Below are 57,671 nucleotides of genomic sequence, written 5' to 3'. Positions count from 1 at the left end.
CGCAAACGCCAGCACGGTATCTGACACCATAAAACAGATAGCACCGGCCAGTGCGAGTGCCGCCGCGGGGGAGTGAGTATTGAGCCAGTATTCACCGGCCGCCCATACCATCTGGGTGATCACGGCAATATACACGGCCACAGGCAGCGCGAGCTGCCCTAAGTTTGGGAGCAGTAAAAGAAAGACGATAATGCCCAGGCCAGACAACATGGCGGGCAGCCACCATACCATATGGCCGTCAAATTGCGCCCAAAACGCGAAGATATAGACCAGGTGTGCGAGTAAAAAACTGGTTAACCCCTGCACAAACCTGTCTTTGGGGAGCATTAAAAAGACATCGCCCACCACAGAGAGCAATAGCGCGACGAAGACCCATTGCGCATAATGAGAGACGCTAATGTGAGTGCCCACTATCGCTATGAGCATCACAATAGTCAGCGGTTTAAAAAGATAAAACTGCCAACGTGGGCCCCGGTAGGCTGCGGAGATATGCAGCAGTCCAGAACAACAGACAGCGAACCAGCTCCACATGAGTATCATTCCTTTCAAGACAAGGACGCCAAGTCTAGGCTGGCTGGCGGAGATGTCCAGCGTCCCTTGATGAGAACAAGATCCAGTTTAAAAAAATCGTAACGTTAACCGTGGGGTGACAACCGATTATTGTGGTTAGCTAGCCACTCCATTGCGGCCACACTTGCGCGTAAAAACCAATTGCCCCCGCGGTAAACAGCAGGATAAGCCCCGCGGCAAGCCGCCAAATCAATCGGTTGCTTCGCGGTACTAATTCTGACTCACAATACTTACTCACCGATATAAATTCACGTATATCGTCCACTTCGTAACCCTCTTCATGAACGACTTTGTTACGAATAGTGGCGACAAAGCGCAGTTTTTTGATCACATCATGCGGCAGGCGTTTTTGGCTACTGTCGATGAGCTGATGGAGCCCCTTCCCTTCGGCGTGATAGTGCTCACGCAGCAAGCCTTCTAGGCGCTTACTGTGCTTAATCACGACTGCGACGTCATCCATGGTCTCTCTCCTTACCAGCTCCCATTTTATGAGTATGGTGGTTTTTATACCATTTAGGGGCATCAGGCTTCATGATTGCGATCTGATCCTGTCATCCTATATTCAATCAGTTATGACCGCCGTTGTCGTCAAAAGTGTCATCATTTATGGCACCAACCACGCGGTGGCGCGATATCGTTGCAATATAGCAGTGGTCAGCGCCGCCCCCGCAAAGGCATATAGCGTCAGCAAGGGGATCCAAACCATAGCGGGCGATAAAGTGGGCCAGTAAGCCCTGACGGGCCAAAGGAACACTGGGTGAATCAAGTAGATCCCCAGGCTATAACGACTCAGGGTTGCAACCCACGATGGTGTTGCTTTATTCGCTCGCCAATGTTTAACGGCAAGGAAAAGTGCCGCACTAATCAGCACCGTGTTGATCGTGGTATACGATAACCAACCCTCAGTGATATAACGCTGATGCGCAACACTGGTGGTTAACACGTGATACTCGGTCATACCCAAAGCCAGTAAGCCCAGCGCCCACCACAGTACCAACGCACGTGGCGCTTGGTGTAGCCAATAGCCTAACCATAAGTAGCCGCCATAGAGGATAAAATCATTCCGCCACCAGCCATGCGCGCCGGTTAAATACCAAGCCGTTAAGCTTATCCATGCTAATCCGATAAAAGCCACTGACCATGACGGTAAGCGTGGCATTAACGGGCGTAGCAATGGCACCCACAGCAGCAACGGGATGTAATAGTAGAAAAAGCCAAGGTGATAATAAGTTTCATGCTGAGGGGCCGCGCCCAATGTTTGGGTGACGGTCTGCCACGAAAAACCATCCGGCGTCAGTCCAGACAGACACGCAAACGCGAACGACCACACCAGAAAGGGCACCACCACCTTAACCACGCGGCGACGGATAAAATGGCGCAAGCGGAAAGGCCGCGTCGACGAGAGCAGCAGTAAGCCCGAAATCATAATAAAAATCGGCACCGCCCAGCGGCTTGCACTGTTTAGCCCTACCGCGACCACCCAATCACTCAGCGCAATATCACCAATTTGAAACCGATACGGACCCAGTACATGAATCGCCACCACGAAAAAGGCAGCGAGGACACGCAATATGTCGAGGTAATCAATATGTGTCTGTGTTTCAGTCTGTTGCATTTGTTAACACTTTTAACCAGTGACCGGATCGAGCACGCATCCATCATACGCCAACTTCGCGTCAAATGATGTCCGTTAAAGTCATTATCCAGTCAAATATGTTTCTTTTTTGCCTCATTAGCAGCACGTAGATCGAGTTTTACGCTCACTAACTAGCTTTTAATCTTGCTATTTAAGTTAAAAAACAATTAACATTCGGCCTCCTTTTCCCATAGACGGGAAATGCAGTACAACGAAGGAGACCAACCCCATGCACTCAAGTACCACAGAGCAACAAGGTGGGCCGCACAAGCGCACACTGTTTACGCGCTTTCTCGATACCGTCGAGTGGCTCGGCAACCTGCTCCCTCATCCAGTGACCTTATTCGCGATTTTCTGTGTCGCTATCCTGATCGCCTCGGGTGTCGCTGGCTACTTTGATGTGTCTGTCGCCGATCCTCGCCCAGAGGGCGCAAAAGGACGTGCGGCAGATGGCATGATTTATGTGCAAAGCCTGCTCAACGCCGAAGGCTTGCAAATGATCGTCACCAACTTGGTGAAAAACTTTACCGGCTTTGCCCCACTCGGCACCGTGCTGGTGGCCATGCTCGGTGTGTCGGTCGCAGAACATTCAGGGCTGCTGTCAGCCTCCATGCGCGGCCTGGTAATGGGCGCGTCGCGCCGTACCGTCACCTTTACCATTGTCTTTGCCGGTATTATCTCGAATACGGCTTCAGAGCTCGGTTACGTGGTTTTAATCCCGCTTGCCGCGATGATCTTCCATTCATTAGGCCGTCATCCATTAGCCGGGCTTGCCGCGGCGTTTGCCGGGGTATCAGGCGGTTACTCTGCTAACTTGTTGTTGGGAACTGTCGACCCTTTGCTGTCGGGGATCACCGAGTCAGCCGCGCAAATGATTGACCCAGACTACATCGTTGGGCCCGAAATGAACTGGTACTTTATGTTCGTTTCTACCTTCTTCATCGCGATTGTTGGTGCGTGGATCACCGATAAGATTGTCGAGCCTAAGCTGGGCCAGTATGACCACGACCAAGCGTCTGAAGATGTCGCCGCCGCCTCCGCGAGCAAGCTTAATGATGACGAGAAACGCGGTCTTCGTAATGCCGGGATTGCGGTGCTGATTGTCAGCGGCATTTTAGCGCTCACCATCGTCCCTGAGTGGGGACCACTGCGTCACCCCGAGACCAATGAAGTGGCAGGCTCGCCGTTTTTGAAAGGCATTGTTGCCTTTATTATGGTGTTCTTTGCCGTTCCCGGTATTGTGTTTGGCCGTACCGTCGGCACCATCAATAACGATCGCGACGTGATTGATTCGATGTCTAAGTCGATGAGCGCCATGGGCATGTATATCGTGCTGGTGTTTTTCGCGGCGCAATTTGTGGCGTTCTTTAAATGGACCAATTTTGGTCAAGTGATTGCGGTCGGCGGTGCTGACTTTTTGCAAACCATCGGTTTAACAGGGCCTGCATTATTCTTTGCCTTCATCTTGATGTGTGGCCTGATTAACCTCTCGGTCGGCTCGGCATCGGCGCAGTGGGCCATCACCGCCCCCATCTTTGTACCTATGTTGATGCTGGTCGGTTATGCCCCAGAGACGATTCAATCAGCCTACCGGATTGGCGATTCAGTGACCAACATCATTACCCCGATGATGAGTTACTTTGGGCTGATTCTGGCGGTGGCGTGTCGCTATGTGAAAAACCTTGGCATAGGCACCTTGATTGCCACCATGTTGCCTTATTCGATGATCTTTATGGTGGGATGGAGCATTCTATTCTACGTATGGGTTTTCGTGCTCGGTCTGCCCGTTGGCCCTGGTGCAGAAACCTACTACAACTTCAACCAGTAACGTATCGTTATTCGGTGTTAAGGCAAGCGCTCGCGCTTGCCTTTTCTTTTTGGCGCGGCGCTTTTCCCATAAGTGTCATTTTCATCCATCCTTTAAGACGGTTATAGTAAACCTATCTCAGTGATGGTAAACCAAGATGACAGATCTCGCCGACAGTAAGGATCAGCCGGCTTTTGACGCGCACTCTCTCGCCCGTGAAGCAGTGCTGAGCGACGCATTTAAGCACCACATAACACCTTTTTGGCAACAGCGTGAACAAGGCTACTTCCACGGGGAAGGAGGGCTACGTTTACACTGGTGCAGCTTTACCCGTCCGCAGAATAGGCAAGCGGTCGTGGTGGTCAATGGCCGCATTGAAAGCGTGATGAAGTATCAAGAGATCTTTTATGACCTCGTTCAGATGGGCTATGACGTTTACAGCTTTGATCACCGCGGCCAAGGTTTGTCCGAGCGGCTCGTGATCAAACCGCGCGATCTGGGTCATGTCGAACGCTTTGACGACTATGTCACTGATCTGGCGACCTTCATGCAGTTTATCGGGGCGCACCGACAGTACGACCATACCTTTATGCTCGCCCACTCTATGGGCGGGGCCATCGCCGCACTCTATGCGCATCGATTTCCCCATGCGATAGACGGGCTTGCAATGACCGCGCCGATGTTTGGCGTGCACGTCAGCCCGTGGCTTGGACGTATCGCGCCTTGGTTGTGTCGTTCGCTGGCGCGCTATCAGCATCCACCACGGTTTGGGCCCGGACAAGTTGGTTATCGTCATGTGCCGTTTGAACAAAACCGCCTGACCCATTCTCGCGCACGGTATGCCTGGTTTCGTCAGCTCTACATCAACCAGCCTCAACTGCAGATCGGCGGACCTAGCGCTCGCTGGATTGCCGAGGGAATGGCCGCAGCCCAGCACTGCTTAGCCATCGCCCCCCAATTGGCCACTCCGACACTCATTTGCCAAGCTGGCGGCGAGCAGATTGTGTCTAATCCCGCGATGGCCGAGTTCCATTTTTTACGCCGGCAAGCCAATCAGCCGAGTCAATGGCAGTTTTTTCAAGGCTCACGACATGAAATCTTGTTTGAAACCGATACACATCGGCTGGCAGCGTTCACGGCCATCGATGATTTTTTTCAACGTCAGAGCCAACACTAAAAGCGGAAATCGCTCAGTGAGAGGGTTCCCTTTTTCACCGTCGTCAGTTGCAGTAGACTCAAACATACTGTGATTGTGATCGCCTAACTAATGAGGACATGATGTACAAACTCGTCGCTTCCGATCTCGATGGTACCCTGCTCACCCCAGAGCACAGTATCGCGCCCTATACCAAACAGGTGTTGGAACAACTGCACCAGCAAGGCATCCATTTTGTGTTTGCCACGGGTCGTCATCATGTTGACGTAGCGAGCATTCGTGAAACCGTTGGCATTCCTGCATACATGATCACCTCCAATGGCGCACGCGTGCATGACAGTGATGACAACTTGGTATTCCAACACAATGTTGACCCTGAGATTGTTGCCAACCTGATTAACGAGGTGAAGCAGGATCCGACCGTCACCATTCACCTCTACCGCGATAATGACTGGCTGCTGAGCAAAATGGATGAAGAGCTCGCCCGCTATCATAAAGACTCTGGCTTTAACGCCCAGGAGTTTGATGTGGACAACCCACCGGTCGATAACATCGCGAAGATTTTCTTTATTCGCCACGATCACGACCACCTACTCAAATACGAGCATCAGTTTTTGTCGCAGTATGGCGAGAACATCAGCGTGGCATTTTCGACGCCATTCTGCCTGGAAGTGATGGGCAATGGGGTGTCCAAAGGGGCCGCGTTAGAGGAAGTGGCGCGTCGTCATCAGCTCAACTTGGCGGACTGTATTGCCTTTGGCGATGGCATGAACGATGTCGAAATGCTACGTGCCGCCGGACAAGGCTTGGTAATGGCCACCGCACAAGCGCGCGTCAAGGCCACCCTCTCAGATAAAGCCATTATTGGTAGTCATGCTGATGAAGCGGTGGCGCGCTATTTGAAAGCGCACCTATTAGACTCACTTTTATAAGCGACCTGGCTCACACCGTGAGCCAACAGGCGCCTGATGGCGATGCACTATTCCCCCGCCATCGCCAGGATCGCCTGCCATTGCGCTGCGGTAACCGGCATCACACTCAGTCGGTTACCTTTTTTCACTAACGGCATCTCGGCCAGCGCCGGATTTTGCTTCATCTCTGCCAGTGCAATTAACGGCACATGACGCTGATATTCCACATCCACCATAAACCAACGTGGGGTTTCAGGTGTGGCTTTCGGATCAAAGTAGCCGCTATCTGGCTCAAATTGGGTATGATCGGGATAACAAGCGCGGACCACGGTCGCCACACCGGCGACACCCACTTGTTTGCACGAGGAATGATAAATCAGCACCTCATCGCCCACTTTGACCTCATCACGCAGCATATTACGCGCTTGATAATTGCGCACCCCTTCCCAGCATGAAACCTTTTTCTGCTTTAGTGTGTCTATCGAAAAGGTATCTGGCTCTGTTTTAAATAACCAATAACTCATGCTAGCTTGCTCTTAATCGGATGGTGGCGGCAATCTTGCCCTGCCTGCATTCAGGGCGCAAGCCTGCCTACTCTCGCTCAGTACAAGGAGTTTTTCGTGCCATCTCTTCGTCCCCTTATCGTCGCCTCGATGAGTTTGCTTGCCCTCGCCGGGTGCGGTAGCACCTCTGGTCCGGTAGAACTGGGCCATCGCAGCGACAAGGTTTCAACCGGCTTGGTTCACACGCCGCAACCTTTTATGCAAACCGGCCGCATTTCTGTCAGCCCAGAAACGGCCAGCTTCACGCCGTGCGGCAGTCAAAAACAGTACTGGCTTGATTTAACCGCTGACCAACGCGCGACCTTATCGCAGCAGTCCGGTCCGGTATACAGTGAGTTTGAGGGCTATTTCACACCTGTGTCACGCCGCGGGTACAGTGCCGACTACCCTGCCGCGGTGACCATGACCCGCTTAAATATGCTCACCAGCGAATTAGAGGGATGCGCACAACCGCGTAATACCTTGTTGGCGGAAGGCCAAACCCCTACCACCTGGTCAGCCGCTGTCGGCCAAGGGCATCTGGCATGGGAAAGCGAGCAAGACTCACAAGAGCGCCCGCTCAGCGGACAAAGCATGAGCCAAGAGCAGGCACAATTCCGTGCTCAACAAGCCGCTTTAACGCTTAGCGCCCAAGGCTGCCAACAAAGCGCCAACACCCTCTATGGCTGGCAAGCACGCTTAAAAACGGCGAAAGGCACTTACCAAGGGTGTGCGATCTTACCTTCCGTGGATACCAGTCAGCATTGGGCGGGAGAATACCAAGGTACCAGCCAGTCGCCCGGCCAACCGACACTGACCACCCAACTGACGTTGCTGCCCGATCATAGCGCCATCACCAGCTACCACCCACAAGGGGAAGCGGTGACCAAAGAAACCGGGATTTGGCAGCCAGTTGGGGAGAACCAAGTCCAAGTGCTCACTACCCGTAGTGGTGAGCAAATGGTGGTGTCTGAGCGCATATATACACGTAACGGGTTTTCCCTCTCCGCCTCCGAGGAAACCTTTAATGGCAACAGCTACTCATTAGGTCATGACGGCTTAACGCTGAGGCTCAAAGTCGGGGATGCCGTGAACGTATCGAATCAAGCCGGCATTAAAGGCAGCGCCGAGAAAAACCCGCGCGTTGAGCAAGCACTCAAAGACTATCTTAGCGATAATGGCCAAACCGGCCCCCTCACCTATCGCTGGCTTACCCACGACCTCAATCAAGACGGGCAAGCTGATCTGTTGGTTTTGACCGACAGCTGTGGCAGTGGCGGCTGCACCTTATTGGTGTTTAAAGGCGACGCGCAAGGCTGGCAGTTTAATAGCCGCATGACACTGGTGCATGTGCCCCTTTTATTAGCACGCAGCCAAAACAAAGGTTGGCATGATTTGATCGTGCCGGTCGGTGGCGGTGGTGCACCGGCCGGCCACCATGTGATGCAATTTGATGGGCAGCGTTATCCACTCAACCCCAGCACTGCACCTCGCGCACCTAAACCGGATAGCTCAGACACAGCATTATTTGCCGATGGCATCTATGCCACCCAACAAGGGGCGGTATTAGGCGAAGAATAACGTAGACGCGAACGACCATGGCACGTGGGCTCGCATTCCTTGTCGGACTTGCGCACAATAGCAACCTGACACCTTGAGGAGAGTCTGATGGCCCGTTCGCCCTGCCGCCAATGCGGTTTTACCTATCACTGTATCTGTCACTGCTATTGGCCGCTGGAAAGCCAATTGCAATGCGTGCTGGTGATGCACGAAAACGAAGCGGCGCGCCAATCCAACACCGGCAAACTGGTTAAAGCGGCGCTGCCCCACACTCAGATAGAGATTTGGCAACGCAAACAACCACCGCAAGCCTTGCTCGACAGCTGGGCGCGCGGTGATGTATCACCTTGGTTGTTGTTTCCCAGTGACGATGCCGTCCCCGCCGATAGACTGTTCGCTGACGCGGATAGGTCATTTTCTTGCACGGAGACGTTAGCCGACACCAATGCACCTCGCGCGCCGTTACAGTTTGTGGTGCTGGATGCCACTTGGCAGCAGGCGCGAAAAATGCTCAATAAAAGCCCGTGGCTCAATGGTCTGCCACGGGTCAGTTTGCCGTCGACTGCCGCCTCGCAATATACGCTTAGGCGCAACCAGCCTCCGGGACACCTGTGTACCAGTGAAGCGGTGAGTGCATTACTACGAAGCCAAGGCGACGTGAACGCCGCCACGCAGCTGGACCATTTTCTTGTCCACTTTATGGAGAGCTACGAAGCCGATCGCCACCATCACACTACACCACTCCCCGCCCCCAAGGTGCTGACGTCAAACGCGTGAACAAAAAAACGCCGAGCACAGCGCGCTGCCATGCCCGGCGTTTACGTCGTTTATGGGCTACAGCTTAAAGCGGCTGATCTCTTGCTCGAGGCTATGAGAAAGCTCGGATAACGTCGCGGCTTGACGCGCGGCTTCATCCGCTTCGGTCGATAGCTCATTGGACACATCGCGAATGCCCTCTGAGTTACGGGTGATCTCCGCGGTGACGCTCGATTGCTCTTCCGCTGCCGAAGCAATTTGCGTCGCCATATCGCTAATTTGGCTCACCGCCGCGACAATCTGGCTCAAGCTTTCGTTCGCTGCGCTGGCATCTTCCACACTGGCATGCGCACGTTGCTGGCTATCTTGCATCATGGTCACCGCGCGACCGGTTGCCTGCTGCAAGGTATCAATCATTTGCTGAATTTCGGTGGTTGAGGCATGGGTACGCTGGCTCAATATCCGTACTTCATCGGCTACCACCGCAAAGCCACGGCCATGCTCACCGGCGCGTGCGGCTTCAATCGCGGCATTCAATGCCAGCAGATTAGTTTGCTCGGCCACTTCTTGAATGGTCGACAAGATGCTGGTGATGCTGTGCGCATGCTGATCCAGCTCACCAATCACACCGGTCGCCGCTTCTACTTCACGGGCAAGCTCGGTGATCGAGTGCTTACTTTGCTCCACTTGCTGGCCGCCATCGTTGGCAACGCTTTCAGTCTCTTGGGCGGTGCGCGCAGTATTATCGGCATTGCCGGCAATATCTTGGGTCGCCGAGGCCATTTCATGGATAGCGGTCGCCACCATATTGATTTCATCTTGCTGATGACCAATCCGGGTGGAGCGCTCTTCCGCTTGCGCCGCAGTTAGCTCGGCTTGTTGCTTGAGCGAGCCAGACAGCTGACGTAAGTGCGACACCATAGTGTGCATGTTGCCGACAAAGCGGTTGAAGTTGTTGGCAAGTTTGCCAATTTCGTCATTACTGTGTGGCTCTAGGCGCTGGGTTAAGTCCCCTTCACCGGAGGCAATTTCTTCTAGCGCGGCGGATACATTGAGCAAGTCACGGAACAACACGTGCATCAACCACGTCACGGCACCGGCCACCAGCAAAGTGATCACTACCGCGGTCAGCATTAGGTCGAACAAGGTATCACGCTGGCTGGCGTATTCAGTGCGCTTATCCAGCTCAATCGCCAGTACCCAATCGGTGTTAGGAACCGAGGCAAAATAAAACAGTTTATCAACGCCATCGACAGGCAATTCCACCAGCGATTGCTGTGCCAACGCCTGACGCACGCGGTTTTCATTCAGCTCAGGAGACAGGCTGCGATACGGTTTTAGCAGGCGCGCTTTGTCTTTGTGAGCGAGAAAAGTGCCATCAGCACCTAGCAGCATCGCGTTCGCATTTTTGCCCACTTTTAATTGGGTCACGTCACGGATCAACTGGTCAATCAACACATCTGCGCCCACCACACCGATTAATTCGCCATTACGACGCACCGGCTCGGCCAAGGTCACCAGCATCGCACCGGTAATCGCATCACTGTAAGCAGTGGTAATAATCGGGCTACCTTCGCTCACCGCTTGCTTGTACCACGGGCGGACGCGAGGGTCATAATCATCGCGGTTGCGCTCAGGACGCGAGCGATACATGGCACCTTTGGGGGTGCCAAAGTAGATATCGTCAAACCCACCGGCCTCACGCGCTTGCTGCAAATAGCTCACACGACGGCTACTGCTGGTGTAATCGGTAAAGGCACCGGTGATATCGGCACGGATTTGCACCCAACCGCTGATCGATTCGGTCGCCGCATCGGCGATACCACTGACGCGGCTATAGATGCTCGACTGGGTTTGGGCTTGAATTTGGCTTACAGCAAGCCAGGTGAGAAAGGCGGCCATCAGCAATACAGCAGATAAGCATGCCCCAATTAATTTTTGTTTTAGTGATAACTGCATGGGAACGGCTCTCAAAGCAACGACAGGTTAATTCCAAACTCCCCGATAACCGAGGTAGCAATAGTGAACAGCCGTCACCCCGTCCCTAGGGTACCGCGAGCCCATCCAGCGCATCGCGGGTTCACAGCGCCGAATAATTTTTATCCGACATGGCAAGCGCGCGCTAATGTAACAGCGCGCAAGAAAGATTGCCATTTTTTAGACAAAAAACAGTCAACTAGAGAACATTTAGAATCAAGATCACATAAACCAATCATCGCTTATGATATGCCGTTTATTGCAAACAACACAAAAGCAAGTAAACACCTCTGTAGGTTTCCGTAGTGAAACCTACTCCTAACCTTCTATTTTTTCATAATCATACTGGTCTTTAATGAAGTCATTAAAATAAGTGCCATGACTCGATGCATTAATAAAAGCGTTCCCAATATACTCAGGGACATCATAGTATCGGTAGCCACCACCATATTTAAAACGCACATCCAACATGTGCGAGATCTCTGAGTAGCCAATATTAGAAATGGCCGAAGACGATACTCGATGTTGCTCAAACATAGGATATGGCGTCAAGCCATTAACGGTATCGATAATTAGTTGAGCGATAACGGGTGCACCGCGGTTATTAAGATACGCTGCTTCTAGGCCATGCCCAGTAGGATCAGATAGTAGATTCGCATATACCGAATCTGAAGGAACTGCGTCGTATGCTAAACGTACTGCCAACATAATCAAGTCATTCGCATTAGTGAACGTTTTGGCAATTTCTGGCACCTGCTGCCCATAATAGCCCCCAACACTATAAGTTGGATTAGCTATACCCATATAACCGAGCATAGGGTAATCCGACAGTGCAGCTTGATTGGGATAAACATAGGAGTAGGACACACTCGTATAAACCGCATTCCCATAGAAGTTACCTTGTGAATGAGTAACTAATACTGTTCTAGCACACTTTCCAACTTGGCTCTCCACGACCCTTTCAGCCGCAGTGTAGTCATACTCTTGCATTAATGAATCAACTTTTTCAATGACGGTACTGTAGAACCAAGCTAGCATCTCGCCAGCATCTTCCAAAACCGAAACATCTTTACCACTAACAAGTCGATTCAAGAATCTCCCGTAGCCGGCTTCATATTGCTCATCGGTCATTTTATGAAAAGCGACCTCAGCTATTTGCAACAAAAGTGTCTCCGAGTAGTTATAGGAATATTCGACGCCCGATGCCTTTTCAAAAGTATAAAGATATTTGTCTTTGAATCGATTCAAAGCATTCACGTTTTGCTTAGCCGCTTCTGAAGAAGTAAACATTCCGTTGATGTAGGCAAGTTGGAGTTTATCAACGTTAACTTCACACTGAGCCGCACTCGTACTAGCATAAAATAGTGACATCAAACCAAGAATAGTCGCGAGCTTTTTCATTTAACCGCCTCCTCTGCCATTGTCCCTACACACGGTTGATCAATCGTCAAAATCGCATCAAGATCGTGCTCCATTTGCTCGAAAATACGTTCTTTTCCATTTCGGTAGGTTAACGCTCTGTACAAGGTATCGGTATGCAGCTCTAGTGGCGTCATTTCAATAACACCTGTTTTCAGCAACTCCTCAGCACACTCTTCCAAAACCAAAATTTCGTTGTACTTTTTAGTCGCATCCTCAACTGACAGCTGGATGGATTTATCAAACGCAATTTCATTGATATCGGTATACTCAAGACCGAGGTTAATGGCCAGCTGAACAATTTGGGGGTTTTGATACGCCTCTGTTACAGCCACTTCGTAACTATCACGAATATCATTGTTATTTTTATCCACTCCCACAATGGCCTCAGGGGATTTAGGGCCTAAATCTGGGCCTGGATTTGGATTTGGTTCTGAGTCTAAATAATCGAGTAAACGCCAAGCACTAGAATTAGAAGGATACTCTCCTTGAACCCACCATTTAGCTAGGTAAATATCTCCTTCAAAGTTCACGACTGAACCACCAGCATAAGGTGTTTCATGCTCATAGTTGTCAATCGTATCTGTATTGATGTGAATCCAACCATCCCAAGAGATATCATTTACTACTGGCTCAGTTCCTTGTGTCCAATGAGAAGATACAAATGACTCTCCATGGTGAGTGACTAGGTCACCCGAATTGTAAACAGTATCTTTATTCCATGACTCCATCGCATGTGCTACCAGTGGGATACTTAAACTAACCGCTATTAAAATAACGTTTTTATTCATGCTTCATCCTTAAATACTATGTCAGCGCATACTTTATAGGGTGAGTAGAGGTTTTATGTGAAAATCTTTCTTGTTCATTAAATGTAAAAATAAAACACCTGAAGTTATTTAGTATTACGCCAGATTCAACCTTTAAAATAAAGAAAGCCTCTCTTCAGGCTTAGTGTGTAGTGATGATTTAGACGGGTCGCGCCATATGAATAAAATTCAACTACATAAAAAACATATTTTCTATCAACATAAACGAAGATATATTATGAATTTCATTGGCATACTAAAGGGTTGCATGCAGATTTCACTGCACATACAGTAGACTTGGAATATGTTTGCGATTTTTCCATCGACATTATTATTAATTACATAACAAGCATTATCTAACTCGCAGCTTTTGGTGTTAATCTAATTTTTAAACGGACACGTTTTGCGTTTATTTCGCTGTTTTTCAAAAAATATCAGCGACACATAGCTAATGGCTGCGATATATGCAGTGTCGCTTATAGAAGTACTGAATGTATTTTTTAAGCTTTTCTCGAAAAATAGAACACACGACTTTTTCAGGAAAACTTTATTATCACAGCGCATTTACACATGCTGTCCGGCCACCCAGCCGGAGCTCCAGGCCCATTGGAAGTTATAGCCGCCGAGCCAGCCGGTGACATCTAGCACTTCACCGATAAAATACAGGCCGGGAATATCTCGCGCTTCAAGGGTTTTCGAGGAAATTGCGTGGGTATCTACCCCACCAAGCGTCACTTCTGCGGTGCGGTAACCTTCGGTGCCGTTTGGGGCTATGGACCACTGGTGAAAGTAGTGATGAAGTTGATCGAGCTGTTTGTCATCGAGCTGCTTGAGCGGTTTATCTGGCAAGCTATCGCGCGCAATCAAGACTTCGACCAGGCGTTTGGGGAATAGGCGAGACAGTGAGGTTTTTAAGGTTTGGTTGGGGTGCTTATCACGCATCGCCACCAGCACGTCTTTTAGTGACTCACTGGGGAGTAAATCGATGGTGACCGCTTCGCCCGGCTGCCAAAACGAGGAGGTTTGCAACACCGCCGGTCCCGATAAGCCGCGGTGGGTAAAGAGCAGGTTCTCGGTAAAACACACACCCGATTCGGTGGTAATCGAACACGGCACCGACACCCCAGAAATATCGGCAAAACGGGTTTTGTCTTCTTGGTGCAAGGTATACGGCACCAAGGCGGCGCGGGTGGACAGCACTTTTAAACCAAATTGTTCGGCAAGCTGATAACCAAAGGGGGTGGCGCCGAGCTTGGGCATGGAAAGGCCGCCCGTGGCGACCACCAACGACTGGCAGCGCACCGGCTCGCCATTGAGTTTGAGGCGAAAGCCGGCTTCTTCTTGTTCGATATCGTGCACTTCACAGCGATAGCGTTGACTGATGGTGGCTTGGTCACACTCGGCCAAGAGTAGGTTGACGATATCTTTGGCGCTGTCATCACAAAACAGCTGGCCGTGGTCACGCTCGTGATAGGCCACACCATGGGTGGCCACCAGACCAATAAAGTCCCATTGGCTGTATTGTGCCAATGCGGATTTGACGAAGTGCGGGTTGTCACACAGGAAGTTACTCGCGGTGACATCATAGTTGGTGAAATTGCAGCGTCCGCCGCCTGAGATCAGGATCTTGCGGCCCGGTTTTTTGGCATGATCCACCACCAAAACACGGCGGCCACGTTGGCCTGCTTGTGCCGCACACATCAATCCTGCCGCACCGGCGCCAATCACAATTACATCATACTCAGTCACACGCTTACCTGTTTATTCTCTGCTCACCCTGTGGGAGCGGCATTGTAGCAGCCCGCACGTAAGCGGCAAGCGCGATTTAACGCGCCTGCGCTTCGGGCGGTGGCACCATGACACCTGCGTTTTGCTCAATCATACGAGGGTCCATATGCAACGTACGGGTTGGGAAGGCAATATCCGCACCGTGCTGATGAATAATACCAATCACTTGCAGCAGTACATCCTGCTTCACGCGGTGATAACGTTGCCAGTTCACCGTTTTGGTGAAGGTGTAAATAAAGAAATCGAGCGAGTGTGGGCCAAAGCTGTTGAAGTTCACAATCAAGGTTTGTCGCGTTTCAATGTCTGGGTGGGCTTCAAGCATGGCATACACATCGTCAATCACCGCGCTGATTTTATCGGCGTCTTGGTAACGTAGCCCGATGGTTTCATAGATGCGGCGGTTGAGCATCCGCGAGGGGTTCTCGACCACCACGTTACTGAATACCGAATTGGGAACGTATAAAGGGCGCAAATCGAAGGTGCGCACCACCGTCATACGAATACCAATTTTCTCCACTGTGCCCTCAATGTTGCGATCCGGCGAGCGCACCCAATCACCGACTTTAAACGGGCGATCAAAGTAAATCATCACCCCACCGAAGAAGTTCGACAGCAAGTCCTTAGCGGCAAAACCAACAATTAAACCCCCGACACCCCCGACGGTCAGTAGACCTGAGACGCTAACGCCCAGGCTTTTCAGCAAGGACAAGGCCCCGAAGCACACAAAGAGGGCGCGTAAGACATTCCCCAAGGTATTGATAGTGGTGTGGTCGCGTTTGCTCGTCTCAATCATCACCTGCTCGCTGCTGTTAACTAAGCGTAACAGCACCCAAATGATGACCCAGATCACCACCAAATCTTGCACCAAGGTAAGCCAACTGAGTGAGACATTGCCTAAGGTGTTATCGACAATGATTTCCAGCGAATGAGAAGCTGGCCATAGCCAAATCAACACACTTAAAGGCGTATCTATCGCCGGCCAAATGATGTCGTCCCAGCGGGTGATAGTCTTTTCCGCCAAGGCTTTCAGCCGCCCAACCAGCACGTGCCAAATCGTCCAGGCAATGGCACTGATGCCCGTTAACGTGACAACATCCGAGATCCATTCCCACGCCGCTGCCTCATGAAGCGACTGCCACCATTGGAGTAGGCTTTGCATGATTCCCTCAATTACGCTGTGATCCGAGTAGTGGCGTCAGGTTAACAAAAAAAATGCTGACCGAGGTCAGCATTTTGTCGAAATTGTTGGCGTCCGCTTACCAGCCCGCAAAAGCGACAAGAAAAAAGGTCGCGAGCAAGGCACCAGACAACGCAGCATTGAGGATGAACAAATGGCGCACTTTGTTGCATTTGCCCACGAATATTTCATCGTGATGATGGAGATACTCCTGACTACGAATGTACTGATACAAGCGCTTTTGGCGCGAGATATCGCCTTGGGGTGAGAGTGAGAAAAAGTTGTTATCTCCGCGACAAATTTGCTGATAAAGCAGCGGATTCGCATCGCGCAACATCACAACGAGCGCGCGCAGTGAAGACAGGTAGCGCGCGAAATTAACCAGTGTGACGGTAAAAACTGCCACGATTAGGATATCACCGTTCATAGACCTCTCCCTACGCTACGCCGGATAGCGCTCAGAGGGAGAGGTAACCAGATTACTGCCCTGCTGAGCCGTCCATCACTGACGTAGACTCTTCAACCGCCATCGATGCCAAGTCTTTGTCAATAAAGAACAGTGCCTTGCCATCTTCGCCGACTAACTCGATCTTATCGAGTATGCCTTTAAACAGCTTCTCTTCTTCATGCTGCTCCGCTACATACCACTGCAAGAAATTGAAAGTAGAATAATCTTGTGTGGTAAACGCAACGTGCGCCAAGCTGTTAATTTTTTCCGTAATCAAGCGCTCGTGTTGATAGGTTTCGCGAAACACTTCGCCCAGTGATGCGAACTCATGACGCGGTGCGTCAATCGAACCCAAAATAGGCATCGCCCCTGTCTCACTGACGTACGTAAAAAGGCGCTGCATATGCTGCATCTCTTCTTGTGCGTGCTTATGCAGGAATCGCGCGGCTCCTTCGAAGCCTTGATCCTCACACCAAGCGCTCATTTGTAAGTATAGATTTGATGAGAAAAACTCCAAATTGATCTGCTCATTGAGCCTGTCAACCATGGCAGGTGCTAGCATATAAAACATCCTCTTTATTTGGGGTTAGCTGCCATTCTGACCAGCAGCACGTTGGTTTTCAAGCGGATCACGCCGACTAACCGCATCGAGACCGAGTCTTGTATCGAATTTATGACTCGTGTCATCGTCGAGTTGTTGATCGGAATGCGATCACAGTGACTGTTTTTTATACGCAAGCTCGCTAAACTGCGATGACAGCCAGATAGAAAAAGGATAACCCCATGTCATACAAGCATATTTTGGTTGCTGTCGATTTGTCAGATGACAGTGAACGCCTGCTCAAGAAAGCCGATGCCTTAGCCAGTGCCCTCGACGCCCAACTTTCCTTAGTCCATATCGACGTTAATTACGCCGAGCTCTACACCGGGCTCATCGACATTAACTTGGTCGAGTCGCGTAACCGTGTGATTGAAGAAGCGCAGCAAAAGCTGAATCAACTGGCCAGTGACGCGCAAAGTCCAGTGACACATACCTTGGTCAGCAGTGGCGATCTTGCCGAGGAAATCACTGAATCGATTCAAAATATGGGGATCGATCTGGTCGTGGTCGGCCATCACCAAGACTTTTGGAGCTCGTTGCTCTCCTCCACCAAGCAGTTACTCAATAAAACACCGGTGGATCTGTTGATGGTGCCTATCCGCGACTAACAGAACCACTTTCTTCCCCCGCGAAGGCGGTGATTCCGCCTTCTTGCTGCCATCATCGCTTTATCTGCTACCCACACCAAGATGAACCGATTGCGTCCCCGTGATGAAACGGTACACTGCCCTTTTTACCATTTTATCGAAGGAACCGAAGTCATGGGGTATCTTAGCGGCGTCACACTGCTGTGGGCCTTTTCATTTAGCCTGATTGGCGTGTATCTCGCCGGCCAAGTAGACAGTTATTTTTCTGTGCTGATGCGCATTGTATTGGCTGGACTGGTGTTTTTGCCCTTTTTGCGCCCTCGCCAAGTACGCCCTGCCTTTGCCGCAAAATTGATGCTGGTCGGCGCCTTTCAACTCGGCATTATGTACTGCTTTTTCTATCAGTCCTTTTTATTTTTGTCGGTGCCAGAGGTGCTGCTGTTTACCGTCTTTACCCCGCTTTACGTCACCTTGATTTACGATGCCTTAAAACGCCAGTTTAGCGCGTGGTATCTCGTCACTGCCGCGGTTGCAGTGCTTGGCGCCGTGGTGATCCGCTATGCCACCGTCAACCCAGACTTTCTGGTCGGCTTTTTGGTGGTACAAGGGGCCAACCTTTGCTTTGCGATTGGCCAAGTCGGTTACAAATACCTGCTTGAGAAAGAGCAAACTCAGCTGCCTCAACATGCGGTATTCGGTTGGTTCTATCTTGGCGCTTTAGTCGTGGGCGTGCTGGCTTTCGCCTTGCTCGGCAACAGTGACAAGCTACCCACGACACCCACCCAGTGGGGCGTATTAATTTATCTAGGCACCATCGCCTCAGGGCTGGGCTATTTCTTTTGGAATAAAGGTGCGACGCTAGTTAATGCGGGGGCACTCGCGGTGATGAACAACGCCCTGATCCCAGCCGGCATTGTGGTCAATGTACTGATTTGGAATCGCGAGGCAGATCTCATGCCATTACTCAGTGGCGGGGTGTTGATTTTAGCTGCGCTGTGGTTTAACCAAACCTGGGTCAAACGCCACGTTGCCGCGCAACGGAGTGCCGCCCCACGGTAGGCCGCCCCACGGCCTCTGCCACCCAAACACAAAACAGGCAGGGAAATCCCTGCCTGTTCACTTATCCGAGAGAGAAGACGCGATCAGATAAAGGCAAACGCGTCTGAGTAAAGGTGATCGCGGCTCACGCCACGCTCTTTGCAGAACATGTCACGCGCCACACCCGCCATTTCAAAACGGCCAGCGATATAGATGTCGTAAGCGCCCAGGCTGACAAAATCTTCCATCACCGCTTCCAATACATTACCCACTTTCCCGCGCCACTCGCCTTCGGCTTGCTCCACCACTGGCATAAAGGTGATATTGCTGTGTGACTCAGCCAGTGCTTGCAGCTCATCATGCGCATAGAGCTGACAAGGGGTGCGGGCGCCCCAATAAATAAAGATCGGAGACTGTATACCTTGGCTAATACAGTGATCGACCATGCTGCGCACGTAAGAAAAACCAGTACCACCGGCAATCAGCAGCAAAGGACGCTCGCTCTCACGTAGCCAAGCATCACCGGCAGGCTCAGTAATTTCAAAGTCCGCTTGACCACTTTCTAACGCGGCTTTGGCCTTTTCAACCACTTCTAAGGCAAACGGGTTTTCATCCGCCGCGCCAACGTGCAGCTCAAGCTCTGCACCCGCTTCGCGACATGGGCTGCTTGCCAGCGAAAACGGGCGCTTATCTTTTTCACCCATCACCGCCATCACGTATTGCCCCGGCTGATAGCTCACCGCCTGCTGCGGCTTTAGGATAATGCGGTAGGTGTGACACGCCAACGGCTCAACGGCGGTCACTTCACATAGTATCGACATTCTGTTCCTCTGTTTGTTATTGCTACAGCCGATGAGGTTATTAGAGGCGGCATCACTACCGCCTTTGGCTGTGTTTGTGTCATTAACGGTGAATGCTAGCGCATTCCAATAGGATTAGTCTAAGATCCCTAATTCATCCCAAATCGCGTCGACACGTGCGACGACCTCTGGATCTTTAGCAATAGGCGTCCCCCACTCACGGTCGGTTTCCCCTTGCCATTTATTGGTAGCATCGAGGCCCATTTTCGAGCCGAGCCCAACCACGGGAGAGGCAAAGTCAAGCGAATCAATAGGGGTATTATCCACCATCACGGTATCGCGCGACGGATCCATACGCGTGGTTATTGCCCAGATCACGTCATTCCAATCACGCGCGTTGACGTCGTCGTCACACACTATCACAAACTTGGTATACATAAACTGGCGCAAGAACGACCACACGCCCATCATCACCCGCTTGGCATGACCAGGGTATTGTTTTTTCATGGTTACCACCGCCATGCGATACGAGCATCCTTCAGGCGGTAGGTAGAAATCGACAATCTCTGGGAACTGCTTTTGCAAAATCGGCACAAACACCTCGTTAAGTGCCACGCCTAAAACGGCAGGTTCATCCGGTGGACGCCCCGTGTAGGTGCTGTGATAAATCGGTTTTTTGCGCATGGTCAGATGCGTCACAGTGAACACATGGTGACGCTCAACCTCATTGTAGTAGCCGGTATGATCGCCATACGGCCCTTCATCCGCGTACTCATTAGGGTCGATATAGCCTTCCATCACAATTTCCGCACTGGCCGGTACATCCAAGTCGTTGCTGATACATTTGGCCACTTCGGTTTTACTGCCCCGTAATAAGCCGGCAAACGCATACTCGGACAAGGTATCCGGCACGGGCGTCACCGCGCCTAGAATGGTGGCAGGGTCAGCACCATAGGCCACGGTCACTGGGAAAGGTTCATTGGGATGGGTTTGCATCCAATCATGCAAATCTAACGCGCCACCGCGATGGGCCAACCAACGCATGATCACTTTGTTTTTGCCAATCTTTTGCTGGCGATAAATACCCAAGTTTTGCCGCTTTTTGTTAGGGCCACGCGTGATTGTCAGTCCCCAGGTAAGCAAGGGTGCCACATCACCCGGCCAACAGCGCATCACCGGAATGGTATCCAGATCGACCTCATCGCCGCTCAGCACCACCTCTTGGCAACGAGGACGGCGTACGGTTTTCGCCGGCATGTTGAGCACTTGGCGAAAAACGGGCAGTTTATCGAGTGCATCACGAAAGCCCTTGGGCGGCTCTGGCTCTTTGAGATAAGCAAGCAATTTGCCGACTTCACGTAGCTCGAGGACGTCGTGACGCCCCATTCCCAAAGCAACACGCTTGGGGGTACCAAACAGGTTCGCCAGCACCGGCATGTCATAGCCCACGGGATTTTCAAACAACAGTGCGGGACCACCAGCTCGTAACGTGCGGTCGCAAATCTCGGTCATTTCAAGATCGGGATCAACCGGCTGGCTAATGCGTTTTAGCTCGCCTTGGGTTTCAAGATAGTCAATAAAATCGCGCAAATCGGAAAGTTTCATATCAGGCTCAAGGGGTTAATGGTCGCCTCTATGATACCAAGTTAAGCGGTATCCGGATCGGTAAAGGCTCGACATTAGCGCGACGGTAACGCAGATGCAATGTGCTGTTGGCCAAGCGGCCCGAGCTGGTCTTGTAATCCGCTCAACCAATCCCCCTTGCCCGCTTCCACCAGCAGTTGTGCCACTTCTTTACCTTGACGCAACGACAGCTGTGTTAGCAAAAAGTCGGCAACGGGTGCAGGTAACGGCGACAAATTGGCCAGTTGTCGAATCGCAGGTCCTCGCAGCGAGGGGTTGTCAGCCGCCGCCATCATTTGCCGCAGTGCAAAGGGGTCAGTTCCCCGCTCACGCAGCGCGTGCAAGGCCGCAAGGCTATACTGATCGGTGCCTCGGCGCCACAATCGCTCATACAGCGCAGAACGCTCAGTGGCTTGTGCCAACGCCGCCAAAATAGCATTGTCGGGCATCCACATTAGGGTCGGATCATTGAGGTACTGATCGGCCAAATACGCTAAGCCATCGGCGTCATAATCGGCAATCATGGTCACCAAGGCGTCACGACGTTGACGATAGTCGGACTGATCGGGGTCAATCCACTCTGCCATCACTAATTGGCGATAGCTCAATAGCATGCCGAGCTCTTGGGTTAATTGCTGCTGACGATAGCGATTTAGCTGCTTGCGGGCCGCGGCGGCATAATGAAATGCTGGCGTGGTCACCCAGTAACCATCTTGTTGATGACGCAATAAGAAGTGCGGCTGCTGCTGACTTAAAGTAGCAAGGTACTCACGCCACTTGTCGTTATCAAGCCGCAGAGGCGAAGAAAGCAGCCGATATAAGGTCGCTTCTCGGGTGAGCGGCGGCAGTTGTCGGATGTGCGACTCAAGCGCGCTGATCTCGCCATTGGCTTGGAGGGTAAAGGCAGTCCGCATGGCATCTATCGTGCTCGCTTTATCTAACACTTGCTCGATAAAAGGCTGAGTCACAATTTGGCCCTCTGTCGCTGGCGCGTTGGCCGACACAGAGAGCGAGAAAAGGCCCACTAGGCCTAGGCCAATCCCTAATAACTTGATGCGAAAACGTCTTGCCATCCGTTGCAATCCTATCTTCGGTGCCACGCGTCCTGCGTCACCTTTCCTTGGTGACAATGATTGTGCGAGCTCAGTATCAACGGGGCAATAAAAAAGCACTGCGAATGCGCAGTGCTTAACATTATTGCGTTATCAGTTACGAGTTTTGCCGACGCATGGCGTCAAAGAACTCATTGTTGGTTTTGGACATCGCCAGTTTACCAATCAAGAACTCCATGCCTTCCAGCTCGCCCATCGGGTGGACGATTTTGCGCAGGATCCACATTTTTTGTAGTTCATCAGGCTTGGTCAGCAACTCTTCACGACGGGTACCAGAGCGGGTGAAATCGATGGCAGGGAAAACACGTTTTTCAGCAATCTTACGCGACAGGTGTAATTCCATATTACCTGTGCCTTTAAACTCTTCGTAAATCACTTCGTCCATCTTCGAGCCTGTGTCCACCAGCGCAGTGGCAATAATGGTCAAGCTGCCACCTTCTTCCACATTACGCGCCGCACCAAAGAAACGCTTAGGACGGTGCAAGGCGTTGGCGTCAACACCACCGGTCAATACTTTGCCTGACGACGGTACAACCGTGTTATAAGCACGCGCCAAACGGGTAATCGAGTCCAGCAAGATCACCACGTCTTTTTTGTGCTCCACCAAGCGCTTGGCTTTTTCGATAACCATTTCAGCCACTTGCACGTGACGGTTCGCTGGCTCGTCAAAGGTTGACGCGACCACTTCACCCTGCACCAAGCGCTGCATCTCGGTCACTTCTTCTGGGCGCTCATCAATCAAGAGCACCATCAGTTCACAATCCGGATGGTTGAACGCGATGCTTTGCGCAATGTTTTGCAGCAGCATGGTTTTACCCGCTTTTGGCGGTGCCACAATCAAGCCACGTTGCCCTTTACCAATCGGCGAGGCTAAGTCGAGTACACGGGCGGTGATGTCTTCGGTGGAGCCATTCCCACGTTCCATCACCATGCGCTCGCTGGCGTGCAATGGGGTCAAGTTTTCAAACAGGATTTTGCTGCGAGCATTGTCTGGCTTGTCACTGTTAACTTGGTTAACTTTTAATAGCGCAAAGTAGCGCTCGCCGTCTTTTGGCGGCCGAATTTTACCCGCGATGGTATCGCCTGTGCGCAGGTTAAAGCGACGAATTTGGCTTGGCGATACATAAATGTCGTCCGGGCCGGCCAAATACGAGCTGTCTGCGCTGCGCAAGAAGCCAAACCCGTCTTGAAGAATTTCCAGTACGCCATTGCCGAAAATATCTTCACCGCTTTTTGCGTGCTGTTTGAGGATCGAGAAAATGATGTCCTGTTTACGCAAGCGAGCCAGGTTTTCAAGTCCCATGCTTTCGCCAAGCGCAACCAGCGTCGAGACGGGTTGAGTCTTCAGTTCGGTAAGATTCATAGTGGTGAGTGTCTTGTTTGTCAAAGTTGAGGTCTGAAATTAGTTAGCGTGTCGAGACCAGTGGTATGTTCGAGAGATGAACAGAAGTACAAATTCCGTGCAATAAGGTAGCACCTAAATGGGGTATCGTCTAGTTAGCAGAAAAACAACCGCCGCTGAGAGGCAGCGACGGTTACTTTAGCATTAGAGGTTGGCGTCAAGAAACTCTTTCAACTGAGTTTTTGACACTGCACCAACCTTGGTTGCTGCTACGTTGCCATCTTTAAAGAGCAGCAACGTTGGGATACCACGGATGCCGAACTTAGGCGGTGTACCTGCGTTCTGGTCAATGTTCAGTTTTCCGATGGTGACTTTACCTGCGTATTCTTCAGCGATTTCGTCCAGGATTGGCGCGATCATTTTGCAAGGTCCACACCATTCTGCCCAAAAATCTACCAATACAGGCCCTGCAGCTTTTAGAACGTCTGCTTCAAAGCTGTCGTCGGTTAGCTGCATAATTTTGTCGCTCATCTTCTACTCCAATACATGTTTTTGTTACTGGCTAAATTGCGACCAGTAAATTATGGGACTATTTGACTGGATTCGCTTCCGTATTGCAAGCCTAAGCTGATATTCTATCCGGATGAAAATGACGCATATCACAGAGCAGAAATTTGCCGAGCTCGGCTTGCACGCCGATGTTCTTAAGAGCTTGGAGGCCAAAGGGTTTACTCAATGTACCCCAATCCAAGCCTTGGCATTGCCGGTCCTGCTCACCGGCCAAGACATTGCAGGACAGGCGCAAACGGGGACAGGCAAAACCCTGGCGTTCCTGGCTGCGACGTTTCATCACCTCCTTACAACCGATGCCCCAGCATCGCGTAAAAAGAATCAACCGCGTGCCATCATATTAGCTCCTACGCGTGAATTAGCGATTCAGATCTATAATGATGCGGAGCCGCTATTAGCCAATACGTCGATCAGCGCAGGACTTGCCTATGGTGGCGAAGGCTACGACAAACAGCAACAAACACTTGAACAGGGTGTCGACATTTTAATCGGAACCTGTGGTCGAATCATCGATTTTTACAAAAAGAAAGTGATTGATTTGCATGGTATTCAAGCCGTCGTGCTTGATGAAGCCGACCGTATGTTTGATCTCGGTTTTATCAAAGATATCCGCTTTTTGTTTAACCGCATGCCCGCCCCCGATCAGCGCTTGAACATGCTGTTTTCGGCGACCTTGTCGTATCGCGTTCAAGAACTGGCCTTCGAGCACATGACGAACCCAGAGCATGTGGTGGTCGAGCCCGAACAAATTACCGGCCATCGCATCAAAGAAGAGTTGTTCCAGCCATCGAACAAGGAAAAAATGCCGCTGCTGCAAACCTTGATCGAAGAAGACTGGCCTGAACGCGCGATCATTTTTGCCAACACTAAGCATCGCTGCGAATCGATTTGGGCGCATCTAGCCGCCGATAACCACCGTGTAGGCTTGCTTACGGGTGACGTGCCGCAAAAAAAACGGGTTAAAATCCTCGAGCAATTCACCAATGGTGAGCTGGATTTGTTGGTGGCGACTGATGTCGCGGCGCGCGGCCTGCATATTCCGCAGGTGACCCATGTGTTTAATTATGATCTCCCAGACGACGCACAAGACTACGTGCATCGCATTGGCCGAACGGGGCGTGCAGGCGCCAGTGGTAGCTCCATCAGCTTTGCATGTGAAGAATACGCCGTCAATCTCCCCGCGATTGAAGAATACATCGAACACAGTATTCCAGTCAGCGAATTTGACCGCAGTGCACTGCTAAAAGATTTGCCGCCGCCGAAGAAAATGGCCAAGCGCCCCAATACGCAGCGTCGCAGCAACAACAAAGGTGGCGGAAATAACCGTAACCGCCAACGTCGCCGTCCGCAAAAGTCGGCATAAGGTTTAACGGCACATAGGTCAGAGCGCATCATGAGTGGTCACGGACATCCCACATCGACCCCGTCGCTGTACGCCGCGATTGATTTAGGCTCCAACAGCTTTCATATGCTGGTGGTGCGCCAAGTGGCAGGCAGCGTGCAAACTCTCGCGAAAATTAAGCGAAAAGTTCGTCTCGCCGCAGGCATGGACGACCAACAACAGCTAAGCGACGAAGCCATGCAGCGTGGCTGGGATTGCTTGGCCTTGTTCGCCGAGCGCCTGCAAGATTTCAACACCGACAATATCCGTGTCGTCGCCACGGCGGCTCTACGTCGCGCAAGCAACGCGGATGCGTTTTTAGCCCGAGCTAACAAACTGCTTGGCCACCCGATTGAAATCATTTCGGGGGAAGAAGAGGCGCGTACCATCTACCAAGGGGTCGCGCATACCTCTGGCGGAGCGGGCAAACGCTTGGTGGTCGACATCGGTGGTGCCAGCACCGAGCTCATCATCGGTGAGCAATTTGAGCCTACCTTACTGCAAAGCCTCAATATGGGCTGTGTCACCTTTTTAGAAGACTATTTTGCCGATCGCGTGCTCAATCAATCGGCGTTTGATACCGCGATTGCCGGCGCCAAAGCCGAGTTAGCCCCGCTGATTGCGCAATATCGTGCGCTCGGTTGGGACTGCTGCGTAGGCGCCAGCGGTACCGTGCAGGCACTGCAAGAGATCATGGTCACCCAAGGCATGGATGAAGTGATTACTCTCGATAAACTGCATCGTTTGCGCGATCAAGCCATCGCCTGTGGGCAAATGGACGCATTGGATATCGAGGGGTTGACGTTAGAACGTGCGCTGGTGTTTCCAAGCGGCTTATCGATACTGATCGCTATTTTCGAGTGCTTAGAGGTGACACGCATGACCCTAGCGGGTGGGGCCCTGCGAGAAGGCTTGGTGTATGAAATGATGACCGCGATGCGCCATAGCGATATTCGTGCCCGCACCATTGCCAGCATCCAGTCGCGCTATCAGCTGGATGAAGCACACGGTATCAATGTCGCCGACACCGCCTTGGAGCTGCTCAATCAATGTCCGGCATCCTGGGTACCTGAGCCGGAAGCACAAAGCTTGCTCCATGCCGCCGCCTGCGTGCATGAAATTGGTTTAAGCATTGGCTTTAAGCAAGATGGTGATCATGCCGCGTATTTGATCACCCATCTCGATCTGCCCGGCTTTACGCGAGCACAGAAACAATTGGTCGCCACCTTGCTCCGCTACTATCGAGAGCAACTGGTGCTCATTGATGGTCAGCACGCGCTGTCTACCACCAGCGCCAATCGTCTGTTGCGCCTGCTGCGAATTGCGGTGATCTTATGCCATCGACGCGACAGTCGCGTCCGACCGATGCTAGCCCTCACTGCCGAGGAGGATGCCCTTACCCTCCACTTGGACACCACATTACTCGAGGCCAGCCCCTTGTTGCGTGCCGAGTTAGAGCAAGAGGCCTTGCGCCAATCAAGCCTTGGGTTGCCCCTAGTGGTGCTCACTGACGAGACTCGCATCTAAAACACCGGCGATGAATAAAAAAGCCCGCACCAGTGATGATGCGGGCTTTTTTTATTGAAGATCTGCGACGCTACGCGGTGGTGATCCCGCTATGACGCAATAAGGCGTCAGGGCTTGGTTCGCGACCTCTAAAGCGCACAAACAAATCTTTCGGTGCCTCACTGCCGCCACGGCTGAGAATATGATTCAGGAAGTCCTCGCCGGTGTCGCGGTTAAAGATCCCTTCTTCTTCAAAGCGCGAGTAAGCATCGCTCGATAGCACTTCTGCCCATTTATAGCTGTAGTAGCCTGCACTGTAGCCACCGGCAAAAATATGGCCAAACGCGTGCGGGAAACGGTTCCACTCAGGCGCGGGGACCACAGATACCTGCTCACGCACCGCACTGAGTGTTTCCATGATCCGCGGGCCGACCTCTGGGTCAAACTCACTGAACAAACGGAAGTCGAATAAACTGAACTCAAGCTGGCGCAACATCGCCATCGCCGAATTAAAGTTCTTCGCGGCGAGCATTTTTTCTAGCATGTCTTCCGGTAAGGCTTCTCCCGTTTGGTAATGCCCCGAGATAAAGCTCAGTGCCTCTTGCTCCCAGCACCAGTTCTCTAAAAACTGGCTTGGCAGCTCAACCGCATCCCAAGGCACACCATTGATCCCTGACACATCCGCTACTTCGACTTGCGTCAACATATGGTGAATGCCATGACCAAATTCGTGGAATAAGGTCACTACTTCGTCATGGGTAAACAGCGCAGGGTCATCGCCCACTGGTGGGTTAAAGTTACAGGTTAAATACGCCACTGGCGTTTGTAGCTCACCGTCTGCTTGACGACGACGAACGCGACACTCATCCATCCATGCGCCGCCACGTTTGTTTTCTCGCGCATACAAGTCAAGGTAGAAGCTACCGCGCAGGGTGCCTTGGCTATCATGAATATCATAAAAGCGCACACTGTCATGCCAGGTGTCAATGCCTTTACGCTCGGTAATCGTCATGCCAAACACACGATGCATCACTTCAAACAAGCCGGAGAGTACACGTGCTTCAGGGAAGTATGGGCGAAGCGCTTCATCAGAGATGGTGTAGCGTGCTTGCTTGAGTTTTTCACTGTAATAAGGGATATCCCAAGGCTCGAGGGCATCAACCCCAAACTCTTCTTTGGCGTAGGCTTTCACTTCCGCGAATTCACGCTCGCCTTGTGGGCGCGCTTTATCGACCAGATCATTCAAAAAGCCCATTACTTGGTCTGGGGTTTCCGCCATTTTCGTGGCGAGGGACAGTTCACTATAGTGATTAAAGCCAAGTAGACGTGCTAACTCATGCTTGAGGCGCAGCGACTCGTTCATCAGCTCAGTATTGTCCCACTGCCCCGCCTGCGGCCCGCGATCAGAGGCGCGCGTGGTAAAGGCTTCGTACATTTCCTGACGCAGCGCTCGGTTATCACAGTACATCATGACGGGCAGATACGAAGGGATATCCAGGGTAAATAAGTAACCTTGTTGCGACTTGCTCTCGGCTTGCGCTTTTGCCGCGTTGCGCGCCGATTCGGGTAACCCCGCTAAGTCACTTTCATCGCTAATCAGCTTGCTCCACCCCATGGTGGCATCGAGCACATTGTTGCTAAACGATGATGACAGCTCCGACAACCGCTTTTGAATCTCACCAAAGCGGTGTTGCTGGTCGGCTGGCAAGGCAATTCCGGACAGTTCAAAGTCTTGCAGCGCATCGTTAATCGCTTTTTGCTGTGCCACATCGAGGGCGGAAAACTCAGCACTGTCTTTCATCGCTTTGTATGCTTGGTATAACCCCTTGTGCTGACCACGCCAGGTGGAGTATTCCGACAGTAACGCCAGGCAGCTTTCATACGCCTCACGCAATGGCTGACTATTGACCACCGCATTCATATGGCTCACCGGTGACCAGATGCGGCCAAGTCGATCTTCCGCCTCTGTGACAGGCACACTGACCGTATCCCAGCTAGGTTGCTCAGCCGCCGCTGCGGCATCTACCGCTTGGCGACAGTCAGCAATCGCGGCTTCCACTGCTGGTTTGACATGCTCTGGCTTAATGGCGGAAAACGGAGGTAAATCCTCAAATTGAAGAAGCGGGTTGGACATAGTGCCTTCCTTTTTGCTGATAAGGCGCTCGCATCGCGAGCCCCGGGCAGATAAGTAACCTTATTTATATGCCGTCTCTCTCTACGCTTTTCAATCCCTCCCCGTTTAGCGGGGTGTATTGCGAGCGTTACAAAATGATTCTGAGACTGCTGCCGCACTGTCGGTTTGGTATGCTATGTCTTTAGGGGTCAGAGATAGTGGCTTTACAAGCGACACCAAACACGACAAGCTGACCTCGATATCAATGCCAGTGGCACCCAGTGCCTATAAGATGGAGAAAGACATGGCGAAGCATTTCGACTACATCTGTATCGGTGGCGGCAGCGGCGGTATTGCCTCAGCCAACCGTGCCGCGATGCACGGTGCTAACGTCGCCCTTATTGAAGCAAAGCACCTTGGTGGCACCTGCGTAAACGTAGGCTGTGTCCCTAAAAAAGTCATGTGGCACGGTGCTCAAGTTGCCGAAGCCCTTAACCTTTACGCATCAGACTATGGCTTTGATGTGGACGTGAAAGGCTTTAATTGGTCGACCTTAGTGGATAACCGTGAAGCCTACATTAGCCGCATTCATAAGGCTTACGACAACGTTCTGGGTAAAAACAATATCGATGTCATTCGTGGTTTTGCCCGCTTTGTCGATAACAACACGGTAGAAGTGGATGGCGAGCACTACACCGCCGATCACTTTCTGATTGCCGTGGGGGGCACACCCACTATTCCGAACATTCCAGGCGCAGAGTTGGGGATTGATTCCGATGGCTTCTTTGCCCTCCCCGAGCAACCTAAACGCGTGGCCGTGGTCGGTGCGGGTTACATTGCGGTCGAAATCGCCGGCGTACTGCATGCCTTGGGCTCTGATACCCACTTATTTGTGCGTAAAGACCGCCCATTACGCACCTTCGACCCCATGGTCACCGACACCTTGGTCGAGGTAATGGAAAAAGAAGGCCCCACTCTTCACACCCAACATGTCCCCGTGTCGGTCACTGAAGAAAGTGATGGTAGCCTGACTCTGGCCTTTGAAAACGGCACCACCCACAACACGGACACCCTGATCTGGGCGATTGGCCGTCACCCGACGACCGATAAAATCAATCTCGGCGCCACCGACGTGCAGACCACGGCCGATGGCTACATCAAGGTTGACCCCTATCAGACCACCAGCGTCCCACACATTCACTGTGTCGGGGATATCATGGATGGCGGGATTGAGCTGACGCCTGTCGCCGTCAAAGCTGGACGTCTACTCTCAGAACGTCTGTTTAACGGCCAAACGCATGCCAAAATGGACTATGATTTGGTTCCCACCGTGGTATTCAGTCACCCACCCATTGGCACCATTGGTTTGAGCGAACCAGAGGCGCGTGCCAAATACGGCGATGACAATATTAAAGTCTATACCTCCAGCTTTGCGGCCATGTACACCGCCGTCACTCAGCACCGTCAACCCTGTAAGATGAAACTGGTTTGCGCGGGCGATGAAGAAAAAGTGGTCGGTCTGCACGGTATTGGCTTTACCGTTGATGAAATGATTCAAGGTTTTGCGGTGGCGATGAAGATGGGCGCCACCAAAGCGGACTTTGATAGTGTGGTCGCGATTCACCCCACCGGGTCAGAAGAGTTTGTTACCATGCGCTAAACCGCGCGAAATGGGCTCACATCAAAACGCCGTGTTCAACACGGCGTTTTTTATTGGTCACTCGCGAGCATGATGAGACAGGCGACTAGTGAGTGAGCTGCGCACAAAATCGTGCTAAGCCTTCTTTAATGTCCGCTAACGCAGCAGCGGCTTGGTCGGCGGCCTCTTGCTTTGCCGCTTGCTCGAGTGTCAATGCTTGCTGATGCAGCTCGAGCGCCGCTAAATTGCCAGCGCTGCCTTTCATTTTGTGCGCTTCGCGCGCCAAGGCGGTGTAGTCGGCGTTAGCAAGCTGCTTTTCCATGCTTGGCAGTTGTTGCTCACTTTCTTCAACAAATATACTGCAAGCCTCATCAAGAAGCGCCGGGCTATCCATTAGCCGGCTTAAGGCTTCTTCTTTATCCCAAACCGATACATCGGCTTTTCCTTGATTGACACTCATGATGGACCCTTTGTACTGATAGACCTATGTGCCACGGGGGCGGATTGATGGCTTTGTCGCCACCTTGTTTCTAATCGTTACTAAGCTTAACTGTCTACGTCTAGCACATTGAGAATGTCGCTAAACTCAGGCTCAATCATGCTCGCTTTTCCCCCAATTCATAACAAAGAAGTGAGTGCAGAACATGATGGATATGTTGCCTTGGCTAATCGTTTCTGGCCTGATTGTCTCAGTGATCACCGGACTACTGACCGTACTGATGGTAAAAGGCCTCGACTAAGCCCTTCAAGGCTCCTTAGTTCGCTATGGAGCCTTTATTTTTCCTTCCTTTTTTTGCCTTTCTTTTTTTCTTTGTTCGCTTTTTTGCCCTTTTTGTCTTTCTTGTCCGCTTTATTCTTGGCTTTTTGCGCTTTTTTATCCCCGTCACTGGCAAGAGGCACAGGACGACAGAGATAACCTTTTTCACTGGCGACTCGCGCACACTTACTGCAAGCCGCTCGCGGTGGCGTGGTAATCGATGCGAGCGCACTTAAGTTGGCCTCAACCTCACCCCGTCGCCATTTGCACAAAGACTTAGCCATTTACGCCTCCGCACTTAACGCTGCGTTGATATACATGTCAAAGCGGTTCTTCTTGGTGGTAATACTAGAGTGTGGTGGCGTTGCCGCCAAGGGCTCAGCATAATCTGGACGCTTAACCACTACGCGGCTACGCGCGAGCTGGCACGCAGGCGCTAACAAGGCATCGGCGTCCGTGTCAGCGCCCACCAAAGCTTGGAACACACGCATTTCTTTTTTCACTAAGGCTGCTTTTTTCTTGTGGGGGTACATAGGATCTAAATAGACCACATCAGGTCGTTGTAGCCCAGGGGTCTGCGCCATATCGGTAAGTGCTTGCTCACTACTGGCATGCAGCAGTGTCATGCGCGATTGCATCCATGTACCAATCTCACTGTCTTGATAGGCGCGCTGTAGCCCATCGTCGAGCAATGCGGCGACCACTGGATGCCGCTCAATCATTTGCACCTGACAACCTAAGGATGCTAATACGAACGCATCACGACCCAAGCCAGCCGTGGCATCCAACACCCGTGGCGTGACGCCTTTGTTGAGCCCCACCGCCTTCGCGATTGCCTGCCCTTTGCCGCCACCGAACTTACGCCGATGGCCGACCGCACCGCCAACAAAGTCGACATACACAGCGCCTAACTTAGGCTCATCCTGTTTGCGCAGCTCAAGGCGTGTCGTGGTCATGATCAACGCAAATGACGAATCAGGTGTGTGTGTAAGTGACCACTTGCTTTTTAGTCCCTCAAATTGCTCGGATTTGTCAGGGGCGTCGCAAATCAAACTGAGTTGCACATTGGCTCTCCGCGGCTGGTTATGCGCCGAGTATATCAGAGATGGATTTTTTCCTTTATCGTCTCTCGACGCGTCGACCAATTTTTTACCTGCTCGCCTAAGGGCGCGGGTACGCTAAAATGATAGCCTTGGGCATAATCCACATCCAGCGCGCGTAGTTTGTTGAGAATATGGGCGTTCTCGACAAACTCCGCCACGGTTTGTTTCCCCATTTGTTTAGCCAACTCATTGATTGCTTTCACCATCGCATAATCGGTGTCATCGGTGGCGATATCGCGGATAAATTGCCCATCGATTTTAATGATGTCGACGGGCAAGCGCTTCAAATAACCAAACGACGAAATGCCCGCGCCAAAGTCGTCCAAGGCAATCACACACCCCAAGGCTTTTAGCTGCGAGAAAAGCTCGATAGCACTGCTCATGTTGGTAATCGCCGCGGTTTCAGTGATCTCCAGACAGATGCACTCGCTAGGCACTTGGGTTTGCTTAATCGCGGCGATCAAGAAGGTGACAAAATCTTTTTGGGTGATTGACCGTCCCGACAGGTTAATCGAGATTTTACCCAGCTTGGCAATCTGATCCGGGTGAGCATCAAACCACGCCAGCGTTTTGGTCACCACCACAGTGTCGAGTTGGTGTGCCATATTGTAGCGCTCGGCTGCTGGGATAAACATGCTGGGCGGCAACCAACCGCCTTGGGTATCGCGCATCCGCACCAACGCCTCGATGTAGAGCGTATCTTGTCTACCCGGTCGGATATCGACGATCTGCTGTGCATAGATATCAAAGCGGTCGTGAGCAATGGCATCATGGATGTGGCTGACATACGCCATTTCTTGCTCACGGCGTTGCAGCTCCTCATCATCCGGGTGATAAAGGTGTAAACGGTTACGCCCTTCGTCTTTGGCGGCATAGCAGGCGGTATCCGCTTGCGCGTGTACCTGCTGCGGCGAGCCGGCGGTACGATCCAGAAGACGAATCCCCAACGAACACGCCAAGCGCATGCGACTGCCGTGCCAGAAAAACTCACTGTCCGCCAAGGTTGCCAGGAGTTGGTGCCCCCAACTCAACGCGCTCTCGGCCGAGTGATGATAGGCAATCACACCAAATTCATCCCCCCCGAGTCGCGACAAGACCGCACCTGCCGGCAGATGTTGCTGGATGATCTGGGCAACTTGTTTAAGTGCCTCGTCCCCCGCTTCATGTCCGGCGGTGTCATTAATCAGCTTAAACTGGTCCATATCGATGTAGTACATCGCGTGACACTGATCTTCTTCTCGCGCTTGTAACAGCGCGGCGGCGAGCTTTTGTTCAAAATAACTACGATTATACAGCCCCGTTAAATAGTCGTGATGGGCTTGATAAGTCAGCTGGTTTTCCATTTCTCGATGCGCGGTGATGTCTTCGCCCACCACCAGCAGCTGCGTCTGATTATGCATCGCGCGCACGGTTTCCCGAACCCACAAGGTATGACCATTGCCGGCACGATACGGGATCTCACGCCGCCACACCTGCTCTTGATTGTTGTGATCCCGTTTAATCATTCGATGGGGAGGCACTTGATGATCCGCATATAAGGAGGTGATCTTGTGCCCTAATAACGCGGCTTTATCATAACCAAACAAATCAGCGGCATACTGATTGAGCGATTGAATACGTGCTTGGTAATCAATAGTTAATAGAATGACAGGCTGCTGTTCATACAACATGCGGTATTCAATTTCGCTGCGCTGTAGCTTCTCTTCGGTTTGTTTGCGCTGGGTAATATCACGGGCCTCTAACAGCACGCGCCGTTGACCGTTTTCGCTGGGAAACCCTTTGACCGCCACGTCCAAAATCACCTCACGATGCGCTTCACTGAGGCAAAGCTCAAACCGGCGAGGCTGGGAGAAATCTGTAAGCTTGAGGTGCTCCTCGAGGCGGGCGGGATTGCGCCAAATCGGCCAAAACCACAAAGGTCGTCCACGATACGGGTGACTCACGCTGATTAATTGATTAAAGCTGGCATTGCCTGACACCAAGATCCCGTTCTCATCCAACAGCGCAATAAACTGGTTACTTTGATCAAAAATACCTTTAAGCATTGCTCGGTGACGCTTTAACGCTGACTCACTGCGACGTAACTGGCGAATATTGGCACCGAGCATGGCTATCACGCTTCCCAATACCAACACCGCCAATGCCACGGCTTGAAACGCAACTTGGTGCTTTTGCCAAAGCGGCTGAGGCTTGTTAATCACCTCAGCGTCTTCGATGGCGCTCACATCCACACCCCAATCTTTCAGTGCGGGGTAATCGAATAACGTCAGGTTAGTACTGTCTCTTTCAGGGGGGAGGTTGCCCGCCAGTACATCCAACAGCAGCTGACCTTGGTGCTGACCTTGAGTTTTACCATCGATCACAATGCCACCGATCACGCCCTGACCCAGCATAAAGCTCATCGCACCATAAATCGGTACAGGCGAATCTTGGGTAAGAGTATGAATACCACTGAGTCTATCGAGAAAGGTGCCGTTCGCATCGCGAAAATAGGACAAGTAATACACCGCCTCGCCCGGCTGCATCGCTTGAATACGGTCACGTAAACCTTGGAATGGCAGGTTGGACAGCCTCACAATCTCGAGGCCTGACTGACCCGCCTTTCTCAGTTGCGCCTTCACCACATTCCAATACTGACGACTGGAGAACGTCTCATCGAGCAGTACATACATCCGCTTTAAATCTGGATGCAAGCGCTTCATTAGCGCCAAGTTGCGCGGTAGGTCTATTTCTTCTTTCACCCCCGTGACCTTGGGCAGTAAGGGGTAATGTTGACGACCAAAGTTATTGAGCCCCGCATAGACGACCGGTGTATCGCCCACGTACTCATGCAATTCATGGATCAGCCATAATGCGGCATTATCCGTGGTCAGAATGGCATCAAAATCATGGTTGCTCAGTTTATGGATATAAACATCTTTGAGCTGTTCGCGATAGGCATCCGATTGGTAGCGTTTACTTTCTAGGTAGGAATGCTGGAAAGCGATCTCTTCGCCTTGCGTGGCCGTTTCCAACCCTTCAACCAACGCCTGGTTCCAAAAAAAACCAGGATGATAGGAGTGCACCACCAGCACATCTTTTTGTGCGGCATTGACGCTACTGGCGATGAGCAGTAGTAAGCCACCGAAAACGTATTTGATCCCCACATCCCCTTCCTGTTGGTTTGTTGGTATCTTGCTAAACAACGCGATACCCTACATTAGGCGTTAACGAAGTGGCTAAGCAACCGCGTTAACGAAAAATCTGGCCATGCTATAACTAAAAGACTAAAACAATGAACGAGTTGCCAAAATTGGATGACCTAGATCGTCGTATTCTCTCTACGCTGTTGGATGACGCGCGCGTCCCCTACGCAGAAATGGCAAAGCGCTTTCATGTCAGCCCCGCCACCGTTCACGTGCGGGTTGAGAAAATGAAAGCCGCGGGCATCATCGAAGGCACGGAAATATTGGTCAACACCAAAAAACTCGGCTACGACGTGTGCTGCTTTATCGGCATCAATCTTAAAGCGGCGCGAGATTACCACTCGGCACTAGAAAAACTCAATCAGCTCGACGAGGTGGTAGAAGCCTACTACACCACGGGGGCCTATAATATTTTCGTTAAGCTCATGTGCCGCTCTATCGAAGAGCTACAGTTTGTGTTGATTGACAAGCTTCAAGCCATCGACGAAGTACAATCCACAGAAACACTGATCTCACTACAGAACCCCATTAACCGCAATGTGATCCCTTGAGTTTTGTGGGGTCATCCAGGGCAGGCTAAAAAAAACGCCCTTGCTCGTGGCAAGGGCGCTTTCATAAAAGGCGAGTTAGCCGACCGTCTCTTCCGGTCTGGGAGGCAAGGTGGCACCCGCGTCTTCCGCTAACCACTCGGCCACTTGCTTAGCAAAGTAGGTGAGGATCCCATCGGCCCCCGCACGCTTAAAGCACAATAATGACTCCATCACTGTCTCGCGCTCTTTTAGCCAGCCATTATCAATGGCCGCCTTGTGCATCGCATACTCGCCCGATACCTGGTAGGCAAACGTCGGCACTTTAAGCTCATTTTTTACCCGGCGTACCACATCCAAATACGGCATCCCGGGTTTAACCATCACGGTATCAGCCCCTTCAGCAATATCCATCGCCACTTCGTGCAAGGCTTCATCGCTGTTGGCCGGATCCATTTGATAGTTGGCTTTGTTACCCCCTTTCAGGTTCGCCGCCGAGCCTAATGCATCGCGAAACGGGCCGTAGTAATTGGACGCATACTTGGCAGAGTACGCCATGATCTGGGTATTGATATGACCATTGGCTTCCAATGCCTCACGGATACGACCGATTCGTCCATCCATCATGTCAGAAGGCGCGACAATATCGACGCCCGCTTCGGCATGAGATAGGGCTTGTTTGATCAGTACCTCGGTGGTGGGCTCGTTCATCACATAGCCGTCTTCATCAATGATCCCGTCTTGGCCGTGCACGGTGTAAGGGTCTAGCGCCACATCGGTGATCACGCCCATTTGCGGCACATGCTCTTTGAGTAAGCGCACCGCGCGTGGCACTAACCCTTCGGGGTTAAATGCCTCCGAGGCACAGCTGGTTTTAAACTCTTTCGGGATCACAGGAAAGAGCGCAATGGCAGGGACACCCAGCTTGGCAAGGTAATCGGCTTCATGGAGCAATAAATCAATCGAGAGTCGCTCGATGCCGGGCATGGATGCCACTGGCTCACGACGATTCTTACCCATGAGCACGAAGATTGGGTAAATCAAATCGCTTGCGGACAATGAATGTTCCGCCACCATACGGCGGCTAAAATCAGTTTTGCGTGTACGACGCAGGCGTCGAGCAGGAAAGGCGCCTTGAATGGATACGGTCACTGTATCCTCCTTTAAGTTGCAGACCTGGGCTTTGGGGCAGCGAACTGCCTCGTGTAGTGTTCACCCAGTCACTGAATAGAAAAGCAGCGCTGAGTGTTTTTTATTGTGCAATCAATAATATGTTCGACAGGCTGTTGACGTAATCGTGCCACTGTTTGGGCGATATGGGGCAAGTATTTCGGCTCATTACGACTGCGTTTAGGTCGCGGCCGTATATCGCGAGGCTGTAAATACGGCGCATCGGTTTCTATCATCAACCTGTCATCGGGCAACCAGCTTACCTGTTGCTGAAGCTGCTGTCCGCGGCGCTCGTCGCATAGCCATCCCGTTACCCCTATATATAAACCGGCATCGAGGCAATCGCGCAGCGCGCGGTCATCGCCAGTAAAACAATGCAGCACCGCCGCGGGCAGTTTGTCGAGCCATGGACGCAAAATGGCGAACCAGCGATCGTGAGCGTCACGACAGTGCATAAACACCGGCATTGAAAGCTCAGCCGCTAGCGCAAGCTGCGCCTCAAAGACCGCTTCTTGTTGCGGCCGCGGCGAAAAGTCCCGATTAAAATCAAGCCCACACTCACCGATTGCGACCACCTCGGGACGCTGTGCTAATTGCTGAATCGCGCTTAAATCTGTCGCCTCGACCGATTTGGCATCATGCGGGTGAACACCCGCCGTGGCATAGGCAAAACCAGGATAAGAGCTCGCAAGCGCGGCGGCTGCTTGGCTCTCATCGATACTGGTGCCGGTCAGAATCATGCCCGTGACGCCCGCCTGTTTGGCATCATCCACCACGGTCTCTCTGTCTTGATCAAACCGTGTGCTTGTCAAGTTAACACCAATATCGATCATTCACTGGCCTCCTCGGATTCTGATTTCTCACGTGGGACATAAAAGCGCGATAGCACCACGCCCAGCTCGAACAGCAAGCACATGGGAATGGCCAGCAAGGTTTGTGAAATCATATCCGGTGGCGTCAGCATCATCCCCACCACAAACGCAGCCACTACCACATAGGGCCGCTTGCGGGTTAAGCTTTGTGCCGTGGTCGCCCCTGTCCAAACCAGCAGTATAATCGCGATAGGGATCTCAAAGGCAATGCCAAAGGCGAGAAAGAGCGCCAAGATAAAGTCGAGATAACTGGCTATATCCGTTGCCACTTGCACCCCTTCTGGCGCAATAGACGTGAAAAAGCCAAACACCAATGGCAGCACCACCCAGTACGCAAATGCCACGCCCGCGTAGAACAGCAACGAACTCGACACCAAAAGCGGCATCACTAGCCGCTGTTCATGCTTATACAGGCCGGGAGCAACGAACGCCCAGATTTGATATAGCACCACAGGGATGGCGACGAAGACGGATATGACCAAAGTCAGCTTAATTGGCGTAAAGAAGGGAGACGCGACATCCGTAGCGATCATGCTCGCCCCTTCGGGCAGTTTGTCGATCAGCGGTTGGGCAATCAGGCTGTAAATATCATTGGCAAAATACACCAAGCAGGCAAAGACCACTAAGATGGCGATAATTGCGCGAAGCAGGCGGTTACGAAGCTCCATCAAGTGGCTGATAAGGGGCTGAGTATCGTTCACAGAAGACATAGTGGTTTGTTCACCGAAAACATAAAGCGTCTGACTCGTTATCGCTTATCCGTTGATGGCGCATCGTCGCCTTCATCGGGGTGATGAGAAGAAGGCGATGCTGCATAAGGGCGTTGTACATCCGCCGCGCGTTGACGCAGGGTGTCGACCGACTCTTGTAGCTCAGGTGACAAATCTTTCATCCCCGCTTGTTCGGCCTTGTGTAAATTGTCTTGGAGCTCTTTTAGCTTGAGCTCTTGTTCAAGCTCATCACGGACAGATCCTGCCATCCGTTTCGCCGCCCCCACCCAGCGCGACACATTGCGTATCGCAACCGGTAATCGCTCCGGGCCAAGCACCACGAGGCCAATAATGGCAATCAGCACTAACTCCCAGAAACCTATATCAAACACGGCTTACACCTGCTCTTTATCTTTGCGTGCTTGCTCTTTTTTCGACGCGTCGGCGTCACTGTTGTCCAATGACTGCTGCTGAAAATCCGCATCTTTGTCAGTGGTTTTGGTTTCATCATCGTTCATTGCTTTTTTAAAGCCTTTGACCGCTGAGCCAAGATCGCCCCCCATGTTACGTAGCTTCTTGGTACCAAATAACAACACCACAATCACCGCAATGATCAGCAACTGCCAAATACTAATTCCACCCATACCGGTTCCCTTTCTTCCGTTTGGTTAACTTGATGTGCGTAGCAGTGTAACTGCTATTTATTACAGGTTTTATTACAAAGTCGCCAGCCCCACAACCAAAAGATAACCGCACCTGCAGCGGCGACACTCGGTAAGGTCTCGACTCGGTTGGCAAACAAAATGGTCGCCGTCAGCAGTAACGTCGCACCAATCCCGAGCATATAAGTGGCGCGCGAGTGACGCTGTTTGGTCTGCAAGTAACCGTGATAATAGGCTTCTAAACGCTGATTGACCTGACGACCTTGCCGTAAGCCGTCGTACACCAGTTCTGGGATCTCGGGGAGTTTTTCCGCCCAAAACGGTGCCTTTTCACGCACCGCCGCCCAGACAGCTTGCGGCCCCACTTGCTGTTTCATCCACGACTCTAAAAATGGCTTCGCCGTGGTCCACAAATCTAGTTGCGGATAGAGCTGACGCCCAAGCCCTTCAATGTAGAGCAAGGTTTTTTGCAACAACACCAGCTGTGGCTGCACTTCCATATTAAACCGGCGCGCGGTGTTAAATAGGTTTAATAAAACATTACCGAACGAGATTTCGCACAATGGCTTTTCGAAAATGGGCTCACACACGGTGCGAATGGCAAACTCAAAATCATCCACGTTGGTGTCGTGCGGCACCCAGCCAGAGTCAACATGCAGCTCCGCCACTTTACGGTAATCGCGGTTAAAAAAGGCGATAAAGTTTTCTGCCAAATAGCGTTTATCGTCGCGATTAAGGGTACCGACAATCCCGCAATCAAGCCCAATCCACTGCGGATCATGCGGGTGCTCGTAGGAGACAAAGACATTGCCTGGATGCATATCCGCATGGAAAAAGCTGTCTCGGAATACCTGGGTAAAAAAGACCTCAACCCCACGCTCGGCCAGCAGTTTCATGTCAGTACCATTGGCTTCTAGCGCCTCGATATCCGACACTTGAATGCCATAGATTCGCTCAGACACCATCACGTCTTTACGGCAGTAGTCACTGAACACTTCGGGCACATACAGCGCCGGGTCGTTTTCAAAATTACGGCGCAGCTGAATGGTATTGGCCGCTTCACGCATCAAATCCAGCTCATCAAGCAAGGTTTTTTCGTACTCGCGGATCACTTCGACCGGTTTTAAGCGACGCGCATCAGGCAGAAAACGCGCCACCAGCCGTGCCACACGATACATCAAGCGCAAGTCAGCTTGGATCACTGGCAAAATATCGGGGCGGATCACCTTCAGCACCACTTCACGCCCATTCGATTTGAGCGTAGCGGTGTGCACTTGCGCGATCGACGCAGAGGCGAGTGGATGGGGGTCAAAGTCGCTAAACCAGGTTTCTAACGGGCCGCCTAACGAGGCTTCGATTTGCGCTTTGGCTTTGTGGCCATCAAAGGGTGCGACTTTATCTTGCAACTGTGCCAGCTCGTTGGCGATATCGGCGGGGAATAGATCACGACGCGTCGACATCATTTGCCCAAGCTTCACCCATACCGGGCCCAAGCTTTGCAGCGCCAAACGCAGTCGCTCCCCCACCGGCTTATCTGGATGCTGATTCTTCAGCCAAAACAATGATTGGCGGCCAAGGTGCGCCAGCCGTGTTAAGGGTTGTTTGGGGAGTAAAGCATCCACACCATAAAGCAGTAAGGTACGGATGATAAAATACAAGCGACGAATTTCATTGAGTGTCATGCAGACTCCACCCGTTCTACCAACTGCTTAAACCTGGCTTCCAACCGCGCGACATCGCTGCGCAGCTCGTCCACTTGGTCACTGTATGCCGCCACTTCTAAGGGCCCAGGCGCTAAGCGCCATTCTTCCGTAATCACCTCTCCTGCATAGCGCTGTTGCCGTTGAGCCAATTGCTGCAATTGCTGCCAGCGCTGCTGCGCCTGACTCACCACCGTATGCGCAATCACATCGCCGGTGTAAGGTGCCAGCCACTCTGCCACGTCTAGTTCGATACCACTGAGCAACTGAGAAAACTGCTGGGCGACATCGATATCCCCCTCCAACGTGAGTTTATCCGCTTTGATTAAGGCGGTTAAGTTTGCTTTTTGCTGTAGCTGTGGCAGTGCTGACAGTGACAACGATAGCGCCGCGTCGCATTCACCTTCGTAATGGCTAAGTACATCAATACGTTGGCCGAAGACAAAAATCAGTTGGCGATCAAGCTCTTGTAGAGTGACTCCGATACAACGCCCTTTTAGCCGAGCAAGGCGACGCTGGCTGTCGGCGTCTTTAGCAATCACAGCATTGAGCGCTGTTTCCAGGGCCGCGCACAACAGTGAATCAAGTGCCATGTTGGCTCCTTAGAATTTATATCCACGGTGCAGCGCCACGATCCCACCTGTCAGGTTGTAGTAGCTGGTTTGTTCAAAACCGGCTTGCTCCATCATTCCTTTTAAGGTTTCTTGATCAGGGTGCATGCGAATCGATTCGGCCAAATAGCGGTAGCTGTCTGGATCGTTAACAATCAGTTGCCCCATTTTGGGCAATACATGGAAAGAGTAGGCGTCGTAGACTTTTGACAACGGCTCGGCAACGGGTTTGGAGAATTCCAACACCAATAAACGCCCACCAGGTTTAAGCACACGGAACATCGAACGCAAGGCCGCATCTTTATCCGTCACGTTACGCAGCCCAAATGCGATGGTAATGCAATCAAAGTGGTCATCAGGGAATGGCAGCGCTTCTGCATTGGCTTGTACGTAGCTCACATTGCCAACAATGCCTTTATCACGCAGTTTATCGCGGCCCACTTTGAGCATTGAGTTATTAATGTCGGCGAGTACGACTTCACCACGCTCGCCGACAAGACGCGAGAATTTTGCGGTGAGATCGCCCGTACCACCGGCTAAGTCGAGCACTTTTTGCCCAGGGCGGACACCACTGCAGTCAATGGTAAAGCGTTTCCAGATACGGTGAATGCCCATCGACATCACATCGTTCATCAGATCATATTTTGCAGCCACCGAATGAAACACATTGGCCACGAGGCTTTCTTTTTCTTGGCGTTTCACTTGTTGGTAGCCAAAATCGATCGTCTCTTGATCCTGGTGCGCGTTTTTATCTGTCATTTTATTCCCCTAACGTATTGGCCCCAGTTTACTTTATCGCCCATCCCGACTCCAAGCGTACGACCAAGTTTATTATGATTCTTGCGGATTTGCGTCCCGCTCTGCCTGTGTAAGATTAAGAGGCTCATCAGGCGCAGGATCGGTGGCAACACTGGCCAGCGACGGGCTGATGTCCCGTTTCACCTCCACGCCCAGCGCTTTAAACCCCTCTGCTTGGCGAATAATATTACCGCGGCCTTGGCTAAGTTTGTTCATCGCCCCTTGATAACTGTCACTGGCTTTACCCAACGCATTACCCAACGCTTCCATATCACTGACAAACAGCCGCACCTTGTCGTAGAGCTTGCTCGCTTTTTCGGCAATCTGTTTGGCATTTTGGTTTTGGTATTCATAGCGCCACAGGTTATTGATAGTGCGTAGTGCCACCAGCAAAGTGGTAGGACTGACCAACATAATATTATTATCCATCGCCTCACGGATCAGGCTGGCATCGGCTTCCACGGCCACTTGGAAAGCTGGCTCCACCGGAATGAACATCAACACATAATCCAGTGAACGCACACCATGAAGCTGATGATAGTCTTTGCGTCCCAAGCCGCGAATATGTTGGCGAATGGCTTGGACATGCTCTTTTAATGCTGCATCTTGCTCAACCAAAGTGTCTGCGTTGTAGTAGCGTTCATACGCGACCAGCGCCATTTTGGCATCTATTACCACGTCTTTATCTTGGGGTAATTTCACCACCACATCGGGCTGGTAGCGCTTGCCTTGCTCGTTTTCAAAGCTCACCTGGGTTTGATACTCACGCCCTTCACGCAAGCCGGACTCTTCCAAAATACGCGCCAACACCACTTCGCCCCAGTTGCCCTGTTGCTTGTTATCACCTTTAAGCGCTTGAGTTAGGTTATGCGCTTCCCGCGTCATGTCCGCATTCAGTTGCTGGAGGTTTTTGATTTCATGGATCAGGGTGTGACGCTCTTTCGCTTGCTCACCAAAGCTGTCAGTGACTTGCTTTTTAAACCCTTCCAACTGCGACTTAAGTGGTCCAAGTAAGCTCTCTAAGCTCATCTTGTTTTGCTCATCAACGGAATGGACCTTTTGCTCAAATACCTGGTTGGCCAGCTGCTCAAATTGGGTACGCAGCCTTTCCTCCGCATTTTCTAATAAGGCGTGCTTTTCTTTCGCGGCATTGAGTTGTTGCTCCGCGCTGGCTTTGACCTCGCGCAGCTCAGCGAGCAGCTCAGACTTTTCCTCTCGCACCGCATCAAGTTTGTGGGTCAACGTTTGATTGTCTTGGCGCAATTGTTCCAATTGACGCAACTTCTCACTCGCGGAGGTTAATTTGCCGTAATACTGGCGCAGCTCTTGTGTCAGACGATCGCGCTCTACATCTAAGCTGTCTAGCTCTTGTTGTTGCTGCTCCAGTTGCTGATGAAGCTGTTGTTGCTGTATATCAGCCGTTGACTGCTGTTGCGCATATTGGGTATCAAACCAATGTTGATACTGAGCGACCACGCGTCGATGCAGCCAATAACTCAACCCGGCGGCACTGATCACGCCAAAACAGAATGTGAGAATAGCTAACGTCGGTAATGACAGGCCAGAAAGCATAATGGGTTCTCTATTGTGCGGTCATCAATGTCAGCAAGGCTAATGGGATACTGGATAGATGTCCAGTCTATCTCGGTGCGTACGAATACCGTAGACTGCCTAGCTTAAAAGGCAGATTTGCAGGGAGGCAGTATGCATAATGAACGTAAAGCACTGATATTTGGATTATCTGCAGTGCTATTGTGGTCAACGGTCGCGACCGCATTCAAAATTACCTTAAGCTACATGACCCCGATTCAAATGCTGGCCGCTGCCAGCGTGGTCTCTGTACTGGTATTGACCGCTATTGCCGCAGTGCAAGGCAAGCTATCGGCACTTTGGCCCACTTTTCGTCGTCGACCTGGCTATTATTGCCTACTGGGGATGATTAACCCTTTGATTTATTATTTAGTTCTTTTCAAAGCCTATGATCTTCTTCCTGCCTCTTTGGCCCAACCATTAAATTACAGCTGGGCCATTACCTTGACCTTAATGGCAGCGGTATTTCTCGGCCAAACCATTCGTCGCCAAGATTGGATTGCGGCGGCGTTAGGCTATTTTGGTGTGGTAGTGATCGCTACAAAGGGTCAGCTTTTATCGCTTCAGTTCGATAGCCCGCTTGGCATTGGGCTCGCGTTACTCTCCACGCTATTGTGGGCAGGGTTTTGGGTACTAAACACTAAAAACCCTGCCGACCCTGTGCTCGGCATTCTGTTGAGCTTTATGCTGTCATTACCTGCATCTTTATTATTGGCGGGGATAACAGCATCTTGGAGCGGTATCCCATGGCAAGGCTGGCTAGCGGTGAGCTATGTGGGGCTTTTTGAAATGGGGATAACATTTATGCTGTGGCTGAGCGCGATGAAATATACCCAGAATGCCTCTCGGATCAGCAATCTGATATTTATCTCGCCATTTATTTCCTTGATGCTATTGGCCACCATTATTGGTGAGACAATCCATATCAGCACCCTAATCGGTCTTAGCTTTATTGTCGTGGGTCTGCTGATTCAGCAACGCAAACCCAAAAAAAGCAAACAGCCAGCGGCGAGTACCTAACGCTCCTGGCGCCACACGCCGCTCTGTCATGTTTATCCTTGTGAGTGATGGGCGGCGCTCAGCCCATCTTGCGTTGGATTATATACTCATAAAGCTCGTCAGCAGATAAACCATCTTGCGCCAAGCCTTGGGTGATTTCTTCAATACGCTCAGAACGGCGCTCTTCAATTACCTGATTAAATTGATAAACCAGTTCGTGTAAATATTTCAGTGGCACCTGATGAGCGGCGCTACGTACACGCTCTTCACTTTGGCTGCCTAATTCTGCCAGCAATTTGCCAAACATGATTTTCTCGGGCGATTCCTCAAGTTGCTCAAGGACGCGCGCCATTTCGATTGTCGATAATGACATAGTGTGTAACTGACCTTTGGATATAAAACGAAAAGGAATGAGCATTAATTCGGTTTGCTTAGTAAATATACTCTTAACTTGGGGCTTTTAGCAAAATAAAAAAACGCTGGCCGAAGCCAGCGAAAAGGGATGATGGGTTGTCGAGACCCCAGCGTTTTGCACGTCTTATTATTTTTTGCCAACTGAACGGTTGTTTTTACTGATTATTTAATCTCTTACCGCTTTCGCATGCCATTGCTTACCTTTCGGCGACCACAAAATCAGTAGCCCAGGCAACAATAGCCACATATGCACTGTCATCAGATCACTGGCCGATAATCCCAAGCGCTGGGTTAAGCTGACTAAAAGGCCAGCGCCACTCATTTGGAACAGTCCCAACAAGGCTGCCGCCGTGCCCGCCCGGTCAGAAAACGGCGCCAACGCCGCACCCGCTGATGCGCCCAGCACCCAGGCAAAGCCGAATGATGAGGTGAAAATCGGCAACATAAAGGCCCAAGCGGCAGCAATAGGGCTGAGTGCCAGCATTAATCCGCCAGAGCCCACCAGCATCATCAAGCCAATATTGAGCGCGCGGCGGCTGCCAAATTGTTGCATATAGCGTGGCGCCAACATCGCTGCGGCAATGTTTAATGCCGCGTTGGCGCCAAACCAAAAGGTGAAGCTATTCATGGAAATACCGTACCTGTCCATCAGCAATACAGGCGCAGAGGTGACATACGCTAAGATCACCGCCATCGCCAGCATGCAAAGAATGATGTGGTAGGTAAATGTTGGCACGCGTAGCACTTGCCAATACCGACGTAAGCTGAATAAGCGCCCAGCGTTATCTGTGTGTGTCGGGCGCGTCTCAGGCAAAAACACGCTAACCAAGACCAAACCCAATGCCGCATAACCCAGCATAAAGCTAAAATTAGCCCGCCAATCAAACATTTGTGTCAGCCAGCTTCCTAACAGTGGCGCCAAGGCAGGCACAAAGCAAATTGCGCCATTTAAGTAGCTAATCATGTGGCCGCTGCGCTCAGCACCGAATCGGTCACGCACCGCTGCAAATGCACACACGGAAGTCGCACACGCGCCAAAACCCTGTAGCAAACGCGCCACCAGCATCATATCCATCGAGGTCGCGAGCCACGCCATCAATGAGCTAAGGCCGTATAGCGAAATACCAATTATCGCGACAGGCTTACGACCAAAGCGGTCAGCCAATGGCCCCGCAAATAGCTGGCCCAAACCCAAACTAAACATAAACCAGGTGACGGTATCTTGCGCCAACGTTGGGCTCACATTAAAGTCACCGGCCATATACGGTAATGCAGGCAGGTAAATATCAATCGCCATCGGACTAAACAGCACCAGTAGCACCATTAAGGCGACCAGCAAACGATTCGATGTCGGTGAATCAGTGTGTGTCATTGGTTACTCCTCTATACAGGCACGCAGTATAGTGGTTTCACGATATGAACCATAATGGTTTATAGTAAAAGCAGATATTCCAAAGGAGAATACCAGCAATGGATTTGGATCAGCTGCAGCGCACCGACCTCAATTTATTGGTGTGCCTACATGTATTGTTGGAAGAGTGCAATGTCACGGGCACGGCGAAACGCCTACATTTAAGCCAATCGGCGGTAAGTAAAAATTTGGCCCGACTAAGAGCGCAATTTAACGACCCACTTTTTACGCGAGCGGCCCACGGGCTGAAACCCACGGTTCGGGCGCAAGCCTTACAAGCGAAACTACGCGCTTTACTCAATGATGTTGCGGCGATGACCGAGCCAGATCACTTTCAGCCGCACTTAAGCGATCGCTGTTTTCGTTTTGCCCTCGTCGAGAGCGCCTATCCATTGCTACTGCCACAGTTTATTGGCGATATGCTAGAAGCGGCCCCAGCTATCACCCTTAATACCGCTGCTTGGGATCAAACCACCTTTGATGGGCTTGCGCGAGGCAATATCGACTTTGGCATCACCGGCAAGGACTTAAATCCCGCCGATGCCATGTTGACCATGATGCCGCCCAAAGGCGTGCGCTACCAAGAGCTTTGCCAAGATCACCAGTGTGTGTTGATGCGTGCCGATCACCCGGCACTCAGGGGGCCATGGGATGAAGCGCGTTACCTTGGACTACGACATGTACAGGTTAAGTGTGATGGGAATGACCGCTGGCTGTTGGACTATAAACTGGCAGAGCGTAATATTGAGCGTGACATAGCCATGTACGTGCCAGATTTCAACAGTGCGGCGAGCCTGTGTACCTATACCGACCTGGTGTTTACCTCACCAAGCCAGTTTGCGCATTATATTGCCGCATCGCTCAATTTGGTGGTACGGCCGTTACCGACGCCAATACCGCCGATGGCGTACACCTTGTTTTGGCATCAAAATCAAGAAAATGACCCAGGGCACCAATGGCTGAAAGCCTTGATTATTTCACGCTGTCAGCAATTTAGCCCAGCAAAATTGCAGCCTATCGCCAATCGCGCTAGGGTCTAACCCACTGGTTTTTTTACGCGTGGCCGAACATGGCAAGTTCACCCCATACAAAGAAGGAAGAATAATGGACGCGACCCTTACCAAGCGTATTGAGCAGCTAAGACACTGGCTAGCTCAACACGACTATGACGCCCTACTCATCCCCCATGAAGACGAATATCTCGGTGAGTATGTGCCTGAGCATAACGAGCGCCTCCACTGGGCGACCGGCTTTACCGGATCAGCAGGCGCTGCTGTGATCACCCGCGACAAGGCAGCGATTTTTGTTGATGGCCGCTATGTGGTTCAAGTCCGTAAGCAAGTCCCCGCTGGCCTGTTTGACTACTGCCACCTGATTGATGAGCCACCGGTGCAATGGGCCCAGCAACAATTGCCAAAAGGTGCCAAGCTGGCTATCGACGCTCGCATGCATAGCGCTGCTTGGTACAAACGTACCCAACGCGCGTTGGATGGGGCTTTGACTCTGGTGAGTGTTGAGCAAAACCCAATTGAAAGCTTGTGGGACGATCGCCCCGCCCCGCTTAATAGCCCTGCCATTTTACTGGGTGAAGAGAAAACCGGCCGCGCCAGCTTAGATAAGCGTCAAACCATTGGCCAGCAGTTAGCCGATCAGAACCTTGATGCCGCGGTACTCACTCAACCCGATGCCGTCTGTTGGCTGCTCAATATCCGTGGTCGCGACATCCCACGTTTGCCCGTGGTACTGACCCAAGCGATTATCAAGCAATCCGGTGACGTCACCGTGTTTATCGACCCTGACCGTCTCCCCGAAGGCTTCGATGCACACGTGGGCCAAGGCGTGAGCGTCGCGCACCCAGACAGTCTGGTTGATGCCCTGCAAGCGCTGAGTGGTCAACGTGTATTGGTCGACCCAAACGGTGCCAATGCCTGGACACTGGACACCCTCCAACAAGCGCAAGTCACCGTGGTGGAAGCGCAAGACCCGTGTGCGCTTGAAAAAGCGGCCAAGAACCCGCAAGAAATCGCCGGTATGCAAGCCTGCCACGTGCGCGATGGTGTTGCCGTGACTCGCTTTTTGGCCTGGTTTGACCGTCAAGTCGACGCGGGTGAACGCCCTGATGAAGCCGTGCTCGCAGACACCCTGTATCAATTCCGCCAACAAGACGATCAACTGGTCGACTTAAGCTTTGATACCATTTCCGCCGCCGGTGGCAATGCGGCCATGTGTCACTATAACCACAACAATCAGCCCAAACCGAGCGTGATTGAGAGCAACAACGTCTACTTGGTCGACTCAGGCGGTCAATACTATGACGGCACCACCGACATCACCCGTACCGTGCCAGTGGGCGAGTGCAGCGCTGAGATCAAAAAGGCCTTCACGCTGGTGCTTAAAGGGCATATTGCGCTGGCCACCGCGCTGTTCCCGAAAGGCACCTCAGGCAGCCAGCTTGATGCCTTAGCACGCCAGTATTTGTGGCAGCACGGCTATGATTTTGACCATGGCACCGGTCACGGTGTCGGGCATTTCTTGGACGTGCACGAAGGTCCGCAGCGCATTTCCAAAGCGCCCAATAGCGTCGCGCTATTGCCGGGCATGGTGGTGTCAAACGAGCCGGGCTACTATCGCGCCGAGGCGTTTGGGATCCGGATTGAAAACCTCGAGTTGATTGAAGAAAAGCCCACCGAGGGCGACATGACGATGCTCGGGTTTGCTTCGCTCACGCGTGCGCCGATCGATCGTCGTTTGGTTGATGTGAGCTTGCTCAGCGAGGCGGAAATCCAGTGGTGGAATCACTATCATCAAACCGTGTGGGATGAAATCAGTCCCCACCTCGATGATCAAGACCAAGCTTGGTTAAAACAAGCAACCGCGCCGCTAAGCCGTTAAGTCGCGTCTTCACCGAGTGTGAAAAACAAAAAGCGTCCGATTGGACGCTTTTTTTATTCCCCTTTCAGGGCTTTCTCGACCGCTTTAGGCGAAAAGCCGCGCAAGGTGGTATCGCCAATGCAAATCACCGGGACACCCCGCGAGCCTGTTGCTGCCAGCAGCTTCTTGCCTTTGGGCGTGGCCGTATCGACAACACGATAACGCAGCCCTTTTTTATCCAAGTAAGCTTTGGCCGCCTCACAGTGAGGACAGCGTGGACCTACATATACAGTAATACGTTTCATGCCCGCATTGTCGCTAACCCGCTGCCGTTTGTGAAGCCATTAGCGCCTGACGCGCCACATCGTAGATGTTATCCCAATCTTTCCACACCACCTCAAAACCGAGGGCACGGACGCTGGCGGCCACCTCTGCCGCGCTACGTTCATCACTGATGGCAAACTGCTCCAATTGTGGCTCCGGGTTCGCGTAGCCGCCCGGTTGGGTTTTTGACGCCGCGGATAGGCTCGTGACGCCAAGCGGTAACACATTGTCGCGAAAGTGCGGTGACTCACGTGTCGATAGCGACAGCTCCACCTGCGGATTCCACAACCGATAGGCACAAATCAGCTGAACCAGCTGCTTATCCGTCATCACCGATTTCGGCTGTAAGGCGCCCGCGCAAGGGCGTAAGCGTGGAAAGGATAGCGAGTAGCGGCTTTGCCAGTATTGCTTTTCCAGATAATCCAGATGCTGGGCGGTAAAAAAGCTGTCGGTGCGCCAGTCCTCAAGGCCAATTAATGCGCCCAAGCCGATTTTATCGACCCCTGCTTGTGCCAACCTATCTGGGGTTTGCAACCGATAGTGAAAGTCGGTTTTATTCCCGCGCTTGTGGTGTTCCCCATAGGTTGGAGCGTGGTAGGTTTCTTGGTACACCATCACCGCATCCACCCCCTGTGCCACCAAGGCGCGATAAGCCTCGGTATCCAGCGGCTGCACCTCCATCGCCACATGATGAAAGTATTGCTTCACCACCGGTAAGGCGCGGAGAAAATAATCGAGCCCCACCTTGGTTTCATGCTCACCGGTCACCAAGAGCACACTATCAAAGCCCATCTTTTTGATCGCTTCACACTCGGCGGCGATCTCGGCTTCATCCAGCGTGCGCCGTTTGATTCGGTTTTCCATCGAAAAGCCGCAATAGGTACACACGTTAGCGCACAAATTGGAGAGATACAGCGGAATATAAAACCCCATGGTGTAGCCAAACCGCTGCCGCGTCAGCGCCGCAGATTGCTGAGCCATGGCCTCGAGATATCCTTCAGCGGCAGGACTGATCAGGGCGGCGAAGTCGTCCAAATTACGCGAGGATTTAGCCAGCGCCCGCTCGACATCTTGGCGCGTTTTGCTGTAAATCGAAAGCCGATGATGATCCCAATCGAGTGCTGCCCACCGCTCAGAAAAACTCATCACGCCTCCTTAGCGTCAAGAAACGCGGTTAAAGGACTAGAAGCGTGGGCGTGATTTTGTGTGCCCGCCAGCCCAGCGCGATACGCACATCGTCCGGCTTCAACCGCTTGTTTGAACGCCGCGCCCATGGCAATCGGATCGCCAGCCGTGGCAATAGCGGTATTGACCAATACTGCATCGGCACCGCGCTCCATCGCTAACGCCGCATCTGACGGTGCACCAATGCCGGCATCAATGATCACCGGCACACGGGCTTGCTCGATAATGATGTCGAGAAACGCCATTGAGGCCAGTCCTTGGTTGGAGCCAATCGGTGACCCAAGAGGCATCACCGCCGCGCACCCCACCTCTTCCAAGCGCTTACACAGCACAGGGTCAGCATGGCAATACGGCAGCACCACAAACCCCTCATCCACAAGGGTTTTCGCCGCTTGAAGGGTTTCAATCGGGTCAGGCATCAAATATTTGGGATCGGGGTGAATTTCCAACTTCACCCAGTGCGTTCCCAATGCTTCTCGGGCAAGACGCGCGGCAAAGACCGCTTCTTGCGCATTCTTCGCTCCCGAGGTATTGGGCAGCAGGTGCACACCTAGCTCGCGCAGCGGGGTTAAAATATCATCTTGTATGGCATGGACATCGACTCGCTTTAGCGCCATGGTGACCAGTTCAGTACCACTGGCCGCCAGTGACTCGGCCATGGTCTCGCGACTGGCAAACTTGCCGGTGCCGGTTAACAGTCGAGATGAAAACGTCGTATCCGCAATGGTTAACATAATTATCCTCCGGCAATCGCTTGAAAGACCGCCAAGCTATCGCCAGCGGTAAGTGACGTGGATGACCAAGCATCACGCGCAATAATGGTCTGATTTAGCGCGACCGCGACTGATTCAGCCGGCACCTTCATCTCCTCAATCAATTGCGCGACAGTTGTGGCATTGACCTCTGTCGGCGTGTCATTAATGGTTAACTGCATCGCTTACCTCCCGCTTTGGCTGACAAACCGCACAATGCGGATCCACGGGCAGCGAAAAGTGCTGCCATGTCATGGTTTGTCCATCCAGTCGTGACAAGCGATTGGTCCTGACCGCCTGCCCTAATAACAGCTTTATTGCCTCCAGCGCTTGCGCGGTGGCCATCATGCCGACCACAGGTCCCATTACCCCAGCTTCAGCGCAGCGTGTGGGTTCAGAAAGCGTCACGTCTGCGAAGGCGCACGCATAACATGCGCTATGCGGTTGATAAACCAATAACTGGCCTTGCCAGCCGATCGCCGCTGCGCTCACCAACGGCGTACCAGCCTCTACACAGGCTTGATTGACTGCATGGCGAGTGGCGAGATTATCACTGCAATCGAGAACCACATCCGCCATCGCTACTTCAAGCGCCAGACGCTCACCTTCTAGATAGGCATTGATGGCTCGGCACTGGCAATGTGGATTCAGCGCGACCAAGTTAGCGGCTAGCGCCGCGGCTTTATCGGTGCCGATTTGCGCCTCCCGATACGCCACCTGACGCGCCAAGTTAGATAGCTCAATGTGGTCCGAGTCAGCAATCGCTAACTGACCCACGCCAGCGCCTGCAAGATAGAGGCCCGCGGTGGTTCCAAGCCCACCGGCACCGACCATTAACACGCGCGCCTTGCTCAGTGCCTGCTGCCCGCACTCTCCGACTTCTGGCAGCATGATTTGCCGGCTATAACGCAGGTATTCACTGTCCGATAGCATCACACGCTCCTTGCTGTCTTGATAGATTGAGACAGCGGTTAAATTCGTCAATGCGCGCCGCTAAATCAGGCGCTTGCGTCACGGCACGGACCACCGCAATGGCATCCACACCAGTGCGCCAAACGTCAGGGGCTCGGTCGAGATCAATACCGCCAATCGCCACCGTCGGGAAGCGGCCATCCACAGTCGCCACCTGCTGCGCTAACGCAGAAATGCCTTGCGGCGGCTCGGCGAGCTGTTTGGTGGTAGTGGGAAAAATATGGCCGATGGCAAGATAACTAGGCGAGAGTTCAATCGCTGCGGCAAGCTGTTCGGGACTGCGCGTCGATACACCTAGGCGCACGCCTTGCCGCGCAAGCCGGTCAAGGTCCGCCTCTTGTAAGTCTTGCTGCCCCAGATGAACGCCATAGGCGCCAGCTTCAAGCGCAAGCTGCCAGTGATCGTTGATAAACACCTGCGCATGGTGCGTGCGGCCCAATGCCACCGCGCGCTGTACCCAGTCTGCCAATTGTGGATGGGCTGGCTGCTTCACACGCAGTTGCACGGTTTTCACGCCCAAGCAAAGTAAGCGTTCAAGTAAATCCACGTCGTCTACCACCGGATATAATGGGCCTATGCCTTCCGACATAGGCGCAAACGGGGTCAGGCTCATGATTCCACCTTATCGCTGTCGCTTACCTCAGCGCCTTGTTGTGGCGAATGATTAGATTTTTGCAGGTAGAGCTCACTGCCCTTTTCTCGAAACTCTTGCGATTTTTGCTGCATGCCTGCTAACGGGTCTTCCAGCATGGTGACATCAATCGCTTCGCCCGCAGCGGCATAGCCATTTTCTTTGGCGTAATCGCGGACTTCTTGGCTGATCTTCATAGAGCAGAATTTTGGCCCACACATGGAGCAAAAATGCGCGACCTTGCCCGACTCTTGAGGCAGGGTTTCATCGTGATAAGTACGCGCCGTCACTGGATCTAATGCAAGGTTAAACTGATCTTCCCAGCGAAATTCAAAGCGCGCTTTGGAAATGGCGTTATCTCGCACCTGCGCGCCCGGATGTCCTTTGGCTAAGTCGGCGGCGTGCGCGCACAACTTGTAAGTAATCAGTCCGGTTTTAACATCCTCTTTATTGGGCAGACCCAGATGCTCTTTGGGCGTGACATAGCAAAGCATCGCACACCCAAACCAGCCAATCATCGCCGCACCAATCCCGGAGGTAATGTGGTCATAGCCAGGCGCAATATCGGTAGTCAGCGGGCCTAAGGTATAGAAAGGCGCTTCGTGGCAATGGGTGAGCTGCTCGTCCATATTCTCTTTGATCATGTGCATGGGCACATGGCCAGGGCCTTCAATCATCACCTGTACATCGTATTCCCATGCCACCTTGGTCAGCTCGCCCAGGGTACGTAGCTCACTGAACTGGGCTTCGTCGTTCGCGTCAGCTACTGAGCCGGGACGTAACCCATCGCCTAGTGACAGCGATACATCATAGGCAGCACAAATCTCGCAGATTTCACGAAAATGGGTATAGAGGAAACTTTCTTGATGATGCGCCAAGCACCATTTGGCGATAATCGACCCACCACGCGAGACAATGCCAGTCACGCGATTGGCAGTCATGGGCACATAGTGCAAACGCACCCCGGCGTGAATGGTAAAGTAGTCGACCCCTTGCTCGGCTTGCTCTATCAAGGTATCGCGCATCACTTCCCAGGTCAGGTCTTCGGCAACGCCATTCACTTTCTCAAGCGCCTGATACATAGGTACGGTGCCAATCGGGACTGGGCTATTACGTAAAATCCACTCGCGAGTTTCGTGGATATTGCGTCCGGTCGATAAATCCATCACCGTATCCGCGCCCCAACGTGTCGCCCACACCAATTTTTCAGTTTCTTCTTCAATGGAGGAGCTCACCGCCGAGTTACCAATATTGGCATTCACTTTCACGAGAAAGTTACGTCCAATAATCATCGGCTCCGCTTCTGGGTGGTTAATGTTGGCAGGAATAATCGCACGCCCTTCAGCAACCTCTTGGCGCACAAATTCGGGGGTGATGTTTGAGGGTAAATGCGCGCCAAAGCTTTCTCCTGGGTGCTGGCGATTTAGCTGCTCTTCACGATACTGCTGACGCCCCATGTTTTCCCGGATAGCGATAAATTCCATCTCTGGGGTGATAATGCCTTGGCGTGCGTAGTGAAGTTGGGTCACACATTGGTTAGGTTTCGCCCGACGGATAGGCGGTAAGGCACTAAAGCGAAGATCATCTAAGGTTTCATCACTGAGGCGGGTCTGCGCATAGTCTGAGCTCACTGCACCAAGAAACTCTGTATCGGCACGCTCATCAATCCAGGCTTTGCGCAGTGGCGCTAAGCCTTGGTAAATATCGATAGCACTCTGAGGGTCAGTATAAGGCCCTGATGTGTCATAAACCCGAATGGACTCATTGGCTTCATACTGCGGATTGTCTTTACTGCCGCCCACAAAGGTCGGAGACAGATGGATCTCGCGCATGCCCACGCGAATATCAGGTCGAGAGCCCTCGACATAGACTTTTTCCGAGTTGGGGTAGGTTTGCGCAGAGAGAGAATCGATAAAAGATTTGGCCTCAAGACGGGCCTGTTTACGGGTCGACATAGCATTACTCCGGTGTTCATTATGGGAATTAATGCTTGCCGGAAAACGCTGAATTGAGATGTGAGCAAACTGGCAGACGCGTACGGTCTGTGATCTGATGCATCTCTTGTTCCCTTCGCTGGTCTTAACCAGATCAGGTTCAACGGATCCCACTTGATGTGGTCTCAGCCAATTGGCACTCCGACAAGTTCAATGCCAGTATAAGAAATCACCGCCGCAACAACAAGCGACGTAACACGATGTTTTCACTTAACCGGTGATGCGTGCTAGCAACCAAGCGCCCATCGCGGCTGCACTTAAGCACAACGCGAGATTGAGACCCACATTCAACAAAGCTTTCACTGTCTCACCATGTTGGAACAGCATCAAGGTATCTACTGAAAAGGTCGAGAAGGTAGTAAATGCGCCCAAAAAACCAATCGCAACCAGTTGGCGCCAAGGCACCGGAGCAATCACCTCTTGACTCATCGCCGCTAAAAAGACGCCCATCGCTAATGACCCGAGTACATTTACTATTAAGGTGCCGTATGGGAATGCACGACCAAGCACCGCAACGCTCCACTCTGATACGAGAAAACGCGAGGATGCCCCTAATGCGCCACCAAGCCCTACCCACAATATGCTTACCACTGGGTGCTCCTTTCGATTGGTAAAAAGTCATCATACCGCGACATGTGAACAAGAAACAGGAGGAAGAAAAAGCCTAGAGGTGTGGTTGCTACCACAGAGAGTAGATACAAAAAAAGCACCGACAATGTCGATGCTTTGGTATTTGGCAGGGGTAGAGGGATTCGACCGGGCTGGCGACCCAGCCCCCAACACGCCTTTTTGTAGTTTGCATGTTCACATCTACCCTTAATCGGATTACGAGAAGCTTGATGATTCACATACAAAAAAAGCACCGACGATGTCGGTGCTTTGATGTGTGGCAGGGGTAGAGGGATTCGACCGGACTGGCGACCCAGCCCCCAACACGCCTTTTTGTAGTTTGCATGTTCACATCTACCCTTAATCGGATTACGAGAAGCTTGATGATTCACATACAAAAAAAGCACCGACGATGTCGGTGCTTTGATGTTTGGCAGGGGTAGAGGGATTCGAACCCCCAACACGCGGATTTGGAATCCGCTGCTCTGCCAATTGGAGCTATACCCCTGTAGATAGGTGCCTATTGTAGCGATCCCGCGACAAATTACCACCACCAATTACTCTTCAGACGTTTAATCGCTTATTTATAAAGCAAATCACCCCAACGACTCAATAACAAAAAACCCCAGCTTTTCAGCTAGGGTTTGCAAGTAGTGGCGGAGTGGACGGGAGTCAACGCGCACTGCAAGTGCCGCGACCAAGACGTCTGGCTCAGGGGAGCTTAAAAGCAAAAACCCCAGCTTTTCAGCTAGGGTTTCTAAATAGTGGCGGAGTGGACGGGACTCGAACCCGCGACCCCCGGCGTGACAGGCCGGTATTCTAACCAACTGAACTACCACTCCGCACCAATTCTGTCTCATCAAAGTCTTACGCATATCAGCTTTGATGATTACATTGCGAGCTATGCGCAGTGAGTTTTGAAGCGAGACGCACAGTGTATGCCAATACATGAGCAT

Annotated in this window: 53 protein-coding genes, 2 tRNA genes, 1 pseudogene and 1 riboswitch (1 of these 57 running past the window's edge); of the genes and pseudogenes, 14 read left to right on the top strand and 42 right to left on the bottom strand. The window is 52.0% G+C overall.

Features of this window, described 5'->3' with window-relative positions:
• The 3 genes from BZG72_RS06195 to BZG72_RS06185 all read right to left on the bottom strand — a co-directional run.
• On the bottom strand, positions 1-531 hold the 5' portion of the coding sequence (locus BZG72_RS06195) for a lysoplasmalogenase (protein ID WP_077666372.1). 105 nt of this gene lie to the left of the window's left edge; the window shows 531 of its 636 coding nt (coding positions 1-531); it begins with the start codon at positions 529-531; the stop codon falls past the left edge of the window.
• 139 nt (positions 532-670) lie between these two features.
• Entirely contained in the window at positions 671-1,030 is a 360-nt protein-coding gene (locus BZG72_RS06190; RefSeq protein ID WP_046074564.1) for a DUF4145 domain-containing protein, read from the bottom strand.
• Between the two features lie 144 nt (positions 1,031-1,174).
• Entirely contained in the window at positions 1,175-2,185 is a 1,011-nt protein-coding gene (locus tag BZG72_RS06185; protein WP_077666371.1) for an acyltransferase, read from the bottom strand.
• Positions 2,186-2,435: 250 nt separating this feature from the next.
• Here BZG72_RS06185 and BZG72_RS06180 point away from each other — a divergent pair, with 250 nt between their 5' ends.
• The 3 genes from BZG72_RS06180 (at position 2,436) to BZG72_RS06170 (ending at position 6,101) form a co-directional block, all read left to right on the top strand.
• Entirely contained in the window at positions 2,436-4,034 is a 1,599-nt protein-coding gene (locus BZG72_RS06180; RefSeq protein WP_046074566.1) for an AbgT family transporter, read from the top strand.
• Between the two features lie 136 nt (positions 4,035-4,170).
• Entirely contained in the window at positions 4,171-5,190 is a 1,020-nt protein-coding gene (locus BZG72_RS06175; protein ID WP_052708049.1) for an alpha/beta fold hydrolase, read from the top strand.
• Positions 5,191-5,291: 101 nt separating this feature from the next.
• Complete coding sequence (locus tag BZG72_RS06170) at positions 5,292-6,101, top strand: Cof-type HAD-IIB family hydrolase (RefSeq protein WP_046074567.1); 810 nt, start codon at positions 5,292-5,294, stop codon at positions 6,099-6,101.
• Between the two features lie 47 nt (positions 6,102-6,148).
• Here the strand turns inward: BZG72_RS06170 and BZG72_RS06165 are convergent, their stop codons facing one another.
• Positions 6,149-6,604 carry an EVE domain-containing protein gene (locus BZG72_RS06165; RefSeq protein ID WP_077666370.1) on the bottom strand — a complete coding sequence of 152 codons (456 nt, stop codon included), beginning with the start codon at positions 6,602-6,604 and terminating at the stop codon, positions 6,149-6,151.
• A gap of 96 nt (positions 6,605-6,700) precedes the next feature.
• Between BZG72_RS06165 and BZG72_RS06160 the strand changes: the two genes are divergently transcribed.
• Together BZG72_RS06160 and BZG72_RS06155 are read left to right on the top strand one after the other, a co-directional pair.
• On the top strand, positions 6,701-8,203 hold the full coding sequence (locus BZG72_RS06160) for a hypothetical protein (RefSeq protein ID WP_077666369.1): 1,503 nt from the start codon (positions 6,701-6,703) through the stop codon (positions 8,201-8,203).
• An 87-nt stretch (positions 8,204-8,290) separates the two neighbouring features.
• Positions 8,291-8,959, top strand: coding sequence for a tRNA-uridine aminocarboxypropyltransferase (locus tag BZG72_RS06155; protein WP_077666368.1), 669 nt, complete (start codon positions 8,291-8,293; stop codon positions 8,957-8,959).
• Between the two features lie 57 nt (positions 8,960-9,016).
• Here the strand turns inward: BZG72_RS06155 and BZG72_RS06150 are convergent, their stop codons facing one another.
• The 7 genes from BZG72_RS06150 to ftnA all read right to left on the bottom strand — a co-directional run bounded on the left by BZG72_RS06150 (position 9,017) and on the right by ftnA (position 17,118).
• Positions 9,017-10,897, bottom strand: coding sequence for a methyl-accepting chemotaxis protein (locus tag BZG72_RS06150; protein WP_077666367.1), 1,881 nt, complete (start codon positions 10,895-10,897; stop codon positions 9,017-9,019).
• 336 nt (positions 10,898-11,233) lie between these two features.
• Positions 11,234-12,316, bottom strand: a complete 1,083-nt coding sequence (locus BZG72_RS06145; protein ID WP_077666366.1) for a KTSC domain-containing protein — start codon at positions 12,314-12,316, stop codon at positions 11,234-11,236.
• Positions 12,313-13,125, bottom strand: a complete 813-nt coding sequence (locus BZG72_RS06140) for a carbohydrate-binding protein (RefSeq protein WP_077666365.1) — start codon at positions 13,123-13,125, stop codon at positions 12,313-12,315. Before BZG72_RS06140 ends, BZG72_RS06145 begins: the two co-directional genes overlap by 4 nt.
• A 582-nt stretch (positions 13,126-13,707) precedes the next feature.
• Complete coding sequence (locus tag BZG72_RS06135) at positions 13,708-14,892, bottom strand: NAD(P)/FAD-dependent oxidoreductase (protein ID WP_077666364.1); 1,185 nt, start codon at positions 14,890-14,892, stop codon at positions 13,708-13,710.
• Positions 14,893-14,968: 76 nt separating this feature from the next.
• Positions 14,969-16,090 (bottom strand): mechanosensitive ion channel family protein, encoded by a 1,122-nt coding sequence (locus BZG72_RS06130; protein ID WP_046074572.1) that lies wholly within the window; start codon positions 16,088-16,090, stop codon positions 14,969-14,971.
• A gap of 97 nt (positions 16,091-16,187) precedes the next feature.
• On the bottom strand, positions 16,188-16,535 hold the full coding sequence (locus tag BZG72_RS06125) for a universal stress protein UspB (RefSeq protein WP_077578171.1): 348 nt from the start codon (positions 16,533-16,535) through the stop codon (positions 16,188-16,190).
• Positions 16,536-16,587: 52 nt separating this feature from the next.
• Positions 16,588-17,118: a non-heme ferritin gene (gene ftnA, locus BZG72_RS06120; RefSeq protein ID WP_046074610.1), complete on the bottom strand. Its 531-nt coding sequence runs from the start codon at positions 17,116-17,118 to the stop codon at positions 16,588-16,590.
• A gap of 221 nt (positions 17,119-17,339) precedes the next feature.
• Here ftnA and BZG72_RS06115 point away from each other — a divergent pair, with 221 nt between their 5' ends.
• Positions 17,340-17,765 carry a universal stress protein gene (locus BZG72_RS06115; RefSeq protein WP_046074574.1) on the top strand — a complete coding sequence of 142 codons (426 nt, stop codon included), beginning with the start codon at positions 17,340-17,342 and terminating at the stop codon, positions 17,763-17,765.
• Positions 17,766-17,918: 153 nt separating this feature from the next.
• A complete protein-coding gene (locus BZG72_RS06110) occupies positions 17,919-18,803 on the top strand; it encodes a carboxylate/amino acid/amine transporter (protein WP_077666363.1) in 885 nt (294 codons plus the stop codon).
• Between the two features lie 83 nt (positions 18,804-18,886).
• On the opposite strand, the gene fre is transcribed toward BZG72_RS06110, so the two are convergent.
• The 5 genes and pseudogenes from fre to trxA form a co-directional block, all read right to left on the bottom strand.
• Positions 18,887-19,603: an NAD(P)H-flavin reductase gene (gene fre, locus BZG72_RS06105; protein WP_046074576.1), complete on the bottom strand. Its 717-nt coding sequence runs from the start codon at positions 19,601-19,603 to the stop codon at positions 18,887-18,889.
• A 144-nt stretch (positions 19,604-19,747) separates the two neighbouring features.
• Positions 19,748-21,187 (bottom strand): annotated as a pseudogene (ubiD, locus tag BZG72_RS06100) (4-hydroxy-3-polyprenylbenzoate decarboxylase); the annotation flags it as partial.
• Between the two features lie 74 nt (positions 21,188-21,261).
• Entirely contained in the window at positions 21,262-22,278 is a 1,017-nt protein-coding gene (locus tag BZG72_RS06095) for a hypothetical protein (protein WP_077666362.1), read from the bottom strand.
• Between the two features lie 136 nt (positions 22,279-22,414).
• Positions 22,415-23,680, bottom strand: coding sequence for a transcription termination factor Rho (rho, locus tag BZG72_RS06090; RefSeq protein ID WP_077578169.1), 1,266 nt, complete (start codon positions 23,678-23,680; stop codon positions 22,415-22,417).
• Between the two features lie 183 nt (positions 23,681-23,863).
• Complete coding sequence (gene trxA, locus BZG72_RS06085; protein ID WP_046074579.1) at positions 23,864-24,190, bottom strand: thioredoxin TrxA; 327 nt, start codon at positions 24,188-24,190, stop codon at positions 23,864-23,866.
• A gap of 112 nt (positions 24,191-24,302) precedes the next feature.
• Here trxA and rhlB point away from each other — a divergent pair, with 112 nt between their 5' ends.
• Both rhlB and gppA read left to right on the top strand, forming a co-directional pair.
• Positions 24,303-25,592, top strand: coding sequence for an ATP-dependent RNA helicase RhlB (gene rhlB, locus BZG72_RS06080; protein WP_077578168.1), 1,290 nt, complete (start codon positions 24,303-24,305; stop codon positions 25,590-25,592).
• Positions 25,593-25,622: 30 nt separating this feature from the next.
• Positions 25,623-27,137, top strand: a complete 1,515-nt coding sequence (gppA, locus tag BZG72_RS06075) for a guanosine-5'-triphosphate,3'-diphosphate diphosphatase (RefSeq protein ID WP_077578167.1) — start codon at positions 25,623-25,625, stop codon at positions 27,135-27,137.
• A gap of 70 nt (positions 27,138-27,207) precedes the next feature.
• On the opposite strand, the gene prlC is transcribed toward gppA, so the two are convergent.
• A complete protein-coding gene (gene prlC / locus BZG72_RS06070; protein ID WP_077666361.1) occupies positions 27,208-29,250 on the bottom strand; it encodes an oligopeptidase A in 2,043 nt (680 codons plus the stop codon).
• A 283-nt stretch (positions 29,251-29,533) separates the two neighbouring features.
• Here prlC and gorA point away from each other — a divergent pair, with 283 nt between their 5' ends.
• Positions 29,534-30,889 (top strand): glutathione-disulfide reductase, encoded by a 1,356-nt coding sequence (gene gorA, locus BZG72_RS06065; protein ID WP_046074583.1) that lies wholly within the window; start codon positions 29,534-29,536, stop codon positions 30,887-30,889.
• A gap of 85 nt (positions 30,890-30,974) precedes the next feature.
• Here the strand turns inward: gorA and BZG72_RS06060 are convergent, their stop codons facing one another.
• The 4 genes from BZG72_RS06060 to BZG72_RS06045 form a co-directional block, all read right to left on the bottom strand.
• Positions 30,975-31,328: an Hpt domain-containing protein gene (locus BZG72_RS06060; protein ID WP_052708052.1), complete on the bottom strand. Its 354-nt coding sequence runs from the start codon at positions 31,326-31,328 to the stop codon at positions 30,975-30,977.
• Between the two features lie 314 nt (positions 31,329-31,642).
• Positions 31,643-31,909 (bottom strand): hypothetical protein, encoded by a 267-nt coding sequence (locus tag BZG72_RS06055; RefSeq protein WP_077606784.1) that lies wholly within the window; start codon positions 31,907-31,909, stop codon positions 31,643-31,645.
• On the bottom strand, positions 31,910-32,689 hold the full coding sequence (locus BZG72_RS06050) for a class I SAM-dependent methyltransferase (protein ID WP_077606785.1): 780 nt from the start codon (positions 32,687-32,689) through the stop codon (positions 31,910-31,912). It abuts the gene before it with no gap.
• A 35-nt stretch (positions 32,690-32,724) separates the two neighbouring features.
• Entirely contained in the window at positions 32,725-35,913 is a 3,189-nt protein-coding gene (locus BZG72_RS06045) for an ABC transporter substrate binding protein (RefSeq protein WP_241832527.1), read from the bottom strand.
• Between the two features lie 89 nt (positions 35,914-36,002).
• Between BZG72_RS06045 and asnC the strand changes: the two genes are divergently transcribed.
• Positions 36,003-36,464, top strand: coding sequence for a transcriptional regulator AsnC (gene asnC / locus BZG72_RS06040; protein WP_046074586.1), 462 nt, complete (start codon positions 36,003-36,005; stop codon positions 36,462-36,464).
• Between the two features lie 75 nt (positions 36,465-36,539).
• On the opposite strand, the gene hemB is transcribed toward asnC, so the two are convergent.
• The 9 genes from hemB to rmuC form a co-directional block, all read right to left on the bottom strand.
• Complete coding sequence (hemB, locus tag BZG72_RS06035; protein WP_046074587.1) at positions 36,540-37,592, bottom strand: porphobilinogen synthase; 1,053 nt, start codon at positions 37,590-37,592, stop codon at positions 36,540-36,542.
• 68 nt (positions 37,593-37,660) lie between these two features.
• Positions 37,661-38,443 carry a TatD family hydrolase gene (locus BZG72_RS06030; protein ID WP_077666360.1) on the bottom strand — a complete coding sequence of 261 codons (783 nt, stop codon included), beginning with the start codon at positions 38,441-38,443 and terminating at the stop codon, positions 37,661-37,663.
• A complete protein-coding gene (gene tatC / locus BZG72_RS06025) occupies positions 38,440-39,192 on the bottom strand; it encodes a twin-arginine translocase subunit TatC (RefSeq protein WP_046074589.1) in 753 nt (250 codons plus the stop codon). Before tatC ends, BZG72_RS06030 begins: the two co-directional genes overlap by 4 nt.
• Before the next feature lie 38 nt (positions 39,193-39,230).
• A complete protein-coding gene (gene tatB, locus BZG72_RS06020) occupies positions 39,231-39,584 on the bottom strand; it encodes a Sec-independent protein translocase protein TatB (RefSeq protein ID WP_046074590.1) in 354 nt (117 codons plus the stop codon).
• Positions 39,585-39,587: 3 nt separating this feature from the next.
• Positions 39,588-39,836, bottom strand: a complete 249-nt coding sequence (gene tatA, locus BZG72_RS06015) for a Sec-independent protein translocase subunit TatA (protein ID WP_046074591.1) — start codon at positions 39,834-39,836, stop codon at positions 39,588-39,590.
• 53 nt (positions 39,837-39,889) lie between these two features.
• Entirely contained in the window at positions 39,890-41,536 is a 1,647-nt protein-coding gene (gene ubiB / locus BZG72_RS06010) for a ubiquinone biosynthesis regulatory protein kinase UbiB (protein ID WP_046074592.1), read from the bottom strand.
• Positions 41,533-42,147: a ubiquinone biosynthesis accessory factor UbiJ gene (locus BZG72_RS06005; protein ID WP_077666359.1), complete on the bottom strand. Its 615-nt coding sequence runs from the start codon at positions 42,145-42,147 to the stop codon at positions 41,533-41,535. The genes ubiB and BZG72_RS06005 overlap by 4 nt, the downstream gene beginning before the upstream one ends.
• A gap of 9 nt (positions 42,148-42,156) precedes the next feature.
• Positions 42,157-42,924: a bifunctional demethylmenaquinone methyltransferase/2-methoxy-6-polyprenyl-1,4-benzoquinol methylase UbiE gene (gene ubiE / locus BZG72_RS06000; RefSeq protein WP_046074594.1), complete on the bottom strand. Its 768-nt coding sequence runs from the start codon at positions 42,922-42,924 to the stop codon at positions 42,157-42,159.
• Between the two features lie 72 nt (positions 42,925-42,996).
• Positions 42,997-44,535, bottom strand: coding sequence for a DNA recombination protein RmuC (gene rmuC, locus BZG72_RS05995; protein ID WP_046074595.1), 1,539 nt, complete (start codon positions 44,533-44,535; stop codon positions 42,997-42,999).
• 132 nt (positions 44,536-44,667) lie between these two features.
• Here rmuC and BZG72_RS05990 point away from each other — a divergent pair, with 132 nt between their 5' ends.
• Positions 44,668-45,573, top strand: coding sequence for a DMT family transporter (locus BZG72_RS05990; protein ID WP_046074596.1), 906 nt, complete (start codon positions 44,668-44,670; stop codon positions 45,571-45,573).
• A 58-nt stretch (positions 45,574-45,631) separates the two neighbouring features.
• Here the strand turns inward: BZG72_RS05990 and tsrA are convergent, their stop codons facing one another.
• Entirely contained in the window at positions 45,632-45,925 is a 294-nt protein-coding gene (gene tsrA, locus BZG72_RS05985) for an H-NS-like global regulator TsrA (protein WP_046074614.1), read from the bottom strand.
• 207 nt (positions 45,926-46,132) lie between these two features.
• Positions 46,133-47,338, bottom strand: coding sequence for a multidrug effflux MFS transporter (locus BZG72_RS05980; RefSeq protein WP_077666358.1), 1,206 nt, complete (start codon positions 47,336-47,338; stop codon positions 46,133-46,135).
• A gap of 98 nt (positions 47,339-47,436) precedes the next feature.
• Here BZG72_RS05980 and BZG72_RS05975 point away from each other — a divergent pair, with 98 nt between their 5' ends.
• Positions 47,437-48,417, top strand: a complete 981-nt coding sequence (locus BZG72_RS05975) for a LysR family transcriptional regulator (protein WP_077666357.1) — start codon at positions 47,437-47,439, stop codon at positions 48,415-48,417.
• Between the two features lie 64 nt (positions 48,418-48,481).
• Positions 48,482-50,269 carry an aminopeptidase P family protein gene (locus BZG72_RS05970; RefSeq protein ID WP_077666356.1) on the top strand — a complete coding sequence of 596 codons (1,788 nt, stop codon included), beginning with the start codon at positions 48,482-48,484 and terminating at the stop codon, positions 50,267-50,269.
• A 53-nt stretch (positions 50,270-50,322) separates the two neighbouring features.
• Here the strand turns inward: BZG72_RS05970 and BZG72_RS05965 are convergent, their stop codons facing one another.
• The 10 genes from BZG72_RS05965 to BZG72_RS05920 form a co-directional block, all read right to left on the bottom strand.
• Positions 50,323-50,553: a glutaredoxin family protein gene (locus BZG72_RS05965; RefSeq protein WP_069361819.1), complete on the bottom strand. Its 231-nt coding sequence runs from the start codon at positions 50,551-50,553 to the stop codon at positions 50,323-50,325.
• Between the two features lie 13 nt (positions 50,554-50,566).
• Positions 50,567-51,718 (bottom strand): 2-iminoacetate synthase ThiH, encoded by a 1,152-nt coding sequence (thiH, locus tag BZG72_RS05960; RefSeq protein WP_077666355.1) that lies wholly within the window; start codon positions 51,716-51,718, stop codon positions 50,567-50,569.
• Positions 51,718-52,491: a thiazole synthase gene (locus BZG72_RS05955; protein ID WP_077666354.1), complete on the bottom strand. Its 774-nt coding sequence runs from the start codon at positions 52,489-52,491 to the stop codon at positions 51,718-51,720. Before BZG72_RS05955 ends, thiH begins: the two co-directional genes overlap by 1 nt.
• Before the next feature lie 2 nt (positions 52,492-52,493).
• The gene (thiS, locus tag BZG72_RS05950) at positions 52,494-52,691 is read right to left on the bottom strand and encodes a sulfur carrier protein ThiS (protein WP_046074603.1); all 198 of its coding nucleotides are present in this window, start codon (positions 52,689-52,691) and stop codon (positions 52,494-52,496) included.
• On the bottom strand, positions 52,675-53,442 hold the full coding sequence (locus tag BZG72_RS05945; protein WP_077666353.1) for a HesA/MoeB/ThiF family protein: 768 nt from the start codon (positions 53,440-53,442) through the stop codon (positions 52,675-52,677). The genes thiS and BZG72_RS05945 overlap by 17 nt, the downstream gene beginning before the upstream one ends.
• A complete protein-coding gene (thiE, locus tag BZG72_RS05940; RefSeq protein ID WP_077666352.1) occupies positions 53,426-54,094 on the bottom strand; it encodes a thiamine phosphate synthase in 669 nt (222 codons plus the stop codon). The genes BZG72_RS05945 and thiE overlap by 17 nt, the downstream gene beginning before the upstream one ends.
• Positions 54,091-56,067, bottom strand: a complete 1,977-nt coding sequence (thiC, locus tag BZG72_RS05935; RefSeq protein WP_077666351.1) for a phosphomethylpyrimidine synthase ThiC — start codon at positions 56,065-56,067, stop codon at positions 54,091-54,093. The genes thiE and thiC overlap by 4 nt, the downstream gene beginning before the upstream one ends.
• Positions 56,068-56,160: 93 nt before the next feature.
• Positions 56,161-56,260: riboswitch (TPP riboswitch) on the bottom strand.
• A 56-nt stretch (positions 56,261-56,316) separates the two neighbouring features.
• A complete protein-coding gene (crcB, locus tag BZG72_RS05930) occupies positions 56,317-56,697 on the bottom strand; it encodes a fluoride efflux transporter CrcB (RefSeq protein ID WP_046074607.1) in 381 nt (126 codons plus the stop codon).
• A gap of 449 nt (positions 56,698-57,146) precedes the next feature.
• Positions 57,147-57,223, bottom strand: a tRNA-Trp gene (locus tag BZG72_RS05925).
• 257 nt (positions 57,224-57,480) lie between these two features.
• Positions 57,481-57,557: transfer RNA gene (locus tag BZG72_RS05920), tRNA-Asp, on the bottom strand.
• Positions 57,558-57,671: the final 114 nt, after the last annotated feature.

The sequence above is a fragment of the Salinivibrio sp. PR6 genome (genome assembly GCF_001995955.1).
Classification (GTDB): domain Bacteria; phylum Pseudomonadota; class Gammaproteobacteria; order Enterobacterales; family Vibrionaceae; genus Salinivibrio; species Salinivibrio siamensis.
This window is presented reverse-complemented; position numbering and strand designations above follow the sequence as displayed.

What these genes read in the sequence shown, in the direction of transcription:
- thiH (WP_077666355.1), bottom strand. Translation starts at nt 51,718, where the DNA reads ATGAGTTTTTCTGAGCGGTGGGCAGCACTCGATTGGGATCATCATCGG.
- BZG72_RS05965 (WP_069361819.1), bottom strand. Translation starts at nt 50,553, where the DNA reads ATGAAACGTATTACTGTATATGTAGGTCCACGCTGTCCTCACTGTGAG.
- BZG72_RS06150 (WP_077666367.1), bottom strand. Translation starts at nt 10,897, where the DNA reads ATGCAGTTATCACTAAAACAAAAATTAATTGGGGCATGCTTATCTGCT.
- BZG72_RS05945 (WP_077666353.1), bottom strand. Translation starts at nt 53,442, where the DNA reads ATGCTATCGGACAGTGAATACCTGCGTTATAGCCGGCAAATCATGCTG.
- rho (WP_077578169.1), bottom strand. Translation starts at nt 23,680, where the DNA reads ATGAATCTTACCGAACTGAAGACTCAACCCGTCTCGACGCTGGTTGCG.
- gorA (WP_046074583.1), top strand. Translation starts at nt 29,534, where the DNA reads ATGGCGAAGCATTTCGACTACATCTGTATCGGTGGCGGCAGCGGCGGT.
- BZG72_RS06095 (WP_077666362.1), bottom strand. Translation starts at nt 22,278, where the DNA reads ATGGCAAGACGTTTTCGCATCAAGTTATTAGGGATTGGCCTAGGCCTA.
- BZG72_RS05990 (WP_046074596.1), top strand. Translation starts at nt 44,668, where the DNA reads ATGCATAATGAACGTAAAGCACTGATATTTGGATTATCTGCAGTGCTA.
- ftnA (WP_046074610.1), bottom strand. Translation starts at nt 17,118, where the DNA reads ATGCTAGCACCTGCCATGGTTGACAGGCTCAATGAGCAGATCAATTTG.
- tatC (WP_046074589.1), bottom strand. Translation starts at nt 39,192, where the DNA reads ATGTCTTCTGTGAACGATACTCAGCCCCTTATCAGCCACTTGATGGAG.
- BZG72_RS06165 (WP_077666370.1), bottom strand. Translation starts at nt 6,604, where the DNA reads ATGAGTTATTGGTTATTTAAAACAGAGCCAGATACCTTTTCGATAGAC.
- BZG72_RS05980 (WP_077666358.1), bottom strand. Translation starts at nt 47,338, where the DNA reads ATGACACACACTGATTCACCGACATCGAATCGTTTGCTGGTCGCCTTA.
- BZG72_RS06185 (WP_077666371.1), bottom strand. Translation starts at nt 2,185, where the DNA reads ATGCAACAGACTGAAACACAGACACATATTGATTACCTCGACATATTG.
- fre (WP_046074576.1), bottom strand. Translation starts at nt 19,603, where the DNA reads ATGTCGATACTATGTGAAGTGACCGCCGTTGAGCCGTTGGCGTGTCAC.
- BZG72_RS06180 (WP_046074566.1), top strand. Translation starts at nt 2,436, where the DNA reads ATGCACTCAAGTACCACAGAGCAACAAGGTGGGCCGCACAAGCGCACA.
- BZG72_RS06060 (WP_052708052.1), bottom strand. Translation starts at nt 31,328, where the DNA reads ATGAGTGTCAATCAAGGAAAAGCCGATGTATCGGTTTGGGATAAAGAA.
- tsrA (WP_046074614.1), bottom strand. Translation starts at nt 45,925, where the DNA reads ATGTCATTATCGACAATCGAAATGGCGCGCGTCCTTGAGCAACTTGAG.
- tatA (WP_046074591.1), bottom strand. Translation starts at nt 39,836, where the DNA reads ATGGGTGGAATTAGTATTTGGCAGTTGCTGATCATTGCGGTGATTGTG.
- BZG72_RS06030 (WP_077666360.1), bottom strand. Translation starts at nt 38,443, where the DNA reads ATGATCGATATTGGTGTTAACTTGACAAGCACACGGTTTGATCAAGAC.
- asnC (WP_046074586.1), top strand. Translation starts at nt 36,003, where the DNA reads ATGAACGAGTTGCCAAAATTGGATGACCTAGATCGTCGTATTCTCTCT.
- thiE (WP_077666352.1), bottom strand. Translation starts at nt 54,094, where the DNA reads ATGAGCCTGACCCCGTTTGCGCCTATGTCGGAAGGCATAGGCCCATTA.
- BZG72_RS05955 (WP_077666354.1), bottom strand. Translation starts at nt 52,491, where the DNA reads ATGTTAACCATTGCGGATACGACGTTTTCATCTCGACTGTTAACCGGC.
- BZG72_RS06130 (WP_046074572.1), bottom strand. Translation starts at nt 16,090, where the DNA reads ATGCAAAGCCTACTCCAATGGTGGCAGTCGCTTCATGAGGCAGCGGCG.
- BZG72_RS06145 (WP_077666366.1), bottom strand. Translation starts at nt 12,316, where the DNA reads ATGAAAAAGCTCGCGACTATTCTTGGTTTGATGTCACTATTTTATGCT.
- BZG72_RS06140 (WP_077666365.1), bottom strand. Translation starts at nt 13,125, where the DNA reads ATGAATAAAAACGTTATTTTAATAGCGGTTAGTTTAAGTATCCCACTG.
- thiC (WP_077666351.1), bottom strand. Translation starts at nt 56,067, where the DNA reads ATGTCGACCCGTAAACAGGCCCGTCTTGAGGCCAAATCTTTTATCGAT.
- BZG72_RS06175 (WP_052708049.1), top strand. Translation starts at nt 4,171, where the DNA reads ATGACAGATCTCGCCGACAGTAAGGATCAGCCGGCTTTTGACGCGCAC.
- BZG72_RS06115 (WP_046074574.1), top strand. Translation starts at nt 17,340, where the DNA reads ATGTCATACAAGCATATTTTGGTTGCTGTCGATTTGTCAGATGACAGT.
- ubiB (WP_046074592.1), bottom strand. Translation starts at nt 41,536, where the DNA reads ATGACACTCAATGAAATTCGTCGCTTGTATTTTATCATCCGTACCTTA.
- BZG72_RS06170 (WP_046074567.1), top strand. Translation starts at nt 5,292, where the DNA reads ATGTACAAACTCGTCGCTTCCGATCTCGATGGTACCCTGCTCACCCCA.
- BZG72_RS06190 (WP_046074564.1), bottom strand. Translation starts at nt 1,030, where the DNA reads ATGGATGACGTCGCAGTCGTGATTAAGCACAGTAAGCGCCTAGAAGGC.
- trxA (WP_046074579.1), bottom strand. Translation starts at nt 24,190, where the DNA reads ATGAGCGACAAAATTATGCAGCTAACCGACGACAGCTTTGAAGCAGAC.
- BZG72_RS06155 (WP_077666368.1), top strand. Translation starts at nt 8,291, where the DNA reads ATGGCCCGTTCGCCCTGCCGCCAATGCGGTTTTACCTATCACTGTATC.
- BZG72_RS06055 (WP_077606784.1), bottom strand. Translation starts at nt 31,909, where the DNA reads ATGGCTAAGTCTTTGTGCAAATGGCGACGGGGTGAGGTTGAGGCCAAC.
- thiS (WP_046074603.1), bottom strand. Translation starts at nt 52,691, where the DNA reads ATGCAGTTAACCATTAATGACACGCCGACAGAGGTCAATGCCACAACT.
- BZG72_RS05975 (WP_077666357.1), top strand. Translation starts at nt 47,437, where the DNA reads ATGGATTTGGATCAGCTGCAGCGCACCGACCTCAATTTATTGGTGTGC.
- prlC (WP_077666361.1), bottom strand. Translation starts at nt 29,250, where the DNA reads ATGTCCAACCCGCTTCTTCAATTTGAGGATTTACCTCCGTTTTCCGCC.
- BZG72_RS05970 (WP_077666356.1), top strand. Translation starts at nt 48,482, where the DNA reads ATGGACGCGACCCTTACCAAGCGTATTGAGCAGCTAAGACACTGGCTA.
- gppA (WP_077578167.1), top strand. Translation starts at nt 25,623, where the DNA reads ATGAGTGGTCACGGACATCCCACATCGACCCCGTCGCTGTACGCCGCG.
- rhlB (WP_077578168.1), top strand. Translation starts at nt 24,303, where the DNA reads ATGAAAATGACGCATATCACAGAGCAGAAATTTGCCGAGCTCGGCTTG.
- BZG72_RS06005 (WP_077666359.1), bottom strand. Translation starts at nt 42,147, where the DNA reads ATGGCACTTGATTCACTGTTGTGCGCGGCCCTGGAAACAGCGCTCAAT.
- BZG72_RS06110 (WP_077666363.1), top strand. Translation starts at nt 17,919, where the DNA reads ATGGGGTATCTTAGCGGCGTCACACTGCTGTGGGCCTTTTCATTTAGC.
- rmuC (WP_046074595.1), bottom strand. Translation starts at nt 44,535, where the DNA reads ATGCTTTCTGGCCTGTCATTACCGACGTTAGCTATTCTCACATTCTGT.
- ubiE (WP_046074594.1), bottom strand. Translation starts at nt 42,924, where the DNA reads ATGACAGATAAAAACGCGCACCAGGATCAAGAGACGATCGATTTTGGC.
- BZG72_RS06125 (WP_077578171.1), bottom strand. Translation starts at nt 16,535, where the DNA reads ATGAACGGTGATATCCTAATCGTGGCAGTTTTTACCGTCACACTGGTT.